Source organism: Pseudomonas sp. MWU13-2862, assembly GCF_023242495.1.
GTDB lineage: Bacteria > Pseudomonadota > Gammaproteobacteria > Pseudomonadales > Pseudomonadaceae > Aquipseudomonas > Aquipseudomonas gingeri_D.
The window spans coordinates 1-42,193 of sequence record NZ_JALMEZ010000027.1 but is presented as its reverse complement, the minus strand read 5'-3'; the positions used below and the strand labels follow the sequence as shown (position 1 = coordinate 42,193).

At 61.2% G+C, this 42,193-nt stretch carries 35 protein-coding genes; 27 read left to right on the top strand and 8 right to left on the bottom strand.

Translation table 11 applies throughout. The features are described from left to right. Window positions 1-75 precede the first annotated feature (75 nt). On the bottom strand, window positions 76-2,346 hold the full coding sequence (gene clpA / locus M5C56_RS31615) for an ATP-dependent Clp protease ATP-binding subunit ClpA (RefSeq protein ID WP_103494146.1): 2,271 nt from the start codon (window positions 2,344-2,346) through the stop codon (window positions 76-78). 28 nt (window positions 2,347-2,374) lie between these two features. Continuing rightward, a complete protein-coding gene (clpS, locus tag M5C56_RS31610; protein ID WP_040069302.1) occupies window positions 2,375-2,737 on the bottom strand; it encodes an ATP-dependent Clp protease adapter ClpS in 363 nt (120 codons plus the stop codon). Window positions 2,738-2,964: 227 nt separating this feature from the next. Between clpS and cspD the strand changes: the two genes are divergently transcribed. Beyond that, window positions 2,965-3,240: a cold shock domain-containing protein CspD gene (cspD, locus tag M5C56_RS31605; protein ID WP_103494155.1), complete on the top strand. Its 276-nt coding sequence runs from the start codon at window positions 2,965-2,967 to the stop codon at window positions 3,238-3,240. A 75-nt stretch (window positions 3,241-3,315) separates the two neighbouring features. Here cspD and icd read toward each other — a convergent pair whose 3' ends face one another. Beyond that, the gene (gene icd / locus M5C56_RS31600) at window positions 3,316-4,572 is read right to left on the bottom strand and encodes an NADP-dependent isocitrate dehydrogenase (protein ID WP_103494147.1); all 1,257 of its coding nucleotides are present in this window, start codon (window positions 4,570-4,572) and stop codon (window positions 3,316-3,318) included. A gap of 496 nt (window positions 4,573-5,068) precedes the next feature. Between icd and M5C56_RS31595 the strand changes: the two genes are divergently transcribed. The 24 genes from M5C56_RS31595 (at window position 5,069) to yegQ (ending at window position 34,096) form a co-directional block, all read left to right on the top strand. Beyond that, window positions 5,069-7,294 carry an NADP-dependent isocitrate dehydrogenase gene (locus tag M5C56_RS31595; protein ID WP_103494148.1) on the top strand — a complete coding sequence of 742 codons (2,226 nt, stop codon included), beginning with the start codon at window positions 5,069-5,071 and terminating at the stop codon, window positions 7,292-7,294. A gap of 515 nt (window positions 7,295-7,809) precedes the next feature. Then, window positions 7,810-8,691, top strand: coding sequence for a hypothetical protein (locus tag M5C56_RS31590; protein WP_103494149.1), 882 nt, complete (start codon window positions 7,810-7,812; stop codon window positions 8,689-8,691). A gap of 210 nt (window positions 8,692-8,901) precedes the next feature. Beyond that, window positions 8,902-9,348 carry an NUDIX hydrolase gene (locus M5C56_RS31585; RefSeq protein WP_103494150.1) on the top strand — a complete coding sequence of 149 codons (447 nt, stop codon included), beginning with the start codon at window positions 8,902-8,904 and terminating at the stop codon, window positions 9,346-9,348. Between the two features lie 60 nt (window positions 9,349-9,408). Then, window positions 9,409-10,542, top strand: a complete 1,134-nt coding sequence (mnmA, locus tag M5C56_RS31580) for a tRNA 2-thiouridine(34) synthase MnmA (RefSeq protein ID WP_103494151.1) — start codon at window positions 9,409-9,411, stop codon at window positions 10,540-10,542. Next, window positions 10,539-11,162, top strand: a complete 624-nt coding sequence (gene hflD / locus M5C56_RS31575) for a high frequency lysogenization protein HflD (RefSeq protein WP_103494152.1) — start codon at window positions 10,539-10,541, stop codon at window positions 11,160-11,162. The genes mnmA and hflD overlap by 4 nt, the downstream gene beginning before the upstream one ends. A gap of 112 nt (window positions 11,163-11,274) precedes the next feature. Then, window positions 11,275-12,645: an adenylosuccinate lyase gene (purB, locus tag M5C56_RS31570; protein ID WP_100940081.1), complete on the top strand. Its 1,371-nt coding sequence runs from the start codon at window positions 11,275-11,277 to the stop codon at window positions 12,643-12,645. 84 nt (window positions 12,646-12,729) lie between these two features. Then, on the top strand, window positions 12,730-13,896 hold the full coding sequence (locus M5C56_RS31565) for a cupin domain-containing protein (protein ID WP_103494153.1): 1,167 nt from the start codon (window positions 12,730-12,732) through the stop codon (window positions 13,894-13,896). Then, complete coding sequence (locus M5C56_RS31560) at window positions 13,889-14,314, top strand: GNAT family N-acetyltransferase (protein WP_103494154.1); 426 nt, start codon at window positions 13,889-13,891, stop codon at window positions 14,312-14,314. Before M5C56_RS31565 ends, M5C56_RS31560 begins: the two co-directional genes overlap by 8 nt. Window positions 14,315-14,448: 134 nt before the next feature. Continuing rightward, window positions 14,449-15,246, top strand: a complete 798-nt coding sequence (locus M5C56_RS31555; protein WP_247263485.1) for a secretin N-terminal domain-containing protein — start codon at window positions 14,449-14,451, stop codon at window positions 15,244-15,246. Window positions 15,247-15,749: 503 nt separating this feature from the next. Next, window positions 15,750-17,075 carry an isocitrate lyase gene (aceA, locus tag M5C56_RS31550; RefSeq protein ID WP_103495052.1) on the top strand — a complete coding sequence of 442 codons (1,326 nt, stop codon included), beginning with the start codon at window positions 15,750-15,752 and terminating at the stop codon, window positions 17,073-17,075. Window positions 17,076-17,590: 515 nt separating this feature from the next. Next, the gene (locus M5C56_RS31545) at window positions 17,591-18,004 is read left to right on the top strand and encodes an NADH-quinone oxidoreductase subunit A (RefSeq protein WP_010444610.1); all 414 of its coding nucleotides are present in this window, start codon (window positions 17,591-17,593) and stop codon (window positions 18,002-18,004) included. Between the two features lie 10 nt (window positions 18,005-18,014). Further along, window positions 18,015-18,689, top strand: coding sequence for an NADH-quinone oxidoreductase subunit B (locus tag M5C56_RS31540; RefSeq protein WP_100940076.1), 675 nt, complete (start codon window positions 18,015-18,017; stop codon window positions 18,687-18,689). Between the two features lie 73 nt (window positions 18,690-18,762). Further along, entirely contained in the window at window positions 18,763-20,547 is a 1,785-nt protein-coding gene (gene nuoC, locus M5C56_RS31535) for an NADH-quinone oxidoreductase subunit C/D (RefSeq protein WP_103495051.1), read from the top strand. A 2-nt stretch (window positions 20,548-20,549) separates the two neighbouring features. Next, the gene (gene nuoE / locus M5C56_RS31530) at window positions 20,550-21,047 is read left to right on the top strand and encodes an NADH-quinone oxidoreductase subunit NuoE (RefSeq protein WP_103495050.1); all 498 of its coding nucleotides are present in this window, start codon (window positions 20,550-20,552) and stop codon (window positions 21,045-21,047) included. Beyond that, a complete protein-coding gene (gene nuoF, locus M5C56_RS31525; RefSeq protein ID WP_103495049.1) occupies window positions 21,044-22,399 on the top strand; it encodes an NADH-quinone oxidoreductase subunit NuoF in 1,356 nt (451 codons plus the stop codon). The genes nuoE and nuoF overlap by 4 nt, the downstream gene beginning before the upstream one ends. Window positions 22,400-22,528: 129 nt before the next feature. Further along, window positions 22,529-25,243, top strand: a complete 2,715-nt coding sequence (nuoG, locus tag M5C56_RS31520; RefSeq protein ID WP_103495048.1) for an NADH-quinone oxidoreductase subunit NuoG — start codon at window positions 22,529-22,531, stop codon at window positions 25,241-25,243. Next, window positions 25,240-26,247, top strand: a complete 1,008-nt coding sequence (gene nuoH, locus M5C56_RS31515; RefSeq protein ID WP_100940071.1) for an NADH-quinone oxidoreductase subunit NuoH — start codon at window positions 25,240-25,242, stop codon at window positions 26,245-26,247. The genes nuoG and nuoH overlap by 4 nt, the downstream gene beginning before the upstream one ends. An 11-nt stretch (window positions 26,248-26,258) precedes the next feature. Beyond that, window positions 26,259-26,807, top strand: coding sequence for an NADH-quinone oxidoreductase subunit NuoI (gene nuoI / locus M5C56_RS31510; protein WP_032627864.1), 549 nt, complete (start codon window positions 26,259-26,261; stop codon window positions 26,805-26,807). Between the two features lie 9 nt (window positions 26,808-26,816). Continuing rightward, the gene (gene nuoJ, locus M5C56_RS31505) at window positions 26,817-27,317 is read left to right on the top strand and encodes an NADH-quinone oxidoreductase subunit J (RefSeq protein ID WP_103495047.1); all 501 of its coding nucleotides are present in this window, start codon (window positions 26,817-26,819) and stop codon (window positions 27,315-27,317) included. Between the two features lie 3 nt (window positions 27,318-27,320). After that, the gene (gene nuoK, locus M5C56_RS31500) at window positions 27,321-27,629 is read left to right on the top strand and encodes an NADH-quinone oxidoreductase subunit NuoK (RefSeq protein WP_100940069.1); all 309 of its coding nucleotides are present in this window, start codon (window positions 27,321-27,323) and stop codon (window positions 27,627-27,629) included. Continuing rightward, window positions 27,626-29,479 (top strand): NADH-quinone oxidoreductase subunit L, encoded by a 1,854-nt coding sequence (nuoL, locus tag M5C56_RS31495; RefSeq protein ID WP_103495046.1) that lies wholly within the window; start codon window positions 27,626-27,628, stop codon window positions 29,477-29,479. The genes nuoK and nuoL overlap by 4 nt, the downstream gene beginning before the upstream one ends. A gap of 40 nt (window positions 29,480-29,519) precedes the next feature. Continuing rightward, on the top strand, window positions 29,520-31,052 hold the full coding sequence (gene nuoM / locus M5C56_RS31490) for an NADH-quinone oxidoreductase subunit M (protein ID WP_103495045.1): 1,533 nt from the start codon (window positions 29,520-29,522) through the stop codon (window positions 31,050-31,052). A gap of 7 nt (window positions 31,053-31,059) precedes the next feature. Further along, window positions 31,060-32,523, top strand: a complete 1,464-nt coding sequence (nuoN, locus tag M5C56_RS31485) for an NADH-quinone oxidoreductase subunit NuoN (RefSeq protein WP_103495044.1) — start codon at window positions 31,060-31,062, stop codon at window positions 32,521-32,523. Window positions 32,524-32,761: 238 nt separating this feature from the next. Beyond that, on the top strand, window positions 32,762-34,096 hold the full coding sequence (gene yegQ, locus M5C56_RS31480; RefSeq protein ID WP_103499683.1) for a tRNA 5-hydroxyuridine modification protein YegQ: 1,335 nt from the start codon (window positions 32,762-32,764) through the stop codon (window positions 34,094-34,096). Between the two features lie 114 nt (window positions 34,097-34,210). Here the strand turns inward: yegQ and M5C56_RS31475 are convergent, their stop codons facing one another. The 5 genes from M5C56_RS31475 to M5C56_RS31455 all read right to left on the bottom strand — a co-directional run bounded on the left by M5C56_RS31475 (window position 34,211) and on the right by M5C56_RS31455 (window position 40,306). Then, a complete protein-coding gene (locus M5C56_RS31475) occupies window positions 34,211-35,893 on the bottom strand; it encodes a methyl-accepting chemotaxis protein (protein WP_152739817.1) in 1,683 nt (560 codons plus the stop codon). A 143-nt stretch (window positions 35,894-36,036) separates the two neighbouring features. Then, window positions 36,037-37,719: a methyl-accepting chemotaxis protein gene (locus M5C56_RS31470; RefSeq protein WP_247263484.1), complete on the bottom strand. Its 1,683-nt coding sequence runs from the start codon at window positions 37,717-37,719 to the stop codon at window positions 36,037-36,039. Window positions 37,720-38,019: 300 nt separating this feature from the next. Continuing rightward, on the bottom strand, window positions 38,020-39,333 hold the full coding sequence (locus M5C56_RS31465; protein WP_103499626.1) for an ATP-binding protein: 1,314 nt from the start codon (window positions 39,331-39,333) through the stop codon (window positions 38,020-38,022). Beyond that, window positions 39,330-39,998 (bottom strand): response regulator transcription factor, encoded by a 669-nt coding sequence (locus M5C56_RS31460; RefSeq protein ID WP_103499625.1) that lies wholly within the window; start codon window positions 39,996-39,998, stop codon window positions 39,330-39,332. Before M5C56_RS31460 ends, M5C56_RS31465 begins: the two co-directional genes overlap by 4 nt. Further along, window positions 39,998-40,306 carry a PepSY domain-containing protein gene (locus M5C56_RS31455; protein WP_103499624.1) on the bottom strand — a complete coding sequence of 103 codons (309 nt, stop codon included), beginning with the start codon at window positions 40,304-40,306 and terminating at the stop codon, window positions 39,998-40,000. The genes M5C56_RS31460 and M5C56_RS31455 overlap by 1 nt, the downstream gene beginning before the upstream one ends. Before the next feature lie 286 nt (window positions 40,307-40,592). Here M5C56_RS31455 and M5C56_RS31450 point away from each other — a divergent pair, with 286 nt between their 5' ends. Continuing rightward, the gene (locus M5C56_RS31450) at window positions 40,593-41,672 is read left to right on the top strand and encodes a hypothetical protein (protein ID WP_103499623.1); all 1,080 of its coding nucleotides are present in this window, start codon (window positions 40,593-40,595) and stop codon (window positions 41,670-41,672) included. Between the two features lie 83 nt (window positions 41,673-41,755). Continuing rightward, a complete protein-coding gene (gene queD / locus M5C56_RS31445; RefSeq protein ID WP_100940057.1) occupies window positions 41,756-42,112 on the top strand; it encodes a 6-carboxytetrahydropterin synthase QueD in 357 nt (118 codons plus the stop codon). Window positions 42,113-42,193: the final 81 nt, after the last annotated feature.

Sequence of the window (42,193 nt, the reverse complement as noted above, 5' to 3'; positions counted from 1 at the left end):
GGGGAGCGCGGTGTTTTCAGGAGCACGGATAAAACAAAGGCGCCCGAAGGCGCCTTTGTGTTTTGCGGGTCTAGATCACGCCATTTCAGCCGTGGTTTCGAACTCAAAGGTCAGCTCGCCATCCTTCAGATCGATGTGCACCACACCGCCATGGTCGGACAACTCGCCGAACAGGATCTCCTCGGCCAACGGCCGCTTGATCTTGTCCTGGATCAGACGCGCCATCGGGCGTGCGCCCATCGCCGCGTCGTAACCACCTTCCGCCAGCCAGTTGCGCGCCGCATCGGTGACTTCCAGTTGCACACGCTTGTCTTCCAGCTGCGCCTGAAGCTCGGTAAGGAACTTGTCCACCACACTCTTGATCACCTCATGGCTGAGGCGACCAAACTGGATAATGGTGTCCAGACGGTTGCGGAACTCCGGCGTGAAGCTCTTCTTGATCACTTCCATCGCATCGGACGAGTGGTCCTGATGCGTGAAGCCAATCGACGCACGTGCCGCGGTTTCGGCACCGGCGTTGGTGGTCATGATCACGATCACATTGCGGAAGTCCGCCTTGCGCCCGTTGTTGTCGGTCAGGGTCCCGTGGTCCATCACCTGCAGCAGCAGGTTGAAGACTTCCGGGTGGGCCTTCTCGATTTCATCGAGCAGCAGCACGCAATGCGGTTGCTTGGTGATGGCCTCGGTCAGCAGGCCGCCCTGGTCGAAACCGACATAACCCGGAGGCGCACCGATCAGACGCGAAACGGTGTGACGCTCCATGTACTCGGACATGTCGAAACGCACCAGTTCGATCCCCATCGCCTTGGCCAACTGCCGCGCCGCTTCGGTCTTGCCGACGCCGGTGGGACCGGCGAACAGGAACGAACCGACCGGTTTGTCCGGCGATTTCAAGCCGGCACGGGACAGCTTGATGGCGGTCGACAGCGAGTCGATGGCCGCATCCTGACCGAACACGGTCAGTTTCAGGTCGCGCTCCAGATTACGCAGCAGTTCCTTGTCGGAGCTGGTGACGTGTTTTGGCGGAATCCGCGCGATCTTCGCCACGATGTCCTCGACCTGAGGCACCTCGATGCGTTTGACCCGTTTCTCGATCGGTTGCAGGCGCTGATAGGCACCGGCCTCGTCGATCACGTCGATGGCCTTGTCGGGCATGTGCCGATCATTGATATAACGCGACGCCAGTTCGGCGGCGGCGCGCAAGGCCTCGTCGCTGTACTCGATATTGTGGTGCTGCTCGAAACGCCCTTTCAGGCCGCGCAGGATACCGATGGTGTCTTCCACCGAAGGCTCGGACACGTCGACCTTCTGGAAGCGCCGCGCCAAAGCCCGGTCCTTCTCGAAGATGCCACGAAATTCCTGGAAGGTGGTCGAACCGATGCAGCGGATATCACCCGAGGAGAGCAACGGCTTGAGCAGGTTCGAGGCATCCATGACGCCGCCGGAAGCGGCACCCGCACCGATGATGGTGTGGATTTCGTCGATGAACAGGATCGCCTGCGGACGTTTTTTCAACTCGCCGAGCAACGCCTTGAAGCGCTTCTCGAAATCGCCGCGGTATTTGGTACCGGCCAGCAGTGCACCGAGGTCAAGGGAGTAGACCACGCTGTTGGCCAGCAGGTCCGGCACCTGGTTGTCGACGATGCGCTTGGCCAGGCCTTCGGCGATGGCCGTCTTGCCCACGCCCGCCTCGCCCACCAGCAGCGGGTTGTTCTTGCGCCGGCGCGCCAGGATCTGCGCCACGCGCTCGACTTCCAGCTCACGCCCGACCAGCGGATCGATACGACCCTGGCGCGCCAGTTCGTTCAGATTGCTGGCATAAGCGTCCAGTGGATTGCCTGAAGATGAAGACTCACCGCCCTCTTCGTCCTGCATATCTTGCTCGCCTTCGGAGTGATCGCCGTGCCCGGGCACCTTGGAGATGCCATGGGCGATGTAGTTGACGACATCGATACGTGCAACGCTTTGCTGCTTGAGCAGGAAGACCGCCTGGCTCTCCTGCTCGCTGAAGATCGCGACCAGCACGTTGGCGCCCGTCACTTCACGCTTACCGGAACTCTGCACATGGAAGACAGCACGTTGCAGGACACGCTGAAAGCCCAGAGTCGGCTGGGTTTCGCGATCCTCGTCATGGACGGGGATCAGCGGCGTGGTGGAGTCGATGAACTCCTGCAGATCGTGCTTGAGTTTATCGAGATTGGCGCCACAGGCACGCAGGACGGTGGCGGCAGCCTCATTATCCAAAAGGGCCAGCAGCAGGTGTTCGACGGTCATGAATTCATGACGCTTCGAGCGAGCCTCCTTGAAGGCAAGATTGAGGGTGACTTCGAGTTCGCGGTTTAACATAGTTCACCTCATACCCAAGTGGTCGGCATTAACCGTCCTTCTCGATTTCACAGAGTAGCGGATGCTGGCTTTCCCTGGCGTACTGATTGACCTGCATGGCCTTGGTCTCGGCGATGTCGCGGGTAAACACTCCACATACTGCCCGTCCTTCTGTGTGGACGGCCAGCATGACCTTGGTCGCCAGCTCGCGATTCAGGTTAAAAAACACCTCGAGCACTTCGACGACGAAATCCATCGGTGTGTAGTCATCATTGAACAAAACCACCTTGTACATCGGTGGCGCCTGCAACGCGGGCTTGGATTCCTGTACAGCAATACCCGCTGAATCGTCGTCGTGGGAATCCGGGCGATCCTGATTGAATGTTAGTCGAATCTGGCTGATTGCATGCATGGAAAGAAAGGTTCGTCAGTTGAGCAATTGCAGTGATGGGGGCACTTCGGACAGATTTCAACACTGGCCGTCGCGTCACCTTGACTATCGGCAAAACGGTGTTACAACCAATAGAGCCCACATTGGGTAATAAAGGTCCATACCGTCAACCGTTTTTCTGGTTCACGCAGTGAAGGATGAACTGGATGATACTCCAGTGATGGGGTCGTTTGCAGAGGGATATGAGCATGCTGAGTGGTAAAGTCAAGTGGTTCAACAATGCCAAGGGCTACGGCTTCATCATTGAAGAAGGCAAGAGTGAAGATCTGTTCGCCCATTACTCGGCCATCCAGATGGATGGCTACAAAACCCTTAAGGCTGGCCAGGCAGTAAGCTTTAGGATCGTCCAGGGTCCCAAGGGGCTGCACGCGGTCGATATTCAGGCACTCGTGACCACCGCAGCACCCGCGGCAAAGCCGCAGAATGCAGGGGCACAAGCCCCGGCGGAAACGGCCAAGGCCTGAAAGCAGAGGCTTTCAGATAACGAAACGCCCGGGCCAATCACTAGGCTCGGGCGTTTTCGTTTACCGCCGGTCAGCCTACATGTGCTTGATCAGCGCATCGCCAAAGCCGGAAGACGACACCAGCGTCGCACCGTCCATCAGACGCTCGAAATCATAAGTCACGGTTTTCGCGCCGATGGCGCCATTGGTGCCCTTGATGATCAGGTCGGCCGCTTCGATCCAGCCCATGTGCCGCAGCATCATTTCCGCGGACAGGATCAGCGATCCGGGATTGACCTGGTCCTTGCCCGCGTACTTGGGCGCGGTACCGTGGGTCGCTTCGAACATTGCCACGGTGTCGGACAGGTTGGCCCCCGGCGCGATACCGATACCGCCCACTTCGGCGGCCAGGGCGTCGGACAGATAGTCGCCGTTCAGGTTCAGGGTCGCGATCACGTCATACTCCGCCGGACGCAGCAGGATCTGCTGGAGCATGGCATCGGCGATGGCGTCCTTGACCACCACGTTGCGGCCGGTTTTCGGGTTCTTGAACTGCATCCACGGGCCGCCGTCGAGCAGGGTCGCGCCGAACTCCTCGGCCGCCACTTCATAGGCCCACTCCTTGAAGGCACCTTCGGTGAACTTCATGATGTTGCCTTTATGCACGATGGTCAGCGACTTGCGATCGTTGTCGACGACATATTGCAGGGCCTTGCGCGCCAGTCGCTTGGTGCCCTCTTTGGACACCGGCTTGATGCCGATCCCGCAGTCCTGGTCGAAACGAATCTTGGTGACACCCATTTCTTCCTTCAGGAACTTGATGACCTTGATCGCTTCCGGCGAACCGGCCTTCCATTCGATACCGGCATAGATGTCTTCGGAGTTTTCACGGAAGATCGTCATATCAACGTCGCCGGGCTTCTTCACCGGGCTGGGTACACCTTCGAACCAGCGCACCGGACGCAGGCAGACATACAGGTCGAGCTGCTGACGCAGGGCCACGTTCAGCGAACGGATGCCGCCGCCCACCGGTGTGGTCAGCGGCCCCTTGATGGAAACCACATAATCCTTGACCGCATCCAGGGTTTCCTGGGGCAGCCAGGTGTCCTGGTCATAGACCTGGGTGGCCTTCTCGCCGGCAAAGACTTCCATCCAGGAAATCTTGCGCTTGCCGCCGTAGGCCTTGTGTACCGCCGCATCGACGACCTTGATCATCACCGGGCTGATATCGACGCCAATACCATCGCCTTCGATGAAGGGGATGATCGGGTTGTCAGGAACATTGAGAGAATGGTCTGGATTGACGGTGATTTTTTCGCCGACGGCCGGAACCTGAATCTTCTTGTATCCCATGTTGAACTCCATCTATGGATTGAACATCTGGCTGCGTTCGAGCGTACCCCAGGTGCTTGCCCGTGGGAACCTCACACCCGACTCATCTGCCGCGAAAAACCTCGATTTCGCGGCCTACAAGCTTGAAAGCAAAGGTAAAAGCGCCAAAGTCGAGCACTGCTTGCGACACCTCGTCACAGGGTGCCCTGCGACCTTTAGACCAATGGACGAGTGTAGTCGCTTATGAAGCATCGGCGTTTTGCCAGCAACCTATGTATAATCGCGCCGCTGACCATGGAGTCACGACGGCCGACCTCTCTACAACGAGACTTTCCGCCTGAAAAAGCCGGGTTGTTATCGCAATCCGACCGCTTGACGCTCGACTGATGCACCCAACATCACCGCGCGCGAAGAAACCTCGACATTCGGCTCATGGATGACTTTTGAACGAACGCGCTTACCCGGCGCATCTCGAGTTTCTGCGCATGCTTTAGCAAAGAAGAGAGTTAATCCGAATATGCCCAACCGTTCGAAGATCATCTACACCTTCACCGACGAAGCCCCTGCCCTCGCCACCTATTCACTGTTGCCTATCGTAGAGGCCTTTACCGCTTCGGCTGATATCGCCGTGGAAACCCGTGATATCTCGCTGGCCGGCCGCATTCTCGCAAGCTTCCCTGAACAACTGGGCGCCAAGGCCGTGCCGGACCACCTCGCCGAACTGGGCGAGCTGGCTATCACCCCCGAAGCCAACATCATCAAGCTGCCGAACATCAGCGCCTCGGTTCCACAACTGCAGGCAGCGATCAAGGAACTGCAAGCCCAGGGTTTCAACATCCCGGACTACCCGGAAACCGTCAGCACCGACGCCGAGAAAGACGCTCGCGCCCGTTACGACAAGATCAAGGGCAGCGCCGTGAACCCGGTCCTGCGCGAAGGCAACTCCGACCGCCGCGCGCCGCTGTCGGTCAAGAACTATGCCCGCAAGCACCCGCACAAGATGGGCGCCTGGGCTGCCGACTCCAAGTCCCACGTCGCTCACATGAGCACCGGTGACTTCTACGGCAGCGAAAAAGCCGCACTGATCGACGCTGCCGGCAGCGTCAAGATCGAGCTGATCGCCCAGGACGGCACTGCCAGCGTCCTGAAAGAGAAAACCAACGTACAAGCCGGTGAGATCCTCGACTGCGCCGTGCTGAGCAAGAACGCCCTGCGCAGCTTCATCGCCGCTGAAATCGAAGACGCCAAGCAACAAGGCGTGCTGCTGTCGGTTCACCTGAAAGCCACCATGATGAAGGTCTCCGACCCGATCATGTTCGGCCAGATCGTTGCCGAGTTCTATAAAGACGCCCTGGCCAAGCACGCTGACGTGCTGGAGCAGATCGGCTTCAACCTGAACAACGGCATCGGCGACCTGTACGCCCGCATCAAGGCCTTGCCGGCCGAGCAACAGGCGCAGATCGAAGCCGACATCCAGGCGGTCTACGCTGCCCGTCCGTCGTTGGCCATGGTCAACTCCGACAAAGGCATCACCAACCTGCACGTGCCGAGCGACGTCATCGTCGACGCCTCGATGCCAGCGATGATCCGTGACTCCGGCAAGATGTGGGGCACCGACGGCCAGCTGCACGACACCAAGGCGGTGATCCCGGATCGCTGCTACGCCACCATCTACCAGGCGGTGATCGAAGACTGCAAGCAACACGGCGCCTTCGACCCAACCACCATGGGCAGCGTGCCGAACGTCGGCCTGATGGCGAAGAAAGCCGAAGAGTACGGTTCCCACGACAAGACCTTCCAGATCAAGACCGACGGCGTGGTTCGGGTTTCCGACAGCACCGGTCGCACCCTGCTGGAACAGACCGTGGAAGCCGGCGACATCTTCCGTATGTGCCAGACCAAGGACGCGCCGATCCAGGACTGGGTCAAACTGGCCGTCAACCGTGCCCGCGCCAGCAGCACTCCAGCGATTTTCTGGCTGGACCCAATGCGCGCCCACGACGGCGTGGTCATCGAGAAGGTCCAGACCTACCTCAAGGACCACGACACCACCGGCCTGGATATCCAGATCATGTCGCCGGTCGACGCGATGAAGTTCACCCTGGACCGCACCCGCGCCGGCAAGGACACCATCTCGGTGACCGGTAACGTGCTGCGCGACTACCTGACCGACCTGTTCCCGATCATGGAACTGGGCACCAGCGCCAAGATGCTGTCGATCGTGCCGCTGATGAACGGCGGTGGCCTGTTCGAAACCGGCGCCGGCGGTTCGGCACCGAAACACGTGCAGCAACTGGTGGAAGAGAACTTCCTGCGCTGGGACTCCCTGGGTGAATTCCTGGCCCTGGCCGCGTCCCTGGAACACCTGGGCGTGACCTACAACAACCCGAAAGCCCTGGTGCTGTCGAAGACCCTGGACCAGGCCACTGGCCAGTTCCTCGACAACAACAAGTCGCCATCGCGTAAAGTCGGCAACATCGACAACCGCGGCAGCCACTTCTACCTGGCGCTGTACTGGGCCCAGGCCCTGGCCGCCCAGAGCGAAGACACTGCGCTGCAAGGCCAGTTCACCCAGCTGGCCAAGACCCTGGCCGAGAACGAGGCGACCATCGTTGCCGAGCTCAACGCCGTACAGGGCAAGCCAGTGGACATCGGCGGCTACTACCACGCCGACGCCGAGCTGATCAGCAAGGCCATGCGTCCGAGCGCAACCTTCAACGCGGCGATCGCTACACTGGTGTAAGGCTGGAAGGTTGCAAGGAATATTCACAGCCGCGATCCTGTCGGGCTGTTAAAACCTGGCCATCTTCTGACCGATTGAACGAATGCCCGTATCGCAAGATACGGGCATTTTTCTTGTGCGCTGCATTTTGGGTTGAAACGACCTCCGGCGCTGGAGGTTGCTTGACAGCGTCAGGGGGCGACCTAGACTCAATGGCATCGTTCTAAGTACGCCCTCTTCACTGAAGGCGCATGAAGTAAACCATGAGTGTTGAAAGCCACGGCATGATCCAAACACGCTCCTTTCAGCCTTTTGGGATGCGGGATGTCTCGGCAAGAGAACGAGAGAGCGCGAGATCAGGCGTCATTCTGAAACTGGAATGACCTATAGCTGTATCGACCTCAAGTGGAGCGAAACCGGGTTGCTGCAATCGCCTACGCAGCGATAGCAGTTGTCCTTGTACAAGGTTTGAGTTTTTAACGAACAATACGCACTGAAAACTCATCACCTGACTCGCTTACACTGAGGGACACATCATGAAAAATAACAAGCAAGTTACCATGCCTGCTCAAAGACCCTTCGCCATCGGGAACTGGAGTTTTCAGCACCTGAAAGTATCTCCCACCTTGTACGCCAGAGAGGGCGAGAACGAGCCTTTTGAGTATAGAGAAGTAAATGAGCTCAGCCATGCTGGCGGAAGATTCTCTACAGGTGTTCGTACCAATGACTATGGACAGAGATATAGCTACGTCACTGCCTCCCATGAACTACTGTTTGAAAGCTCATCTGCTGAATACAAATTCAATGTGATCAAGTTCGGAAATCAAGTCACCTACTCAACCAGCTCTCCTGGCGCCAGCGTCGACGTTTTCCCTTGGATTTTCGATGATTTTCTAATGATAATTGAACTTACGATGCGCAAATCAGGTGCAGCAGCCGACAGCAAGACAGATGAGGCCGACAGGCGGTTTGAGGTCCAGATCAACGATAAGGTCATTCAATACTCTCCAAGCGACCTCGTACATCCGGCCCCCAAAGAGAAGGTCTCCCAAGTCATTATCGCAACCACAGATAAATTTTCTATTTTATCCAACGTCAATCTCTATTTTTCGGGCTGCGATGTATACCGAGAATTCCCTCCAGGAGAAATAAACAAAGTAGACCAACAGGGTAAAGGCTATCCAGGGGCGGGCACCGATTACTACCTCACACCAGACAAGGGTTATCCACCTGGAATAACAACCCTGACTATAAAGGACGGATTCTCGGAAGCAACCGCTGTCGTCGAATTTGACCACGACACATCAAAAAAACAGGTCACCATGACGATCAAATCATTTACAAGCAAACTGTGTGATATCCGACACTTTTCACTCGAAGACAACTACTATCCGAATGCGATATGCGTTGCTCTTTAAGGATGACCAGAGCCTGCACAGGCCAGCGAAGGGCTACTGCCATTTACATTCAAGACCAGCATCGCTGACAAGGAGGACGTAATTGCCTGTATGGGCGCTTGCTCGCGACGGCGATTCATCATTCATTTAATATCGACTGATCCACCGCTATCGCGAGCAAGCCTGCTCCCACAGGGGCCTGCATTTCAACTGAGAAATAGAGGTCTCCCCATGGACTGGAACCCCCACATCACCGTCGCCACTGTCGTCGAAGACAACGGTCGCTTTCTCTTCACCGAAGAGTGCTACGAAGCAGCAACGGTCCTCAACCAGCCCGCCGGTCACCTGGACCCGAATGAAAGCCTCAGTGAGGCCGCCATCCGCGAGACCCTCGAGGAAACCGGCTGGGAGGTGGAACTGACCGGCGTCGTCGGCATCTACCTGTATACCGCCCCGAGCAACGGCGTGACCTACCAGCGCGTCTGCTTTGCCGGCAAAGCGCTCAAGCACCGCCCAGACTACCCACTGGACCACGGCATCATCGGCCCACGCTGGCTGACCCGCGACGAATTGCTGGCCCTGCGCCCGCAATGGCGCAGCGAGCTGATCATCCGCTGCCTGGACGATTATCTGGCCGGCCCCCTGCACAGTCTCGAGCTGATCCGCCCTTCTCTTTAGCCTTGCGGGCCCGGGCCTGTTAGAATCGCGTCCTTTTTCGAAGACACTCATTGAATCCCTATGCGTGATCCAGCTGCCACCGCCCCAGAAAACCTGCGCGTCATCGTCGGCATGTCCGGCGGCGTAGACTCTTCCGTTTCCGCCGTACTGCTGATGGAGCAGGGTTACCAGGTGGAAGGCCTGTTCATGAAGAACTGGGAAGAAGACGACGGAACGGAGTACTGCACCGCCATGGACGACCTGGCGGACGCCCAGGCCGTGTGCGACAAGATCGGCATCAAGCTGCACACCGCCAACTTCGCCGCCGAATACTGGGACAACGTGTTCGAACACTTCCTGGCCGAATACAAGGCCGGACGCACGCCGAACCCGGACATCCTCTGCAACCGCGAAATCAAGTTCAAGGCGTTCCTCGACTACGCCCTGATGCTGGGTGCCGACCTGATTGCCACCGGCCATTACGTGCGTCGCCGCGACATCGACGGCCGCACCGAACTGCTCAAGGGCCTGGACCCGAACAAGGACCAGAGCTATTTCCTCCATGCCGTCGGCGGCGAACAGATCGCCAAGACCCTGTTCCCGGTCGGCGAACTGGAAAAGCCCGCAGTGCGCGCCATTGCCGAGAAACACGAACTGGCCACGGCGAAGAAGAAGGACTCCACCGGTATCTGCTTTATCGGCGAACGGCGCTTCAGCGACTTCCTCAAGCAGTACCTGCCGGCCCAGCCGGGTGAGATCAAGACCACCGAAGGCGAAGTCATCGGTCGTCACCACGGCCTGATGTACCACACCATCGGCCAGCGCCAGGGCCTGGGCATCGGCGGCCTGAAGGACGCCGGCGACGAGCCCTGGTACGTGCTGCTCAAGGACCTGGAGCACAACGAACTGATCGTCGGCCAGGGCAACGAGCACCCATGGCTGTTTTCCCGCGCCCTGCTCGCTTCCGAGATCTACTGGGTCAACCCGGTGGACCTGAGCGTGCCGCGCAAGCTGACGGCCAAGGTGCGTTATCGCCAGGGCGACCAGTCCTGCACCCTGGAACAGACTGAAAACGGCTATCGCGCCGTGTTCGACGAACCCCAGCGCGCGGTGACTCCAGGCCAATCGGTGGTGTTCTACGACGGTGAAGTCTGCCTCGGTGGCGGCGTGATCGAAGTCGCCGAGCCCTGGACCTTCAAGGAACAGCGCCCATGAGCCCGACCCAGGAGCAACTGACGGCGCTGGGCGGCGTGTTTCTCGCCGCGGTGCTGGTGGACAAGATCGCCAAGAGCGGCCAGTCCAGCGAAGCCGGCTTGAGCTGCATGCTCAACAGCCTGCTGGTGCGCGACCCCAAGGACACCCTGGAAGTCTACGGCGGTGACGACCTCCAACTGCGCGACGGCTACCGCGCGCTGATCGGCGCCCTGGAGCGCGACCCCAGCGCCCTGCAACGCGAACCGCTGCGCTACGCCCTGTCGATGCTCGGCCTCGAGCGCCAGTTGGCCAAGCGTGACGACTTGCTGGAGATCATCGGCAAGCGCCTGCCGCAGATCCAGTCCCAGGTCGAGCATTTCGGCCCGTCCCACGAAAACGTCGTGGCTGCCTGCGGCGCCCTCTACCAGGACACCCTGAGCACCCTGCGCCAGCGTATCCAGGTGCACGGCGACATGCGCAACCTGCAACAACCGAGCAACGCCTCGAAGATCCGCGCCCTGCTCCTGGCCGGTATCCGCTCGGCGCGCCTGTGGCGACAACTGGGTGGCCATCGCTGGCAACTGGTGGTCAGCCGGCGCAAGCTGCTCAAGGAACTCTACCCGCTGATGCACAGCGCCTAGGCGCCGTTATCCGCGAAAAGCGCAAGACGCCGGTCGGTTGGCAACAGACCGGCGAGTATTTTCATGTATGATACGCGCCCCATTTCGTTGCCCGACTGTCCGAGAACACCCCATGCAGCTTTCTTCGCTCACTGCGGTTTCCCCTGTTGACGGCCGCTACGCCGGCAAAACCCAGGCCCTGCGCCCAATTTTCAGCGAATACGGCCTGATCCGTGCACGCGTGCTGGTGGAAGTGCGCTGGCTCCAGCGCCTGGCCGCCCACGCCCAGATCAGCGAAGTTCCGGCCTTTTCCGCCGAAGCCAACGCGGTCTTGAACACCCTCGCCGAGAACTTTTCCCTGGAACACGCCGAGCGTGTGAAGGAGATCGAGCGCACCACCAACCACGACGTCAAAGCCATTGAGTACCTGCTCAAGGAACAGGCCGCCAAGCTGCCTGAACTGGCCAACGTCAGCGAATTCATCCACTTCGCCTGCACCAGCGAGGACATCAACAACCTGTCCCACGCCTTGATGCTGCGCGAAGGCCGTGACGACGTGCTGCTGCCGCTGATGCGCCAGATCGCCGAATCCATCCGCGAACTGGCCCAGCGCTTCGCCGCCGTGCCGATGCTCTCGCGCACCCACGGCCAGCCGGCCTCGCCGACCACCCTGGGCAAGGAACTGGCGAACGTCGTCTACCGCCTGGAGCGCCAGATCGCCCAGGTCGCCGCCGTGCCGCTGCTGGGCAAGATCAACGGTGCCGTGGGCAACTACAACGCCCACCTGTCGGCCTACCCGCAGATCGACTGGGAAGAAAACGCCCGCGCCTTTATCGAAGACGAGCTGGGCCTGGGCTTCAACCCCTACACCACCCAGATCGAGCCGCACGACTACATTGCCGAGCTGTTCGACGCGATCGCGCGCTTCAACACCATCCTGATCGACTTCGACCGCGATATCTGGGGCTACATCTCCCTGGGCTACTTCAAGCAGCGCACCATTGCCGGCGAAATCGGTTCCTCGACCATGCCGCACAAGGTCAACCCGATCGACTTCGAAAACTCCGAAGGCAACCTGGGTATCGCCAACGCGCTGTTCCAGCACCTGGCCAGCAAGCTGCCGATCTCCCGCTGGCAGCGTGACCTGACCGACTCCACCGTGCTGCGCAACCTCGGCGTCGGCTTCGCCCACAGCGTCATTGCTTACGAAGCCAGCCTCAAGGGCATCAGCAAGCTGGAGCTCAACGAGCAGAAAATCGCCGCCGACCTGGACGCCTGCTGGGAAGTCCTGGCCGAGCCGATCCAGACCGTCATGCGTCGCTACAACATCGAAAACCCGTACGAAAAACTGAAAGAACTGACCCGCGGCAAGGGCATCAGCCCCGAAGCGCTGCAGACTTTCATCGACGGCCTCGAAATGCCCGCGGACGCCAAGGCCGAGCTGAAAAAGCTCACCCCGGCCAACTACATCGGCAACGCCGTGGCCCAGGCCCAGCGTATCTGATCGCGCCGTACCCGCTCTGAACGCCCGGCTGAGCCGGGCGTTTTTATTCCAGCCTTAAAAATGCTTTTTTTCAATAGGTTATACATGAATCCTGATACTCCTCTGCAACTTCTGGGCGGCATCACCGCCCGGGAATTCCTGCGTGACTACTGGCAGAAGAAACCCCTGCTGATCCGCCAGGCCATTCCGGATTTCGAAAGCCCGATCGACGCCGACGAACTGGCCGGCCTGGCCCTGGAAGAAGAAGTCGAATCGCGCCTGATCATCGAGCACGGCGAACGCCCCTGGGAACTGCGCCGCGGCCCGTTCGCCGAAGACGCCTTCAGCCAACTGCCGGAGCGTGAGTGGACCCTGCTGGTGCAGGCCGTGGATCAGTTCGTCCCGGAAGTCGCCGAACTGCTGGAGCACTTCCGCTTCCTGCCGAGCTGGCGCATCGACGACGTGATGATCAGCTTTGCCGCGCCCGGCGGCAGCGTCGGTCCGCACTTCGACAACTACGATGTATTCCTGCTCCAGGGCCACGGCAAGCGCAACTGGAAAATCGGCCAGATGTGCGATTCCACCAGCCCGCTGCTGGAACACGCCGACCTGCGCATCCTCGCCGAATTCGAGGAAACCGCCGAGTGGACCCTGGAACCCGGCGACATGCTCTACCTGCCGCCGCGCCTGGCCCATTGTGGAGTGGCCGTGGATGACTGCATGACCTATTCGGTCGGCTTCCGTGCACCGAGCGCCGCCGAAGTGCTGACCCACTTCACCGACTTCCTCGCCCAGTTCCTGCCGGACGAAGAACGCTACACCGATGCCGACGCGCAACCGGTGGCTGACCCGCACCAGATCCAGCACGACGCCCTCGACCGCCTGAAAAGCCTGCTGGCCGAGCATATGAGCGACGAACGCCTGCTGCTGACCTGGTTCGGCCAGTTCATGACCGAGCCGCGTTATCCGGAACTGGTGGTGGGCCCGGAACTCGAAGAAGAAGACCTGCTCAGCGGCCTGCAAGATGGCGCGATCCTGATCCGCAACCCGAGCGCGCGCCTGGCCTGGTCCGAAGTCGACGACGACCTGCTGCTGTTCGCCAGCGGACAGAGCCGCCTGTTGCCGGGCAAACTGCGCGAGCTGTTGAAAATGATCTGTGCGGCCGATGCGCTGCACGCGGATAATCTGGCGCCATGGTTGGCCGATGAAGACGGCCGCAGCCTGCTGTGTCAGCTGGTCAAACAAGGAAGCCTGGGATTTGCCGATGAATAGAATTCACGTACGTGTCGCGGACTGGCAAAAGGATAACGCCGAGATTCGGCGCATTCGTGAGTCGGTGTTCATTGCCGAGCAGTCGGTTCCGCCGGAGCTGGAGTGGGACGCCGATGACAGCGGCGCCGTGCACTTCCTGGCCGTCGAGGGGGACTTCCCGATCGGCACCGCCCGGCTGTTGCCGGACGGCCATATCGGCCGGGTCTCGGTCCTCAAGGACTGGCGCGGGCTGAAGGTCGGTGACGCGCTGATGCAGGCGGTGATCGGCGAGGCCGAGAAACGTGGCCTCAAGCAACAGATGCTCAGTGCCCAGGTCCAGGCGACCCGGTTCTATGAGCGCCTGGGGTTCAGCATCGTCAGCGAGGAGTTTCTCGAAGCCGGGATTCCCCACGTGGATATGGTGCGCAACTCCGCCTGATTCCACCGCTTGAGCATCACCCAGAACGCCCCGCCATCGGGGCGTTTTGCCGTCCGCGATTCAACTTGACCCACCAATGGCCGAGAAACTGTCAAACTCAACCCATTGCCCAGTCCAACGCGGAGATAACGGACATGTCCCTACGCACCCTGCTCACCGGCCTGCTACTGACCTGCACCCTCAGCGCCCAGGCCGCCACCGAAATCATTCCCCTGAACTACCGCACCAGCGCCGACCTGCTGCCGGTAGCCCAGGACTTTCTCGGCAAGGACGGCAAGGCCAGCGCCTACCAGAACCAACTGATCGTCAATGCGGAACCGGCCAAGATCAAGGAACTGCGTGACTTCCTCGGCCAACTCGACACCCCGGCCAAGCGCCTGCTGATCAGCGTCGACACCAGCGAAAACAACGACCAGAACAACGGCTACACGATCAACGGCCAGAACCAGACCCGCGTCATCAACTATGGCACCGCCAGTCGCGACGGCGGCATCCAGCAGGTGCAGACCGTCGAAGGCACCCCCGCGCTGATCCAGGTCGGCCAGAGCGTACCGCTGACCACCGCCATCAGCACCAACCAGACCCAGGGTAACGGCTCGAACCAGAATCAGAACCCTAATCAACAGCCCCTGACGCAGATCCAGAGCCAATACCGCAACGTGACCCAGGGTTTCTACGTCACCGCCAGCGTCACCGGCGACATCGTTCACCTCTCCATCAGTACCAATCGTGACCGGATCAGCCAGGAGCGTCAGGATGTAGTGAACGTGCAAAGCACCGACACAACCGTCAGCGGGCGCCTGGGCGAGTGGATCACCCTGGCCGGCGTCAATGGCCAGAGCCAGGCCGACCGACAGGCGCTAACCCGCAGCTACTCGACCTCCGGGCGTAACGACATGACTTTGCGGGTGAAAGTCGACAGCCTGGACTAAAGCACCAAAAACTGACTGGCGAGTCGTATTAGACTAAAGATGTAGTGCCTAAAAAAAAGCACTACAAAATGTTTGACGAGCCAAAAAACCGAAGGCATGATGGCCTCGCTCCCGCTAATCAGGGGCCCTGGCAAGGGCCTTCGGATCGCCGCTCTGACCTACCCACCTGAGCCGATTCGTGTCTGTACCGCCCACAAGGCGCGTTTGACGAGGTTGCGACTGGAACGAAGTTGTCCCGAGGGACGGAAGCGTAATAGGTAGAACGGCAAGATCCCTGAAGTCCGCATAAAGGCCCACGATGCCCCAATGCGCCCGACGGCTCGCCCTCGCCTCGCTCACTTCCCCCTTGAGCCCATCGTTCAATCGTCGCCTTCCCCGCCGAACCGCACCTGAGCGCCTAAGCTTCTGGTCAGCGAGCAGCCGTTTGTCCAAGCCCTCGGCTTGAACACCCGGCGGAGCAAGGAATTCTCCACCTAAAGACCTATGCGACGAGGTTTATCTCCATGGCACTGACACGCGAACAGCAAATTGCAGCCCTTGAAAAAGACTGGGCTGAAAACCCGCGCTGGAAAGGCGTGACACGCACTTACTCCGCCGCTGACGTGGTCCGCCTGCGTGGCTCGGTTCAACCTGAGCACACCCTGGCCCGCATGGGCGCCGAGAAACTGTGGAACCTGGTGACCCAGGGCGCCAAGCCGTCCTTCCGTCCGGACAAGGATTTCGTCAACTGCATGGGCGCCCTGACCGGCGGCCAGGCCGTGCAACAAGTCAAGGCCGGTATCCAGGCGATCTACCTGTCGGGCTGGCAAGTGGCCGCGGACAACAACTCCGCAGAATCCATGTACCCCGACCAGTCGCTGTACCCGGTGGACTCCGTGCCGACCGTGGTCAAGCGCATCAACAACTCGTTCCGTCGCGCCGACCAGATCCAGTGGAAAGCCGGCAAGAACCCGGGCGATGAAGGCTACATCGACTACTTCGCACCCATCGTGGCCGACGCCGAAGCCGGTTTCGGCGGCGTGCTGAACGCCTACGAGCTGATGAAGAGCATGATCGAAGCGGGCGCCGCCGGCGTGCACTTCGAAGACCAGCTGGCTTCCGTGAAGAAATGCGGCCACATGGGCGGCAAGGTGCTGGTTCCGACCCAGGAAGCCGTGCAGAAGCTGACCGCCGCCCGCCTGGCCGCCGACGTTGCCGGTACGCCGACCATCATCCTGGCCCGTACCGACGCCAACGCCGCCGACCTGCTGACTTCGGATTGCGATCCGTACGACCAGCCGTTCGTGACTGGCGAACGCACCCAGGAAGGCTTCTATAAAGTCCGCGCCGGCCTCGACCAGGCCATCGCCCGCGGCCTGGCCTACGCGCCGTACGCCGACCTGATCTGGTGTGAAACCGCCAAGCCGGACCTGGACGAAGCCCGTCGCTTCGCCGAGGCCATCAAGAAGGAATACCCGGACCAGCTGCTGTCCTACAACTGCTCGCCGTCCTTCAACTGGAAGAAGAACCTGGACGACGCGACCATCGCCAAGTTCCAGCGCGAACTGTCGGCCATGGGCTACAAGCACCAGTTCATCACCCTGGCGGGTATCCACAACATGTGGCACAGCATGTTCAACCTGGCGCACGACTACGCCCGCAACGACATGACCGCCTACGTGAAACTGCAGGAGCAGGAATTCGCTGACGCTGCCAAGGGTTACACCTTCGTCGCGCACCAGCAGGAAGTCGGTACCGGCTACTTCGACGACATGACCACCGTGATCCAGGGCGGCTCGTCCTCGGTGACCGCGCTGACCGGTTCGACCGAAGAAGAGCAGTTCCACTGAGTAAGCGAGCAAGCGGCCATTCCAGAGCGAAGCAGAACTAACTGGAATGCCTGAAGACCTGACGCCCCGACTGGTTCGGGGCGTTTTTTTACCCGCTGGAATCGTGCAAGTCATTGATCCAGAGCGGTATCAATTGCGACAAAAAGCGCTAAAACGACGCCCGACGCAACTTTCATCGCGCCGGCGTTTAAAGCCACTACACTTCCCTTCGCGGGCGACCACCAGCATTGGAGCGACATAGATGATATCAATTATCATTCAATATTCACTTCGTTCATTACAATGCGGATAAAACATAATTAACAAAAAGGCCCCTAATGCCCACAGTACATGGCCTGCAAGCCATCGAGACCTCTACATGTCCTTATTCCAGCCAATAATTTCGCTATAGAAAATTTACTTGCCCGGTGTTTAGCCATAAAATCACCGGGATAGATTGCACTGCGACATATCGTCACTGCTTTTACTTCTTTATCACGCTCAGAGACCCTTGCGCTCTGTTAAGGATTACCCGCATGACCGAAGCGACCGGACTCATGGCCCACAACTGGGGCTTTGCCATTTTCCTGCTCGGCGTCGTCGGCCTCTGCGCCTTCATGCTCGGTCTTTCCAGCCTTCTCGGGTCAAAAGCCTGGGGACGCAGCAAAAACGAACCGTTCGAGTCCGGCATGCTACCCACCGGTAGCGCCCGCTTGCGGCTCTCCGCCAAATTCTATCTGGTCGCGATGCTGTTCGTGATCTTCGATATCGAAGCCCTCTTTCTCTTTGCATGGTCTGTGTCCGTCCGCGAAAGCGGCTGGACCGGATTCGTCGAAGCTCTCGTTTTCATAGCAATTCTGTTGGCAGGTCTTGTCTACCTTTACCGAGTGGGGGCGCTTGATTGGGCTCCGCAAGCTCGTCAGAAGCGGCAGGCGAAGCTGAAACAATGAGGCTTTGGCAATGCAATACAATCTCACTCGAATCGACCCGGATGCGCCTAACGAGCAGTACCCGATCGGCCAACGGGAAACCGTTTCCGATCCGTTAGAAGATCAAGTCCACAAAAACATCTACATGGGCAAGCTGGAAGACGTGCTGAACGGCGCGGTCAACTGGGGGCGCAAAAACTCCCTGTGGCCGTACAACTTCGGCTTGTCGTGCTGCTATGTGGAAATGACCACCGCCTTCACGGCGCCCCACGACATCGCCCGCTTCGGCGCCGAAGTTATCCGGGCATCGCCGCGCCAGGCGGATTTCATGGTTATTGCCGGCACCTGCTTCATCAAGATGGCGCCGATCATCCAGCGCCTCTACGAGCAAATGCTCGAGCCGAAGTGGGTCATCTCCATGGGTTCGTGCGCCAACTCCGGTGGCATGTACGACATCTACTCCGTGGTTCAAGGGGTGGACAAGTTCCTGCCCGTGGACGTCTACGTGCCTGGCTGCCCGCCCCGCCCCGAGGCTTTCCTGCAAGGCTTGATGCTGTTGCAGGAGTCGATTGGCCAGGAGCGTCGCCCACTTTCCTGGGTCGTCGGTGATCAAGGCGTATATCGCGCCGAGATGCCGTCGCAAAAGGAACAGCGCCGCGAACAGCGTATCCAGGTCACCAACCTGCGCAGCCCTGACGAAGTCTGATCCAGATCCGCTCTGTAAAAAGAAACGAGAAGCTGGCTTCATTCTTTACGTTGACCCAAAGCGATAAGAAACCATGACTACAGGCAGTGCTCTGTACATCCCGCCTTACAAGGCTGACGACCAGGATGTGGTCGTCGAACTGAACAACCGTTTCGGCCCCGAGGCCTTTACCGCCCAGGCCACCCGCACCGGCATGCCGGTGCTGTGGGTGACCCGGGCCAAGCTCGTCGAAGTCCTGACCTTCCTGCGCAACCTGCCCAAGCCGTACGTCATGCTCTATGACCTGCACGGCGTGGACGAGCGTCTGCGCACCAAGCGCCAGGGCCTGCCGAGCGGCGCCGATTTCACCGTGTTCTATCACCTGATGTCGCTGGAACGTAACAGCGATGTGATGATCAAGGTCGCCCTTTCCGAAGGCGACCTGAGCCTCCCGACCGTGACCGGTATCTGGCCAAACGCCAACTGGTACGAGCGTGAAGTCTGGGACATGTTCGGCATCGATTTCCCCGGCCACCCGCACCTGTCGCGCATCATGATGCCGCCGACCTGGGAAGGTCACCCGCTGCGCAAGGACTTCCCGGCCCGTGCCACCGAGTTCGATCCGTTCAGCCTGACCCTGGCCAAGCAACAGTTGGAAGAAGAAGCCGCGCGCTTCCGTCCTGAAGACTGGGGCATGAAGCGTTCCGGCGCCAACGAGGACTACATGTTCCTCAACCTGGGCCCGAACCACCCTTCGGCCCACGGCGCCTTCCGGATCATCCTGCAACTGGACGGCGAAGAAGTCGTCGACTGCGTCCCGGACATCGGCTATCACCACCGTGGTGCCGAGAAAATGGCCGAGCGCCAGTCCTGGCACAGCTTCATCCCCTACACCGACCGTATCGACTACCTTGGCGGGGTGATGAACAACCTGCCGTACGTGCTCTCGGTCGAGAAGCTGGCCGGCATCAAGGTGCCGGACCGGGTCGACACCATCCGCATCATGATGGCCGAGTTCTTCCGGATCACCAGCCACCTGCTGTTCCTGGGGACCTATATCCAGGACGTCGGTGCCATGACCCCGGTGTTCTTCACCTTCACCGACCGCCAGCGCGCCTACAAGGTCATCGAAGCCATCACCGGTTTCCGTCTGCACCCGGCCTGGTACCGCATCGGCGGCGTCGCCCACGACCTGCCCCGTGGCTGGGACAAGCTGGTCAAGGAGTTCGTCGACTGGCTGCCAAAACGCCTCGACGAGTACACCAAGGCCGCCCTGCAGAACAGCATCCTCAAGGGTCGTACCGTCGGTGTCGCCGCCTACAACACCAAGGAAGCCCTGGAATGGGGCGTCACCGGTGCAGGCCTGCGTTCCACCGGTTGCGATTTCGACCTGCGTAAAGCGCGCCCGTACTCCGGCTACGAGAACTTCGAATTCGAAGTCCCGCTGGCGGCCAACGGCGACGCCTACGATCGCTGCATGGTGCGCGTCGAAGAAATGCGCCAGAGCATCAAGATCATCGACCAGTGCCTGCGCAACATGCCGGAAGGCCCGTACAAGGCGGATCACCCGCTGACCACGCCGCCACCGAAAGAGCGCACGTTGCAGCACATCGAGACCTTGATCACGCACTTCCTGCAAGTTTCGTGGGGCCCGGTGATGCCGGCCAACGAATCCTTCCAGATGATCGAAGCGACCAAGGGCATCAACAGTTATTACCTGACGAGCGACGGCGGCACCATGAGCTACCGTACCCGGATCCGCACCCCAAGCTTCCCCCATCTGCAACAGATCCCTTCGGTGATCAAAGGCAGCATGGTCGCGGACTTGATCGCGTACCTGGGTAGTATCGACTTCGTTATGGCCGACGTGGACCGCTAAGCATGAACAGCCCGCTTATCCAGACAGACCGTTTCGCCCTGAGCGAAACCGAGCGCTCGGCCATCGAGCACGAGTTGCATCACTACGAGGACCCGCGCGCGGCGTCCATCGAAGCCCTGAAGATCGTCCAGAAGGAACGTGGCTGGGTGCCTGACGGCGCGCTCTACGCCATCGGCGAGATCCTCGGCATTCCGGCCAGCGACGTCGAAGGCGTCGCGACCTTCTACAGCCAGATCTTCCGCCAGCCGGTGGGTCGTCACATCATTCGCGTCTGCGACAGCATGGTCTGCTACATCGGCGGCCACGAGTCGGTGGTCGGCGAAATCCAGAGCAAGCTCGGCATCGGCCTGGGTGAAACCACCGCCGACGGTCGCTTCACCCTGCTGCCCGTCTGCTGCCTCGGCAACTGCGACAAGGCCCCGGCGCTGATGATCGATGACGACACCTTCGGCGACGTCCAGCCTGCCGGCGTTGCCAAACTGCTGGAGGGCTACGTATGACCCTGACTTCCTTCGGCCCTGCCAACCGCATTGCGCGTTCGGCAGAAACCCACCCGCTGACCTGGCGCCTGCGTGATGACGCCGAGCCCGTGTGGCTCGACGAGTACCAGGCCAAGGACGGCTATGCCGCCGCCCGCAAGGCCTTCGCCGACATGGCCACGGACGATATCGTCCAGACTGTGAAGGACGCCGGCCTCAAGGGCCGCGGTGGTGCAGGCTTCCCCACCGGGGTGAAGTGGGGCCTGATGCCCAAAGACGAATCCATGAACATCCGCTACCTGCTGTGCAACGCGGATGAAATGGAACCCAATACCTGGAAAGACCGCATGCTGATGGAGCAACTGCCCCATCTGCTGATCGAAGGCATGTTGATCAGCGCCCGCGCGCTGAAAACCTACCGGGGCTACATCTTCCTGCGCGGCGAATACGTCACCGCCGCCAAGCACCTCAACCGTGCGGTGGAAGAAGCCAAGGCAGCGGGCCTGCTGGGCAAGAACATCCTCGGCAGCGGCTTCGACTTCGAGCTGTTCGTCCACACCGGCGCCGGGCGTTATATCTGCGGTGAAGAAACCGCACTGATCAACTCCCTCGAAGGCCGTCGCGCCAACCCGCGCTCCAAGCCGCCCTTCCCCGCCGCCGTCGGCGTCTGGGGCAAGCCGACCTGCGTGAACAACGTCGAGACCCTGTGCAACGTGCCGGCGATCATCGGCAACGGCATCGACTGGTACAAATCCCTCGCCCGCGAAGGCAGCGAAGACCACGGCACCAAGCTGATGGGCTTCTCCGGCAAAGTGAAGAACCCTGGCCTGTGGGAACTGCCGTTCGGCATCACCGCCCGCGAGCTGTTCGAAGACTACGCCGGCGGCATGCGCGATGGCTTCAAGCTCAAGTGCTGGCAGCCCGGCGGCGCCGGTACCGGTTTCCTCCTGCCCGAACACCTGGAAGCGCAAATGTACGCCGGCGGCATCGGCAAGGTCGGCACCCGTATGGGCACCGGCCTGGCCATGGCGGTGGACGACAGCGTCAACATGGTTTCGCTGCTGCGCAACATGGAAGAGTTCTTCGCCCGTGAGTCGTGCGGTTTCTGCACCCCTTGCCGCGATGGCCTGCCGTGGAGCGTCAAGCTGCTGCGCGCGCTGGAGAACGGCGAAGGCCAGGCCGGCGATATCGAGACTCTGCTGGGTCTGGTCGGTTTCCTCGGCCCGGGCAAGACCTTCTGTGCTCACGCACCGGGTGCCATCGAGCCATTGGGCAGCGCCATCAAGTATTTCCGTCCGGAGTTCGAGGCTGGCATCGCACACAAAAGTGCAGCCGTCCCGCCTTTGGCGCGGCCGATCGTAGTCGGCGCATAACGTATCGAAAGGGAGGGCGGTCCGTGCCGCCCTCTTGCTCGCCTGAAGACGCACTTGTGATGCGCCAGGCGAGGACCAGGATTCCATTAGCCACGCCCGCGGACGCGGGCCAACGAAGAACTTTGAACCATGGCCACTATCCACGTAGACGGCAAAGCGCTCGAAGTCGATGGGGCAGACAACCTGTTACAGGCGTGTCTGTCGCTAGGCCTCGACATCCCTTATTTCTGCTGGCACCCCGCGCTCGGTAGCGTCGGTGCCTGTCGCCAGTGCGCGGTCAAGCAGTTCAACGACGAGAACGACAAGCGTGGTCGTATCGTCATGTCCTGCATGACCCCGGCTTCCGACGGCAGCTGGATTTCCATCGACGACGAGGAAGCGAAAGTTTTCCGCGCCAGCGTCGTCGAATGGCTGATGACCAACCACCCGCACGACTGCCCGGTCTGCGAGGAAGGCGGTCACTGCCACCTGCAAGACATGACCGTGATGACCGGCCACAACGAGCGCCGTTATCGCTTCACCAAGCGTACCCACCAGAACCAGCAACTGGGCCCGTTCATTTCCCACGAGATGAACCGCTGCATCGCCTGCTATCGCTGCGTGCGCTTCTACAAGGACTACGCCGGCGGTACCGACCTCGGTGTGTTCGGTGCCCACGACAACGTGTACTTCGGTCGCGTCGAAGACGGCACCCTGGAAAGCGAATTCTCCGGCAACCTCACCGAGGTCTGCCCGACCGGTGTGTTCACCGACAAGACCCACTCCGAGCGCTACAACCGCAAGTGGGACATGCAGTTCTCGCCGAGCATCTGCCATGGCTGCTCCAGCGGTTGCAACATCAGCCCGGGCGAACGCTACGGTGAACTGCGTCGGATCGAAAACCGCTTCAACGGTTCGGTCAACCAGTACTTCCTCTGCGACCGTGGCCGTTTCGGCTATGGCTACGTCAACCGCGAAGATCGTCCTCGTCAGCCACTGCTGGCCAACGGCGCCAAGCTGAGCCTGGACGAAGCCCTGGATAAAGCCGCCGAGCTGCTGCGCGGTCGCAATATCGTCGGTATCGGTTCGCCCCGCGCCAGCCTCGAAAGCAACTTCGCCCTGCGCGAGCTGGTGGGTGCCGAGCACTTCTACTCGGGTATCGAAGCCGCCGAGCTGGAACGTATCCGCCTGGTCCTGCAAGTCCTGAACGACAGCCCGCTGCCGGTTCCGAACATGCGCGACATCGAAGACCACGACGCCGTGTTCGTCCTCGGTGAAGACCTGACCCAGACCGCCGCGCGCATGGCCCTGGCCCTGCGCCAGTCGGTCAAGGGCAAGGCCGAGGACATGGCCGACGCCATGCGTGTCCAGCCTTGGCTCGATGCCGCGGTGAAGAACATTGGCCAGCACGCGCTGAACCCGCTGTTTATCGCCAGTCTCGCTGAAACCAAGCTCGACGATATCGCCGAAGAGTGCGTGCACGCCGCGCCCGACGACCTGGCCCGCATCGGTTTCGCCGTGGCCCATGCCCTCGACGCCAGCGCCCCGGCCGTCGAAGGCCTGGACGCTGAAGCCCAGGCACTGGCCCAACGCATTGCCGACGCCCTGCTGGCGGCCAAGCGCCCACTGATCATCGCCGGCACTTCCCTGGGTTCCAAGGCGCTGATCGAAGCCGCGGCCAACATCGCCAAGGCCTTGAAGCTGCGCGAGAAGAACGGTTCCATCAGCCTGATCGTGCCGGAAGCCAACAGCCTGGGCCTGGCCATGTTCGGTGGCGAGTCCCTGGACGCTGCCCTGCAAGCGGTGATCGACGGCAAGGCCGACGCCATCGTCGTGCTGGAAAACGATCTGTACACCCGCACCGACAAGGCCAAGGTCGACGCCGCACTGAACGCTGCGAAAGTCGTGATCGTTGCCGACCACCAGAAAACCGCCACCAGCGACCGCGCCCACCTGGTTCTGCCAGCCGCCAGCTTCGCCGAAGGCGACGGCACCCTGGTCAGCCAGGAAGGCCGTGCCCAGCGTTTCTTCCAGGTCTTCGATCCGAAGTACCTCGACGCGAGCATCCTGGTTCACGAAGGCTGGCGCTGGCTGCATGCCCTGCGCGCGACCCTGCTGAACCAGCCGATCGACTGGACCCAACTGGACCACGTCACCGCTGCCTGCGCTTCGAGCACCCCGCAACTGGCCCGTATCGTCGACGCAGCCCCTTCCGCCGCGTTCCGCATCAAGGGCATGAAACTGGCCCGTGAACCGCTGCGTTACTCCGGCCGGACCGCCATGCGCGCCAATATCAGCGTGCACGAGCCGCGTACCTCCCAGGACGTCGACACCGCGTTCGCCTTCTCCATGGAAGGTTACTCGGGCTCCGTCGAACCACGCCAACAGGTGCCGTTCGCCTGGTCGCCGGGCTGGAACTCGCCGCAGGCCTGGAACAAGTTCCAGGACGAAGTCGGTGGTCATATCCGCGCTGGCGACCCGGGCACCCGCCTGATCGAAAGCCAGGGCGATTCGCTGAACTGGTTCGCCAACGTGCCACGCGCCTTCAACCCGGCCCAGGGTACCTGGCAAGTGGTGCCGTTCTTCCACCTGTTCGGCAGCGAGGAAACCTCCTCGAAAGCCGCTCCGGTACAAGAGCGCATCCCGGCCGCCTACGTGTCGCTGGCCAAGTCCGAAGCCGATCGCCTGGGCGTCAACGACGGTGCCCTGCTCAGCTTGAACGTTGCAGGCCAGACCCTGCGTCTGCCGCTGCGGATCAACGAAGAGCTGGGCGCTGGCCTGGTGGCCTTGCCGGCCGGCCTGGCGGGCATTCCTCCAGCGATCTTTGGCAAATCCGTTGACGGTCTGCAGGAGGCAGCTCAATGACCTGGTTCACCCCTGAAGTGATCGACGTGATCCTCTCGGTCGTCAAGGCCATCGTGGTGCTGCTGGCCGTGGTGGTCTGCGGCGCCTTGCTGAGCTTCGTCGAACGTCGCCTGCTGGGCTGGTGGCAGGACCGCTACGGTCCGAACCGCGTCGGCCCGTTCGGCATGTTCCAGATCGCCGCCGACATGCTGAAGATGTTCTTCAAGGAAGACTGGACGCCACCGTTTGCCGACAAGGTGATCTTCACCCTGGCACCGGTGGTGGCCATGAGCGCCCTGCTGATCGCCTTCGCGGTCATCCCGATCACCCCGACCTGGGGTGTCGCGGACCTGAACATCGGCCTGCTGTTCTTCTTCGCCATGGCCGGTCTGTCGGTGTACGCGGTGCTGTTCGCCGGTTGGTCGAGCGCCAACAAGTACGCCTTGCTGGGCAGCTTGCGCGCCTCGGCCCAGACCGTGTCCTATGAAGTGTTCATGGGCCTGTCGCTGATGGGCATCGTGGTCCAGGTCGGCTCGTTCAACATGCGCGACATCGTCGAATACCAGGCTCAACACCTGTGGTTCGTGATCCCGCAGATCTTCGGTTTCCTGACCTTCTTCATCGCTGGCGTGGCCGTGACTCACCGTCACCCCTTCGACCAGCCGGAAGCGGAACAGGAACTGGCCGACGGTTACCACATTGAATATGCCGGCATGAAGTGGGGCATGTTCTTCGTTGGCGAGTACATCGGCATCATCCTGATCTCGGCGTTGCTGGTGACCTTGTTCTTCGGTGGCTGGCACGGTCCGTTCGACATCCTGCCGCAACTGTCGTTCATCTGGTTCGCCCTGAAGACCGCGTTCTTCATCATGCTGTTCATCCTGCTGCGCGCTTCGATTCCGCGCCCACGCTATGACCAGGTGATGGACTTCAGCTGGAAATTCTGCCTGCCGCTGACCCTGATCAATTTGCTGGTGACCGCTGCGATCGTGTTGTTGAACACGCCTGCGGGCGCGGTTCAGTGAGGATTTGACCCATGTTCAAATATATTGGCGACATCGTTAAGGGTACCGGTACCCAGTTGCGAAGCCTGGTGATGGTTTTCGGCCACGGCTTCCGCAAACGCGACACCCTGCAATACCCGGAAGAAGCGGTGTACCTGCCGCCGCGTTATCGCGGTCGCATCGTACTGACCCGCGACCCAGACGGCGAAGAGCGCTGCGTGGCCTGCAACCTGTGCGCCGTGGCGTGCCCGGTGGGTTGCATCTCGCTGCAGAAAGCCGAAACCGACGACGGTCGTTGGTACCCGGAGTTCTTCCGCATCAACTTCTCGCGCTGCATTTTCTGCGGCCTCTGCGAGGAAGCCTGCCCGACCACCGCGATCCAGCTGACACCGGATTTCGAAATGGCCGAGTTCAAACGTCAGGACCTGGTGTACGAGAAAGAAGATCTGCTGATCTCCGGCCCCGGCAAGAACCCTGATTACAACTTCTATCGTGTTGCAGGGATGGCCGTTGCCGGGAAGCCGAAAGGCGCTGCCCAGAACGAAGCCGAGCCGATCAACGTGAAGAGCTTGCTGCCTTAAGGAAGAACGATGGAATTCGCTTTCTATTTCGCATCGGGTGTCGCTGTTCTGTCCACGCTGCGCGTGATCACCAACACCAACCCTGTGCATGCCCTGCTCTACCTGATTATCTCGCTGATTGCCGTGGCGATGACCTTCTTCAGCCTCGGTGCACCCTTTGCCGGTGCCCTGGAAGTGATCGCCTACGCCGGTGCCATCATGGTGCTGTTTGTGTTCGTGGTGATGATGCTGAACCTCGGGCCCGCCTCGGTGCTGCAAGAGCGCGACTGGCTCAAGCCGGGGATCTGGATCGGTCCGGTGATCCTCTGCGCCCTGCTGCTGGTCGAACTGCTCTATGTGCTGTTCAGCCACAACAGCGGCGCGGCTCTCGGTCAAACCACCGTAGGCGCCAAGGCCGTGGGCATCAGCCTGTTCGGTCCGTACCTGCTGGTGGTCGAACTCGCCTCGATGCTGCTGCTCGCCGCAGCCATCACGGCATTCCACCTGGGCCGCAACGAGGCGAAGGAGTAATTCATGCCTGCTATCCCTTTGGAACATGGCCTGGCTGTCGCCGGTATCCTGTTCAGCCTCGGCCTGATCGGCCTGATGGTTCGCCGCAACATCCTCTTCGTGCTGATGAGCCTGGAGGTGATGATGAACGCCGCCGCCCTGGCCTTCATCGTCGCGGGCTCACGTTGGGCGCAGCCGGATGGACAGATCATGTTCATCCTGGTGATCAGCCTGGCAGCCGCCGAGGCCAGTATCGGCCTGGCGATCCTGCTGCAACTGTATCGCCGCTTCCACACGCTCGATATCGACGCTGCCAGTGAGATGCGCGGATGAACATGATCTTTCTGACTTTCGTATTCCCCCTGATCGGTTTCCTGCTGCTGTCGTTCTCCCGTGGACGCCTCTCGGAAAACCTCTCGGCCCTGATCGGGGTCGGCTCCATTGGCCTGTCGGCCATCGTCGCCGCCTATGTGATCTGGCAATTCAACGTCGCGCCGCCCGAGGGTGGCCACTACACCCTGGTGCTGTGGCAGTGGATGTCGGTGGAGGGCTTTGCCCCCAACTTCGCCCTGTACGTCGACGGCCTGTCGATCACCATGCTCGGCGTGGTGGTCGGCGTGGGTTTCCTGATCCACCTGTTCGCCTCCTGGTACATGCGCAGTGAAGACGGTTACTCGCGCTTCTTCGCCTACACCAACCTGTTTATCGCCAGCATGCTGTTCCTGGTCCTGGGCGATAACCTGTTGTTCCTGTACTTCGGTTGGGAAGGCGTGGGCCTGTGCTCCTACCTGTTGATCGGTTTCTACTACAGCAACCGCAACAACGGTAACGCCGCCCTCAAGGCCTTTATCGTCACCCGTATCGGCGACGTGTTCATGGCCATCGGCCTGTTCATCCTGTTCACCCAGTTGGGCACGCTGAATATCCAGGAACTGCTGGTCAAGGCCCCTCAACACTTCCAGGTCGGCGACTTCTGGATCGTTCTGGCGACCCTGATGCTGCTCGGTGGTGCGGTCGGTAAATCCGCGCAACTGCCGCTGCAGACCTGGCTGGCGGACGCGATGGCCGGTCCTACCCCGGTTTCGGCACTGATCCACGCCGCAACCATGGTGACCGCCGGTGTCTACCTGATCGCCCGTACCCACGGCCTGTTCACCCTGGCGCCGGATATCCTGCACCTGGTGGGCATCGTCGGTGGCGTGACCCTGGTCCTGGCCGGCTTCGCCGCCCTGGTCCAGACCGACATCAAGCGGATCCTCGCCTACTCGACCATGAGCCAGATCGGCTACATGTTCCTGGCCCTGGGCGTCGGTGCCTGGGAAGGCGCGATCTTCCACCTGATGACCCACGCCTTCTTCAAGGCCCTGCTGTTCCTCGCGTCCGGTGCGGTGATCGTCGCCTGCCATCACGAGCAGAACATCTTCAAGATGGGCGGCCTGTGGAAGAAACTGCCGTTGGCCTACGCCAGCTTCATCGTCGGTGGTGCCGCCCTGTCCGCCCTGCCGATCGTGACCGCCGGTTTCTACTCCAAGGACGAAATCCTCTGGGAAGCCTTCGCCAGCGGTAACCACAATCTGCTCTATGCAGGTCTGGTCGGCGCGTTCATGACGTCGCTCTACACCTTCCGCCTGATCTTCATCACCTTCCACGGTGAAGCCAAGACCGAAGCCCACGCCGGCCACGGGATTTCCCACTGGCTGCCACTGGGCGTGCTGATCGTGCTGTCGACCTTCGTCGGTGCCTGGATTCATCCGCCACTGGCCGGTGTCCTGCCGGAAAGCGCCGGTCATGCCGGCGGCGAAGCCAAGCACAGCCTGGAAATCGCCTCGGGTGCCATTGCCCTGGCCGGTATCCTGCTGGCTGCCGTGTTGTTCCTCGGCAAGCGTCGCTTCGTGACCGCGGTCGCCAACAGCGGCATCGGCCGTTTCCTCTCGGCCTGGTGGTTCGCCGCCTGGGGCTTCGACTGGATCTACGACAAGCTGTTCGTCAAGCCGTACCTGGCGATCAGTCATCTGCTGCGCAAAGACCCGCTCGACCAGACCATCGGCCTGATCCCGCGTATGGCCAAAGGCGGCAACACCGCCCTGAGCCGTACCGAGACCGGTCAGCTGCGCTGGTATGCCGCGTCGATCGCCGCCGGTGCCGTCGTGGTGCTGGGCGCCATTGTGCTGGTAGCGGTCTGACTATGAACCTTGCGACATTGCGAAAGGAATTGAGCCCGTCATGATTCTGCCTTGGCTAATCCTGATCCCCTTTATCGGCGGCCTGCTGTGCTGGATGGGTGAGCGTTTCGGCTCCACCCTCCCCCGCTGGATTGCGCTGCTGACCATGTCCCTCGAACTCGCCCTCGGCCTCTGGCTGTGGGCCCACGGGGATTTCCATCTGGCACCGGCGCCTGGCGCCGCTCCGACCTTCGCGCTTGAGTTCAAGCACGTCTGGATCGAGCGCTTCGGCATCAACGTGCACCTGGCCCTCGACGGCCTGTCGCTGCTGATGATCCTGCTGACCGGCCTGCTGGGTATCCTTTCGGTACTCTGCTCGTGGAAAGAGATCCAGCGTCACGTGGGCTTCTTCCACCTGAACCTGATGTGGATCCTGGGCGGTGTCGTCGGCGTGTTCCTCGCCCTCGACCTGTTCATGTTCTTCTTCTTCTGGGAAATGATGCTGGTGCCGATGTACTTCCTCATCGCGCTCTGGGGTCACAGTTCTTCGGACGGCAAGAAAACCCGGATCTACGCGGCGACCAAGTTCTTCATCTTCACCCAGGCTTCCGGCCTGATCATGTTGGTGGCGATCCTCGGTCTGGTCCTGGTCAACTTCAACAACACCGGCGTGATTACCTTCAACTACGCCGACCTGTTGAAAACCAAGATGTCGCTGACCACCGAGTACATCCTGATGCTCGGCTTCTTCATCGCCTTCGCGGTGAAACTGCCGGTGGTGCCGTTCCACTCCTGGCTGCCGGACGCCCACGCCCAGGCGCCGACCGCAGGCTCCGTGGACCTGGCCGGTATCTTGCTGAAAACCGCCGCCTACGGTCTGTTGCGTTTCGCCCTGCCGTTGTTCCCGAATGCCTCGGCGGAATTCGCGCCGATTGCCATGACCCTGGGTCTGATCGGGATCTTCTACGGTGCATTCCTGGCCTTCGCCCAAACCGACATCAAGCGCCTGATCGCCTTCTCCAGCGTCTCGCACATGGGTTTCGTGCTGATCGGGATCTACTCCGGCAGCCAGCAGGCCCTGCAAGGCGCGGTGATCCAGATGCTCGCCCACGGTCTGTCGGCGGCGGCACTCTTTATCCTCAGCGGCCAGCTCTACGAGCGCACCCACACCCGCGACATGCGTGAAATGGGTGGCCTGTGGTCGAAGATCGCCTACCTGCCGGCCATCAGCCTGTTCTTCGCGGCCGCTTCCCTGGGCCTGCCGGGGACCGGCAACTTCGTCGGCGAGTTCCTGATCCTGATCGGCACCTTCGTCGCGGCACCGTGGATCACCGCGATTGCCACCTCGGGCCTGGTGTTCGGTTCGGTCTATTCGCTGATCATGATTCACCGTGCCTACTTCGGCCCGTCCAAATCCGATGCCGTGCTGCACGGCATGGATGGCCGCGAACTGATCATGGTGCTGGGACTGGCGGTACTGCTGATCTACATCGGCGTGTACCCGCAACCGTTCCTCGATACTTCCGCCGCCACCATGCATGGTGTGCAGCAGTGGATCGGCACCGCCTTCACTCAACTCGCTTCGGCCCGGTAAGAGCGCTATGGACCTGACGACTCAACACTTTATTGCGCTTGCACCGCTGCTGATCACCAGTCTCACCGTTGTCGTGGTGATGCTGGCGATCGCCTGGCGCCGCAACCACTCACAGACCTTCCTGCTCTCGGTGGCCGGTCTCAACCTGGCGCTGCTGTCGATCATCCCGGCGCTGAAAGTCGCGCCACTGGCGGTGACAGCGCTGATCCAGATCGACGACTTCGCCTGCCTGTACATGGCGCTGATCCTGGTCGCCACCCTGGCCTGCGTCACCCTGGCCCATGCCTACCTGGGCGATGGCGGCGACGGCTACCCTGGCAACCGTGAAGAACTCTACCTGCTGATCCTGATGGCCGCCGCCGGCGGTCTGGTCTTGGTCAGCGCGCAGCACCTGGCCAGCCTGTTTATCGGCCTGGAACTGCTCTCGGTACCGGTCTACGGCCTGGTGGCTTATGCCTTCTTCAACAAGCGTTCGCTGGAAGCCGGCATCAAGTACATGGTGCTGTCGGCGGCGGGTTCGGCCTTCCTGCTGTTCGGTATGGCCCTGCTCTACGCTGAAGCCGGCACCCTGAGCTTCACCGGTATCGGTCACGCCCTGGCGGCCACCGGCCTGCCAAGCCCGATTGCCCAACTGGGCCTGGGCATGATGCTGGTCGGCCTGGCGTTCAAGCTGTCGCTGGTGCCATTCCACCTGTGGACCCCGGACGTTTACGAAGGCGCCCCTGCGCCGGTGGCGGCATTCCTTGCCACCGCCAGCAAGGTCGCCGTGTTTGCCGTGATGATCCGTCTGTTCCAGATCTCTCCGGTGGCCAGCAGTGGCGTCCTGAGCAATGTGCTGGCGGTGATCGCCATCGCGTCGATCCTGATCGGTAACCTGCTGGCGCTGACCCAGAACAACCTCAAGCGTCTGCTGGGTTATTCGTCCATCGCCCACTTCGGCTACCTGCTGATCGCCCTGGTGGCGAGCAAGGGCATGGCCATGGAAGCCATGGGCGTGTACCTGGTCACCTACGTGATCACCAGCCTCGGCGCCTTCGGCGTGATCACCCTGATGTCCTCGCCTTACAAAGGCCGTGACGCGGATGCCCTGTACGAATACCGCGGCCTGTTCTGGCGCCGTCCGTACCTGACCGCCGTACTGACCGTGATGATGCTGTCCCTGGCCGGTATCCCGCTGACCGCCGGCTTTATCGGCAAGTTCTACATCATCGCGACCGGTGTCGAGTCCCATCACTGGTGGCTGATCGGTTCGCTGGTGCTGGGCAGCGCCATCGGCGTGTTCTACTACCTGCGCGTGATGGTCACCCTGTACCTGATCGAACCGAACCTGCGTCGTGTCGATGCCCAGCTGCACTGGGAACAGCGCGCGGGCGGCGTGATGCTGCTGGCGATCGCGGTACTGGCCTTCTTCCTCGGCCTGTACCCGCAACCGCTGCTGGAACTGGTGCAACACGCGGTACTGGCGAGCTAAGCAGTCGCCGGCTGTACCCGACACCCCGCCCGAGGCAACTCCGGCGGGGTGTTTTGTTTCTACTTCGCTTGTAGGAGCGAGCTTGCTCGCGATGGTAGTCCAGGCACCGCTGGGTATCAGGTGCCCCGCGTTATCGTTGACGCCCATCGCGAGCAAGCTCGCTCCTACAGTAGACCTGGATCAATACCGCGCACGGTCCGATACCTTAGTCTCGCGACCTTTTGCGAACGATCCGACCATGGCCCTCCCCTCCCCCGAACTGCTGGCGCCCGCCGGCACCCTGAAGAACATGCGCTACGCCTTCGCCTATGGCGCCGATGCGGTCTACGCCGGCCAACCGCGCTACAGCCTGCGGGTGCGCAACAACGAATTCGACCACGCCAACCTGGCCCTCGGCATCCAGGAAGCCCAGGCCCAGGGCAAGCGCTTCTACGTGGTGGTGAACATCGCCCCGCACAATGCCAAGCTCAAGACCTTTCTCAAGGACCTGGCGCCGGTGATCGCCATGGCGCCCGATGCGCTGATCATGTCCGACCCTGGCCTGATCATGCTGGTGCGCGAGCATTTCCCGCAGATGCCGATTCATCTGTCGGTGCAGGCCAATACGGTGAACTGGGCCAGCGTGCGGTTCTGGCAACAACTGGGGCTGAGCCGGATCATCCTCTCCCGGGAGCTGTCCCTGGAGGAGATCGGCGAGATCCGCGAGCAGGTGCCGGATATGGAGCTGGAGGTGTTCGTCCACGGGGCGCTGTGCATGGCCTATTCCGGGCGCTGCCTGCTCTCCGGGTACATGAATCGTCGCGACGCCAACCAGGGCAGTTGCACCAATGCCTGCCGCTGGCAGTACAAGGCGCAGCCGGCGGCGGAAAACCTGCTGGGCGAGATTGTCCAGGCGTTCGATCCGGTCGAACCGACCCTGGGCCTCGGGGCGCCGACCGAGCAGGTGTTCCTGCTCCAGGAGGCCCAGCGACCGGATGAGTCGATGCCGGCCTTCGAGGACGAGCACGGCACCTACATCATGAACGCCAAGGACCTGCGCGCCGTGCAGCATGTCGAGCGGCTGACCCGCATGGGCGTGCATTCGCTGAAGATCGAAGGCCGGACCAAATCGCATTTCTACTGTGCGCGAACGACCCAGGTCTATCGTCGGGCGATTGACGACGCAGTGGCCGGGCGAGCGTTTGATCGCAGCCTGATGCATGACCTCGAGTCATTGGCCCAGCGCGGCTATACCGAGGGTTTTCTGCGTCGGCATGTGCATGACGAGTACCAGAACTACCAGCACGGCAGTTCAGTCTCGGAACGCCAACAGTTTGTCGGGGAGCTGACGGGGGAGCGGCGTGAGGGGTTGGCACAGGTCAAGGTGAAGAATCGGTTTGGGCTCGGTGATCATCTGGAACTGATGACGCCCGAGGGCAATCTGCATTTTGATCTGGATGAGCTGCACAACGAGCGTGGCGAGCGGATCACGGTGGCGCCCGGGGATGGGCACACGGTGTACCTGCCGGTTCCGGACGGTGTGGAGTTGCGGTTTGGGTTGTTGATGCGGGATGTCACGACTGGCGAACAATAAACTGAGGATAGCGAGCAAGCCCTGATACCACCCAGTTAAAGCCGGACACGCTCCCACAGTATCTGTGCCGTACGCAGGAATTGCGTCAGACACAAAACTGTAGGGGCCGGCCTCTTAGATCCGGAACTGTCCTACCAACTTGCCCAGGTTCCGTCCCAATTCCGCCAGGCTGCGGGAGGTCTGGGCGCTGCGCTGGGTTTCATCGGCCACGCTGTCCACCGCCGAGGCAATCTGGTGCACGCTGCGGTTGATCTCCTCGGCCACCGAGGTCTGCTCGTCGGCGGCGCTGGCGATCTGCGCGTTCATCGTATTGATGGTGCCGATCAACTGCGCCATGGTATCCAGCGACACACCCGCCTCGTTGGCCCGGTCCGAAGTACCGTCACCGGCCTCGCTGGAACGACGCATGGCCTCCACCGCCACCTGCGTCCCCGTTTGCAGACGGTCGATCATGCCCTGGATTTCCTGGGTGCTTTGCTGGGTCCGGCTGGCCAGCGCCCGCACTTCATCGGCCACCACCGCAAAACCACGCCCCGCCTCACCCGCTCGCGCGGCCTCGATGGCCGCGTTGAGGGCCAACAGGTTGGTCTGCTCGGCAATGGAGCGAATCACCCCGAGCACGCTGACAATCGAGGTCACATCCTGCTGCAGGCTGTCCAGGGTGGTGCCGCTGTGGCGGATATCCTTCACCAGTGCATGGATCTGCTGGATGCTGCCGTCGACCACGCGCTTGGCGGTCTTGCCCTCGGCATCGGTCTGCTGCGCGGCGACCGCCGCCCCTTGCGCGCCACGTGCCACTTCCTGGGCCGCCGAGGACATCTGGTTGATCGCCGTGGCCACCTGGTCGGTTTCGTGGCGTTGACGCTCCATCGCCTGCTCCGAGCGCTGGGTCTGCTCACTGACCTGGGCCACCAGCGTGGTCAATTGCACGGTCATTTCGCTGATCTGCCGCACCAGGCCATGGATCTTGTCGACAAAGCGATTGAAGGAACCGGCCAACTGCCCCAGTTCATCCTCGCTGGTGACCTCCAGGCGCCGGGTCAGATCGCCCTCCCCGGCCGCAATATCGTCCAGGCTGAGCTTCATCAGCAGCAACGGCCGCAGAATGCCATTGCCCATCAATACCCCGATCACCGCAATCACCAGCAGCACCACCAGCGCAATCCCGAAGATACTCAGGATCACCCCTTCCATGCGCTGGTGGACCTTGGCCTCCACCTCCGCCACCTGGATCTCGATATTGTCGAGGTTGACGAAGGTACCGATGGCCATATCCCACTTGGGCAGGAACTCGGTGTAGGCGATCTTGGGCACCAGCACCTGTTCGTTGGTGGCCAGCGACGCGCTGTATCTCAGGTAATGGCTACCGTCCTTGGCCACCCGGACCAGCTCGCGGGTGAAGTAGACGCCATTCGGGTCGCGGGCATCGTTGAAGTTCTTGCCGATGCCATCCGGGTTATCGCTCTTGAACACTCGGACGATCTGCGAATCGGTGCCGAAAAAGTAACCGTCCTTGCCATACTTGATGCTCGACAGCAGCTTCACCGCCTGGGCCCTGGCCACCATGTCGCCCTGGGCTGACGCATCGTAGAGCGGCTTGATCGCGGTGATCGCCAGGTTGACGTAATTCTGCAAGGTCACCTTGGCTTCCGAGAGCAAGCGCTGACGGGTTTCCTCCACTTCATCCTTGGCCTGGTTCTGCAGGATCCACACCATGGTCAGGCTGATCACCAGGGCGCAGAGTAATACCGGCAGTACCGCGAGGGACACGACTTTGGTCTTCAGACTCAGGCGCATATTGGTTCTCTCTTATGGAGTGGAGTTGCGGTCCGGCTTGTAGACTCGGAATGTCACAACCGGCGAACAATACACTGTGGCGAACGGGCAAACCCTGACGCCACGCAGTTAAAGCCGAACACGGCCCCTGTGGGGCCGGATTGTTAGATCCGGAACTGCCCCACCAGCTTGCCCAGGCGCTGTCCCAGCTCCGCCAGGCTGCGGGAGGTCTGGGCGCTGCGCTGGGTTTCATCCGCCACGCTGTCCACCGCCGAAGCGATCTGGTGCACGCTGCGGTTGATCTCTTCGGCCACCGAGGTCTGCTCGTCGGCCGCGCTGGCGATCTGTGCGTTCATTGCGTTGATGGTGCCGATCAACTGCGCCATGGTATCCAGCGACACACCCGCCTCGTTGGCCCGGTCCGAGGTGCCGTCACCGGCCTCGCTGGAACGACGCATGGCCTCCACCGCCACCTGCGTCCCCGTTTGCAGCCGGTCGATCATGCCCTGGATTTCCTGGGTGCTCTGCTGGGTCCTGCTGGCCAGCGCCCGTACCTCATCGGCCACCACCGCAAAACCACGTCCCGCCTCGCCGGCCCGCGCGGCCTCGATGGCCGCGTTGAGGGCCAGCAGGTTAGTCTGTTCGGCAATGGAACGAATCACCCCGAGCACGCTGACAATCGAGGTCACGTCCTGCTGCAGGCTGTCCAGGGTGGTGCCGCTGTGGCGGATATCCTTCACCAGCGCATGGATCTGCTGGATGCTGCCATCGACCACGCGCTTGGCGGTCTTGCCCTCGGCGTCGGTCTGCTGCGCGGCGACTGCCGCCCCTTGCGCGCCACGTGCCACTTCCTGGGCTGCCGAGGACATCTGGTTGATGGCCGTGGCCACCTGGTCGGTTTCGTGGCGCTGACGCTCCATCGCCTGTTCCGAACGCTGGGCCTGATCGCTGACCTGGGACACCAGCGTGGTCAGTTGCACGGTCATTTCGCTGATCTGCCGCACCAGCCCATGGATCTTGTCGACAAAGCGGTTGAAGGAACCGGCCAACTGCCCCAGTTCGTCCTGGCTGGTGACCGCCAGGCGCCGCGTCAAGTCACCCTCACCGGCCGCGATATCGTCCAGGCTGAGCTTCATCAGTTGCAACGGGCGCAAAATGGTATTGGCCACCAGTATTCCGAGGACCGCGATCACCAGCAGCACCACCAGAGTGATCCCGAGAATGCTCAGAATCACGCCCTCCAGGCGCTGATGGACCTTGGCCTCCACCTCGGCGACCTGTGCCTCGAGGCCATCGAGATTGACGAAGGTGCCGATGGCTATGTCCCACTTGGGCAGGAATTCGGTGTAACCGATCTTGGGTACCAGCACCTGGTCGTTGGTGGCCAACGACGCGCTGTATTTCAGGTAATGGGTACCGTCCTTGGCGACCTGCACCAGGTCACGGTTGACGTACACGCCATTCGGGTCGCGAGCATCCTTGAAACTCTTGCCGACGCCATCCGGGTTGTCACTCTTGAACACCCGCACGACCTGCGAGTCATAGCCGAAAAAATAACCGTCCTTGCCATACTTGATGCTCGACAGCAGCTTTACCGCCTGGGCCCTGGCCGCCATGTCGCCCGGGGCCGAAGCATCGTAGAGCGGCTTGATCGCGGTCATCACCTGGGTGACGTAATTCTGCAACGTCGTCTTGGACTCCGACAGCAAGCGCTGACGGGTTTCCTCCACCTCATCCCTGGCCTGATTCTGCAACATCCATACCGTGGTCAGACTGATCACCAGTGCGCAGAGCAATACCGGCAGCACTGCGAGGGACACGACTTTGGCCTTCAGGCTCAGACCCATGATGGTTCTCTCTTATAGGAATAGACGGTCTAACGGGTTAACGGCTTGGGACGAGCAAAGTTGAGCATAGCGACTATTGATACACGCAAATGACGTACTACGGATATCAGCCAATTACGGGTTAACGTTATTCTCCCCCCATGCCGACCCCTGATGCCCGTGAAACGGCCACGACTTGTTCAGTAACATTATATTTTTCAGTGATATAGAGATTGTCTGAAGGTTTTATTTATTTTTTATTGAGCAAGTAAATAAATAAAAAAACTTCACATCGTATGAAACACAGCTCGGAGGCCGGGCCTAGCGGCGTGGCACGTCGACCGTTACCGACAGCCCGCCCAGCGGGCTGCTCGACAAGCGCAGATCGCCGCCCCAGGCCTCGACGATATCGCGCACGATCCCCAGGCCCAACCCATGCCCGCGGGTCTGTTCATCCAGGCGGGTACCGCGGCTGAAGACTTCCGCCCTGCTCTGCGCCGGAATACCCGGACCATCATCCTCGATCCCCAGGCGATAACCCGCCGACACCTCGACAATACTCAGGCGCACCTGCGCATCGGCCCATTTGCAGGCGTTGTCCAGCAGGTTGCCGAGCAGTTCCAGCAGGTCCTCTCGATCCCAGGGCAACTGCAAGCCGGGCGCAACCTCATGCTCCAGTTGCAGGTGCTCGCCATGGATCATGCGCAGGGTCGAGAACAGCGCCGGCAGTTCCGCATCGCAATCGAAGACCGCGCCGGGCAAGGTGTCTCCCGCCAGTCGGGCACGCCCCAGTTCCCGTTCCAGGCGTTGCCGAATCTGCTCCAGTTGCTCACGCAAGGTCTGGCGCAGCAGCGGATGGGCTTCCAATTCGGCGCTGGAGGTCAGGCTCAGCATGACCGCCAGCGGGGTCTTGAGCGCATGACCGAGATTACCCAGGGCGTTGCGCGAACGCTTGAGGCTGCCCTCGGTGTGGGCCAGCAGGCGATTGATCTGCGACACCAGCGGTTCCAGTTCCACCGGCACCTGGGTATCGAGTTGCGAACGTTGGCCCTGTTGCAGCTGGGCAATCTGCTTGCGGGCGTTCTCCAGCGGACGCAGGGCCCGGCGCACGGTGACCCGCTGCAACAACAGAATCGCGATCAGCGCCGCCAGGCCGATGCCCAGGCCGATACGCTGCATCAGCTGGAAACTGCGGCGGACCGGGGTGTAGTCCTGGGCCACGCTGATACTGATCGATTGCCCCAACCGCCGATAGTCCGAACGCAGCACCAACAACATCTGCCCTTCCGGCCCCAGTTGCAGGTTGGCGTGCAGTCCGGCCTTTTCGACGATGGGCAGTTCCTGATCCCAGAGTGAACGCGAACGCCAGTATTGATCGGCGAAATCGATCCGAAAGTAGTGCCCGGAAAAAGGCCGCTGATAGGCTGGCGACAAACGTCGCTCATCCAGCCTCAGCCCCTGAGGGGTGCGTACCAGCGCCACCAGCAGGCTCTCACTGTCGGCATGCAGGCCGTCTTCCAGATAGCGCTGCAGGCCCAGCTCGAACAGCCAGAGGCTGGTCGGCGCCACCACCAGTCCGGCGACGAGCAAGACACTGACCAGCCCCAGGCTCAAACGGCGCTGAATCGACTTCACCGGGCCGCGCCACCAAAGCGATAACCCTGGCCGCGACGGGTTTCGATCACCCCGCGCCCGAGCTTGCGCCGCAGGTGATTGACGTGGACCTCCAGCACATTGGAGTCGCGCTCGGTTTCGCCGTCGTAGAGATGCTCGGCCAGATGGCTTTTCGAGAGAATCTGTTCCGGGTGCAGCATGAAGTAACGCAACAACCTGAACTCGGCCGCCGTGAGCTGGACATCGCCACCCTCGCGGCTGACGCATTGGCGGCCTTCGTCCAGGTGCAGGCCGGCGGCCTTCAGGGTCGGCTGGTTGGCCTGGCCGCGAGCCCGGCGCAATAACGACTGGACCCGCAACTGCAACTCCTGCGGGTGAAACGGCTTGGTCAGGTAATCGTCGGCACCGGCCTTGAGCCCCTCGATACGTTCGGCCCAGGAACCCCGTGCGGTGAGGATCAGTACCGGCACCGCCAGGCTGTCGGCACGCCATTGGTGCAACACCTCAAGCCCCGGCAAGCCCGGCAGACCGAGATCGAGAATGATCAGGTCATAGGGCTCGACCGCGCCCTGGAAGAGCGCATCGCGCCCATCGGCCAACCAGTCGACGGCATAGCCCTGGCGGGTCAGGCTGGCCAATAGCTCGTCCGCCAGGGGCACATGGTCTTCCACCAACAACAACCGCATCAATCGTCTTCCTTGTCTTTTAATAAACGACCACTGCTGGCATCCAGCTCGATATCCCGAACGACACCGGCACGGGTCAGCAGCTCGACGTCATAGACATAGACGTCCTGCCGGCTCAGCAGTTCGGCTGCCAGCAGCTTTGCCCCGGGGTAATGATTCAAGGCCTGCTGCAGCAGTTGCTCCAGCGGCATGATGACGCCCTGGCTACGCAGGCGCAGGGCTTCGTCCTGGTCCAGGTTATTGGCCGAAACCGTTGAGCAAAAGATCGCGAGCGCGAGCAGGGTGCAAGCGTGCAGATTCAATGTCATTAACTGTCCTGATGATCCTTGGGAACCTGCCCGCCGATGGCGTCCGATTCAACCTCCCACTCAACTCCCTGAGCGTCGCGCAGTTCTATCCGATAAGTGAAGTTGCCATCTTGCCTGTTCCGCTCAGCCTTGGCTGATCCGTCAGCTTCCCAGGGTAGACACGGCAACTTAATCGAAACTGAATTTTTCAGAGCCTTATCAGCCCAGGCACTGTCTTGGGCGGAACAAGCGCCCGCGAAGCCGGCGAGCGCCCTTATAATCACTGCCCCGGTAGAACGAGGCCTGTATGACCGCCATCCATATCAAGTTTCCCGCCTTGACCCTCAAGGCCGGCAAGCGGACCCTGCAACGCATTCGCGAACAGGGCTTGAAAGCCGCCGATGTCGGCACCTTGCCCGGTGCGGCCGGCGGTCCCAAGGCCCTCGGTATCCAGGGGCTGGACCTGGCCCTGTTCGGTGAGTGGCTGCCGGCCAGCCCGCGGGAACGCTCGCTGATCGGCGCCTCTATCGGCGCCTGGCGCTTCGCCAGTGCCTGCCTGCCGAATGCCGCCGAGGGCATCACGCGGTTGGGCCAGCTCTACAACGAACAGAGCTTCGCCAAGGGCGTGACCATGGCCCAGGTCAGCGAGAGCTGCCGGCGCATGCTCCATGACCTGCTCGATGGTCGCGACGCATCGATCCTGACCAACCACCATTACCGCCTGAACGTGGTGATCGTGAAGAGCCATGGCCTGCTCGCCCATGATCATCGGGGGCGCCTGGGGCTTGGGCTGTCGTCGGTGATCGCCGACAACCTGGTCAAGCGCTCACGCCTGTCACGGCATTTCGAGAGGGTCATCCTGCATGATCCGCGACTGGCCCCTCCCCTGCAGGCGCTCACTGATTTTCCGTCACGCTGCCTGCCCCTGGCCGCCGACAATCTGCGCCAGGGCTTGCTGGCCTCCGGCTCCATCCCGATGGTGATGGAGGGCGTGCGCGATATCGCCGGGGTCGGTGCCGGCACCTACCGCGATGGCGGGCTGCTGGACTATCACCTGGACCTGCCCTACAGCGGCGATGATGTGGTGCTGTACCCGCACTTCACCGACAAGGTCATCCCCGGCTGGTTCGACAAGACCCTGCCCTGGCGCCGGGGCAACCCGGACAGGTTGCAGGACGTGCTGCTGATCGCCCCCTCGCGGGAATACCTGGCCCACCTGCCCCACGGCAAGCTGCCCGACCGTAACGACTTCAAGCGTTATATGGGCGACGATAAGGGCCGCCAGGCCTATTGGCGCAAGGCGATGGAGCAGAGCCGACGGCTGGGCGACGAGTTTCTCGAACTGGTCGACAATGGCCGCCTGGGTGAACGCCTGTTGGCGCTTTGAGGCGATTGCCGCCGCGCAAGCTGTTAAACTGCCGGCCTGCATTTATCGGCTGCGCGCTGGCCACCTTCAGAGCTGACATTACCGTGGAAATCTTCAAAGAATTTACGTTCGAATCCGCCCATAAACTGCCCCACGTGCCGGACGGGCATAAATGTGGCCGCCTGCATGGTCACTCGTTCAAGGTGGCGATTCATCTGAGCGGCGATATGGACCCGCATACCGGCTGGATCCGTGACTTCTCGGAGATCAAGGCGATCTTCAAGCCGCTGTATGAGCGCCTGGACCACAACTACCTGAATGATATTCCCGGCCTTGAGAACCCCACCAGCGAGAACCTGGCGAAGTGGATCTGGCAGGAGTTGAAGCCGTTGCTGCCCGAGCTGTCGGCGATTCGCATCCACGAGACCTGCACCAGTGGCTGTATCTATCGCGGGGAGTGAATCCCGCTTATAAAAAACCACCTGCTTGGGTGGTTTTTTTATGTCCGGGATTTGGCGGCAGTGCCTGGGTTTCTGCGGCCA

Coding starts and splice junctions, on each gene's coding strand:
- clpA (WP_103494146.1), bottom strand. CDS start 2,346: ATGTTAAACCGCGAACTCGAAGTCACCCTCAATCTTGCCTTCAAGGAG.
- clpS (WP_040069302.1), bottom strand. CDS start 2,737: ATGCATGCAATCAGCCAGATTCGACTAACATTCAATCAGGATCGCCCG.
- cspD (WP_103494155.1), top strand. CDS start 2,965: ATGCTGAGTGGTAAAGTCAAGTGGTTCAACAATGCCAAGGGCTACGGC.
- icd (WP_103494147.1), bottom strand. CDS start 4,572: ATGGGATACAAGAAGATTCAGGTTCCGGCCGTCGGCGAAAAAATCACC.
- M5C56_RS31595 (WP_103494148.1), top strand. CDS start 5,069: ATGCCCAACCGTTCGAAGATCATCTACACCTTCACCGACGAAGCCCCT.
- M5C56_RS31590 (WP_103494149.1), top strand. CDS start 7,810: ATGAAAAATAACAAGCAAGTTACCATGCCTGCTCAAAGACCCTTCGCC.
- M5C56_RS31585 (WP_103494150.1), top strand. CDS start 8,902: ATGGACTGGAACCCCCACATCACCGTCGCCACTGTCGTCGAAGACAAC.
- mnmA (WP_103494151.1), top strand. CDS start 9,409: ATGCGTGATCCAGCTGCCACCGCCCCAGAAAACCTGCGCGTCATCGTC.
- hflD (WP_103494152.1), top strand. CDS start 10,539: ATGAGCCCGACCCAGGAGCAACTGACGGCGCTGGGCGGCGTGTTTCTC.
- purB (WP_100940081.1), top strand. CDS start 11,275: ATGCAGCTTTCTTCGCTCACTGCGGTTTCCCCTGTTGACGGCCGCTAC.
- M5C56_RS31565 (WP_103494153.1), top strand. CDS start 12,730: ATGAATCCTGATACTCCTCTGCAACTTCTGGGCGGCATCACCGCCCGG.
- M5C56_RS31560 (WP_103494154.1), top strand. CDS start 13,889: ATGAATAGAATTCACGTACGTGTCGCGGACTGGCAAAAGGATAACGCC.
- M5C56_RS31555 (WP_247263485.1), top strand. CDS start 14,449: ATGTCCCTACGCACCCTGCTCACCGGCCTGCTACTGACCTGCACCCTC.
- aceA (WP_103495052.1), top strand. CDS start 15,750: ATGGCACTGACACGCGAACAGCAAATTGCAGCCCTTGAAAAAGACTGG.
- M5C56_RS31545 (WP_010444610.1), top strand. CDS start 17,591: ATGACCGAAGCGACCGGACTCATGGCCCACAACTGGGGCTTTGCCATT.
- M5C56_RS31540 (WP_100940076.1), top strand. CDS start 18,015: ATGCAATACAATCTCACTCGAATCGACCCGGATGCGCCTAACGAGCAG.
- nuoC (WP_103495051.1), top strand. CDS start 18,763: ATGACTACAGGCAGTGCTCTGTACATCCCGCCTTACAAGGCTGACGAC.
- nuoE (WP_103495050.1), top strand. CDS start 20,550: ATGAACAGCCCGCTTATCCAGACAGACCGTTTCGCCCTGAGCGAAACC.
- nuoF (WP_103495049.1), top strand. CDS start 21,044: ATGACCCTGACTTCCTTCGGCCCTGCCAACCGCATTGCGCGTTCGGCA.
- nuoG (WP_103495048.1), top strand. CDS start 22,529: ATGGCCACTATCCACGTAGACGGCAAAGCGCTCGAAGTCGATGGGGCA.
- nuoH (WP_100940071.1), top strand. CDS start 25,240: ATGACCTGGTTCACCCCTGAAGTGATCGACGTGATCCTCTCGGTCGTC.
- nuoI (WP_032627864.1), top strand. CDS start 26,259: ATGTTCAAATATATTGGCGACATCGTTAAGGGTACCGGTACCCAGTTG.
- nuoJ (WP_103495047.1), top strand. CDS start 26,817: ATGGAATTCGCTTTCTATTTCGCATCGGGTGTCGCTGTTCTGTCCACG.
- nuoK (WP_100940069.1), top strand. CDS start 27,321: ATGCCTGCTATCCCTTTGGAACATGGCCTGGCTGTCGCCGGTATCCTG.
- nuoL (WP_103495046.1), top strand. CDS start 27,626: ATGAACATGATCTTTCTGACTTTCGTATTCCCCCTGATCGGTTTCCTG.
- nuoM (WP_103495045.1), top strand. CDS start 29,520: ATGATTCTGCCTTGGCTAATCCTGATCCCCTTTATCGGCGGCCTGCTG.
- nuoN (WP_103495044.1), top strand. CDS start 31,060: ATGGACCTGACGACTCAACACTTTATTGCGCTTGCACCGCTGCTGATC.
- yegQ (WP_103499683.1), top strand. CDS start 32,762: ATGGCCCTCCCCTCCCCCGAACTGCTGGCGCCCGCCGGCACCCTGAAG.
- M5C56_RS31475 (WP_152739817.1), bottom strand. CDS start 35,893: ATGCGCCTGAGTCTGAAGACCAAAGTCGTGTCCCTCGCGGTACTGCCG.
- M5C56_RS31470 (WP_247263484.1), bottom strand. CDS start 37,719: ATGGGTCTGAGCCTGAAGGCCAAAGTCGTGTCCCTCGCAGTGCTGCCG.
- M5C56_RS31460 (WP_103499625.1), bottom strand. CDS start 39,998: ATGCGGTTGTTGTTGGTGGAAGACCATGTGCCCCTGGCGGACGAGCTA.
- M5C56_RS31455 (WP_103499624.1), bottom strand. CDS start 40,306: ATGACATTGAATCTGCACGCTTGCACCCTGCTCGCGCTCGCGATCTTT.
- M5C56_RS31450 (WP_103499623.1), top strand. CDS start 40,593: ATGACCGCCATCCATATCAAGTTTCCCGCCTTGACCCTCAAGGCCGGC.